At 48.4% G+C, this 57,671-nt stretch carries 48 protein-coding genes (1 of these 48 running past the window's edge); 42 read left to right on the top strand and 6 right to left on the bottom strand.

The window, feature by feature from the left end:
* The 4 genes from CFI03_RS25735 to CFI03_RS25720 all read left to right on the top strand — a co-directional run.
* A protein-coding gene (locus tag CFI03_RS25735; RefSeq protein WP_248760805.1) for a sensor histidine kinase crosses the window boundary here: on the top strand, window positions 1-1,758 show its 3' portion. It extends 93 nt beyond the left edge of the window; only the last 1,758 of its 1,851 coding nucleotides appear in the window; its start codon lies beyond the left edge, outside the window; its stop codon occupies window positions 1,756-1,758.
* Window positions 1,751-3,385: a response regulator transcription factor gene (locus tag CFI03_RS25730; RefSeq protein ID WP_248760758.1), complete on the top strand. Its 1,635-nt coding sequence runs from the start codon at window positions 1,751-1,753 to the stop codon at window positions 3,383-3,385. Before CFI03_RS25735 ends, CFI03_RS25730 begins: the two co-directional genes overlap by 8 nt.
* Window positions 3,386-3,559: 174 nt before the next feature.
* A complete protein-coding gene (locus CFI03_RS25725; RefSeq protein ID WP_248760756.1) occupies window positions 3,560-4,876 on the top strand; it encodes an ABC transporter substrate-binding protein in 1,317 nt (438 codons plus the stop codon).
* A gap of 407 nt (window positions 4,877-5,283) precedes the next feature.
* On the top strand, window positions 5,284-7,401 hold the full coding sequence (locus CFI03_RS25720; RefSeq protein WP_248760754.1) for a glycoside hydrolase family 36 protein: 2,118 nt from the start codon (window positions 5,284-5,286) through the stop codon (window positions 7,399-7,401).
* Window positions 7,402-8,320: 919 nt separating this feature from the next.
* On the opposite strand, the gene CFI03_RS25715 is transcribed toward CFI03_RS25720, so the two are convergent.
* Both CFI03_RS25715 and ytxJ read right to left on the bottom strand, forming a co-directional pair.
* On the bottom strand, window positions 8,321-9,004 hold the full coding sequence (locus CFI03_RS25715; protein WP_248760752.1) for an endonuclease domain-containing protein: 684 nt from the start codon (window positions 9,002-9,004) through the stop codon (window positions 8,321-8,323).
* Window positions 9,005-9,991: 987 nt separating this feature from the next.
* On the bottom strand, window positions 9,992-10,333 hold the full coding sequence (gene ytxJ / locus CFI03_RS25710; protein WP_248760750.1) for a bacillithiol system redox-active protein YtxJ: 342 nt from the start codon (window positions 10,331-10,333) through the stop codon (window positions 9,992-9,994).
* Window positions 10,334-10,522: 189 nt separating this feature from the next.
* Between ytxJ and CFI03_RS25705 the strand changes: the two genes are divergently transcribed.
* The 23 genes from CFI03_RS25705 to CFI03_RS25595 all read left to right on the top strand — a co-directional run bounded on the left by CFI03_RS25705 (window position 10,523) and on the right by CFI03_RS25595 (window position 35,782).
* Complete coding sequence (locus tag CFI03_RS25705; RefSeq protein ID WP_248760743.1) at window positions 10,523-11,629, top strand: ABC transporter ATP-binding protein; 1,107 nt, start codon at window positions 10,523-10,525, stop codon at window positions 11,627-11,629.
* Window positions 11,619-12,443 (top strand): ABC transporter permease, encoded by an 825-nt coding sequence (locus CFI03_RS25700; RefSeq protein WP_248760741.1) that lies wholly within the window; start codon window positions 11,619-11,621, stop codon window positions 12,441-12,443. Before CFI03_RS25705 ends, CFI03_RS25700 begins: the two co-directional genes overlap by 11 nt.
* A complete protein-coding gene (locus CFI03_RS25695; protein ID WP_248760738.1) occupies window positions 12,421-13,224 on the top strand; it encodes an ABC transporter permease in 804 nt (267 codons plus the stop codon). Before CFI03_RS25700 ends, CFI03_RS25695 begins: the two co-directional genes overlap by 23 nt.
* Complete coding sequence (locus CFI03_RS25690; protein ID WP_248760737.1) at window positions 13,221-14,291, top strand: ABC transporter substrate-binding protein; 1,071 nt, start codon at window positions 13,221-13,223, stop codon at window positions 14,289-14,291. The genes CFI03_RS25695 and CFI03_RS25690 overlap by 4 nt, the downstream gene beginning before the upstream one ends.
* A gap of 524 nt (window positions 14,292-14,815) precedes the next feature.
* Window positions 14,816-16,951, top strand: coding sequence for an S-layer homology domain-containing protein (locus CFI03_RS25685; protein WP_248760736.1), 2,136 nt, complete (start codon window positions 14,816-14,818; stop codon window positions 16,949-16,951).
* A gap of 165 nt (window positions 16,952-17,116) precedes the next feature.
* The gene (locus CFI03_RS25680; protein ID WP_248760728.1) at window positions 17,117-17,881 is read left to right on the top strand and encodes a YveK family protein; all 765 of its coding nucleotides are present in this window, start codon (window positions 17,117-17,119) and stop codon (window positions 17,879-17,881) included.
* Window positions 17,862-18,554, top strand: a complete 693-nt coding sequence (locus tag CFI03_RS25675; protein WP_248760727.1) for a CpsD/CapB family tyrosine-protein kinase — start codon at window positions 17,862-17,864, stop codon at window positions 18,552-18,554. The genes CFI03_RS25680 and CFI03_RS25675 overlap by 20 nt, the downstream gene beginning before the upstream one ends.
* A 285-nt stretch (window positions 18,555-18,839) precedes the next feature.
* Complete coding sequence (galU, locus tag CFI03_RS25670) at window positions 18,840-19,727, top strand: UTP--glucose-1-phosphate uridylyltransferase GalU (RefSeq protein WP_248760725.1); 888 nt, start codon at window positions 18,840-18,842, stop codon at window positions 19,725-19,727.
* Window positions 19,728-19,745: 18 nt separating this feature from the next.
* Entirely contained in the window at window positions 19,746-20,447 is a 702-nt protein-coding gene (locus CFI03_RS25665; RefSeq protein WP_283094697.1) for a sugar transferase, read from the top strand.
* A gap of 19 nt (window positions 20,448-20,466) precedes the next feature.
* Window positions 20,467-21,405 carry a GDP-L-fucose synthase gene (gene fcl, locus CFI03_RS25660; protein WP_127498107.1) on the top strand — a complete coding sequence of 313 codons (939 nt, stop codon included), beginning with the start codon at window positions 20,467-20,469 and terminating at the stop codon, window positions 21,403-21,405.
* 33 nt (window positions 21,406-21,438) lie between these two features.
* On the top strand, window positions 21,439-22,416 hold the full coding sequence (gene gmd / locus CFI03_RS25655) for a GDP-mannose 4,6-dehydratase (protein ID WP_248760723.1): 978 nt from the start codon (window positions 21,439-21,441) through the stop codon (window positions 22,414-22,416).
* Window positions 22,417-22,433: 17 nt separating this feature from the next.
* The gene (locus CFI03_RS25650) at window positions 22,434-23,459 is read left to right on the top strand and encodes a glycosyltransferase family 4 protein (protein WP_248760721.1); all 1,026 of its coding nucleotides are present in this window, start codon (window positions 22,434-22,436) and stop codon (window positions 23,457-23,459) included.
* A 26-nt stretch (window positions 23,460-23,485) separates the two neighbouring features.
* A complete protein-coding gene (locus tag CFI03_RS25645; protein ID WP_248760719.1) occupies window positions 23,486-24,958 on the top strand; it encodes a lipopolysaccharide biosynthesis protein in 1,473 nt (490 codons plus the stop codon).
* A 19-nt stretch (window positions 24,959-24,977) separates the two neighbouring features.
* Entirely contained in the window at window positions 24,978-26,201 is a 1,224-nt protein-coding gene (locus CFI03_RS25640; RefSeq protein ID WP_248760717.1) for an O-antigen ligase family protein, read from the top strand.
* Window positions 26,202-26,212: 11 nt separating this feature from the next.
* The gene (locus CFI03_RS25635) at window positions 26,213-27,358 is read left to right on the top strand and encodes a glycosyltransferase family 4 protein (RefSeq protein ID WP_248760715.1); all 1,146 of its coding nucleotides are present in this window, start codon (window positions 26,213-26,215) and stop codon (window positions 27,356-27,358) included.
* A complete protein-coding gene (locus CFI03_RS25630; RefSeq protein WP_248760712.1) occupies window positions 27,355-27,903 on the top strand; it encodes a serine O-acetyltransferase in 549 nt (182 codons plus the stop codon). Before CFI03_RS25635 ends, CFI03_RS25630 begins: the two co-directional genes overlap by 4 nt.
* A 23-nt stretch (window positions 27,904-27,926) precedes the next feature.
* Window positions 27,927-29,138, top strand: coding sequence for a glycosyltransferase family 4 protein (locus CFI03_RS25625; RefSeq protein WP_248760710.1), 1,212 nt, complete (start codon window positions 27,927-27,929; stop codon window positions 29,136-29,138).
* The gene (locus CFI03_RS25620) at window positions 29,122-29,928 is read left to right on the top strand and encodes a WecB/TagA/CpsF family glycosyltransferase (protein ID WP_248760704.1); all 807 of its coding nucleotides are present in this window, start codon (window positions 29,122-29,124) and stop codon (window positions 29,926-29,928) included. The genes CFI03_RS25625 and CFI03_RS25620 overlap by 17 nt, the downstream gene beginning before the upstream one ends.
* A gap of 12 nt (window positions 29,929-29,940) precedes the next feature.
* Entirely contained in the window at window positions 29,941-31,317 is a 1,377-nt protein-coding gene (locus CFI03_RS25615) for a sugar phosphate nucleotidyltransferase (protein ID WP_248760700.1), read from the top strand.
* Window positions 31,317-32,411 carry a glycosyltransferase gene (locus CFI03_RS25610; RefSeq protein WP_248760699.1) on the top strand — a complete coding sequence of 365 codons (1,095 nt, stop codon included), beginning with the start codon at window positions 31,317-31,319 and terminating at the stop codon, window positions 32,409-32,411. The genes CFI03_RS25615 and CFI03_RS25610 overlap by 1 nt, the downstream gene beginning before the upstream one ends.
* Before the next feature lie 2 nt (window positions 32,412-32,413).
* Entirely contained in the window at window positions 32,414-33,751 is a 1,338-nt protein-coding gene (locus tag CFI03_RS25605; RefSeq protein WP_248760698.1) for a UDP-glucose dehydrogenase family protein, read from the top strand.
* Between the two features lie 28 nt (window positions 33,752-33,779).
* Window positions 33,780-34,820, top strand: coding sequence for a hypothetical protein (locus CFI03_RS25600; RefSeq protein ID WP_248760697.1), 1,041 nt, complete (start codon window positions 33,780-33,782; stop codon window positions 34,818-34,820).
* 20 nt (window positions 34,821-34,840) lie between these two features.
* Window positions 34,841-35,782 carry a stalk domain-containing protein gene (locus tag CFI03_RS25595; RefSeq protein ID WP_248760696.1) on the top strand — a complete coding sequence of 314 codons (942 nt, stop codon included), beginning with the start codon at window positions 34,841-34,843 and terminating at the stop codon, window positions 35,780-35,782.
* A 95-nt stretch (window positions 35,783-35,877) separates the two neighbouring features.
* On the opposite strand, the gene CFI03_RS31185 is transcribed toward CFI03_RS25595, so the two are convergent.
* Window positions 35,878-36,009, bottom strand: a complete 132-nt coding sequence (locus CFI03_RS31185) for a hypothetical protein (protein ID WP_268960397.1) — start codon at window positions 36,007-36,009, stop codon at window positions 35,878-35,880.
* Between the two features lie 303 nt (window positions 36,010-36,312).
* Between CFI03_RS31185 and CFI03_RS25590 the strand changes: the two genes are divergently transcribed.
* Complete coding sequence (locus tag CFI03_RS25590) at window positions 36,313-36,852, top strand: VanZ family protein (RefSeq protein WP_127498078.1); 540 nt, start codon at window positions 36,313-36,315, stop codon at window positions 36,850-36,852.
* Between the two features lie 110 nt (window positions 36,853-36,962).
* Window positions 36,963-38,408 (top strand): nicotinate phosphoribosyltransferase, encoded by a 1,446-nt coding sequence (locus tag CFI03_RS25585; RefSeq protein ID WP_349292498.1) that lies wholly within the window; start codon window positions 36,963-36,965, stop codon window positions 38,406-38,408.
* A 48-nt stretch (window positions 38,409-38,456) separates the two neighbouring features.
* On the opposite strand, the gene CFI03_RS25580 is transcribed toward CFI03_RS25585, so the two are convergent.
* Entirely contained in the window at window positions 38,457-39,338 is an 882-nt protein-coding gene (locus CFI03_RS25580) for an AraC family transcriptional regulator (RefSeq protein WP_127498074.1), read from the bottom strand.
* 183 nt (window positions 39,339-39,521) lie between these two features.
* Between CFI03_RS25580 and CFI03_RS25575 the strand changes: the two genes are divergently transcribed.
* The 10 genes from CFI03_RS25575 to CFI03_RS25530 all read left to right on the top strand — a co-directional run bounded on the left by CFI03_RS25575 (window position 39,522) and on the right by CFI03_RS25530 (window position 50,458).
* A complete protein-coding gene (locus CFI03_RS25575; protein WP_248760695.1) occupies window positions 39,522-40,916 on the top strand; it encodes an MATE family efflux transporter in 1,395 nt (464 codons plus the stop codon).
* A 28-nt stretch (window positions 40,917-40,944) separates the two neighbouring features.
* Entirely contained in the window at window positions 40,945-41,433 is a 489-nt protein-coding gene (gene infC / locus CFI03_RS25570) for a translation initiation factor IF-3 (protein WP_248760694.1), read from the top strand.
* A gap of 160 nt (window positions 41,434-41,593) precedes the next feature.
* Window positions 41,594-43,312, top strand: a complete 1,719-nt coding sequence (locus CFI03_RS25565; protein ID WP_248760693.1) for an ABC transporter ATP-binding protein — start codon at window positions 41,594-41,596, stop codon at window positions 43,310-43,312.
* Window positions 43,313-43,491: 179 nt separating this feature from the next.
* On the top strand, window positions 43,492-44,385 hold the full coding sequence (locus tag CFI03_RS25560) for a decaprenyl-phosphate phosphoribosyltransferase (RefSeq protein ID WP_248760793.1): 894 nt from the start codon (window positions 43,492-43,494) through the stop codon (window positions 44,383-44,385).
* Between the two features lie 12 nt (window positions 44,386-44,397).
* On the top strand, window positions 44,398-44,739 hold the full coding sequence (locus tag CFI03_RS25555; RefSeq protein ID WP_165930789.1) for an EamA family transporter: 342 nt from the start codon (window positions 44,398-44,400) through the stop codon (window positions 44,737-44,739).
* A 15-nt stretch (window positions 44,740-44,754) separates the two neighbouring features.
* Entirely contained in the window at window positions 44,755-45,171 is a 417-nt protein-coding gene (locus tag CFI03_RS25550; RefSeq protein WP_248760791.1) for a divergent PAP2 family protein, read from the top strand.
* A gap of 69 nt (window positions 45,172-45,240) precedes the next feature.
* Window positions 45,241-46,887 (top strand): hypothetical protein, encoded by a 1,647-nt coding sequence (locus tag CFI03_RS25545; protein ID WP_248760692.1) that lies wholly within the window; start codon window positions 45,241-45,243, stop codon window positions 46,885-46,887.
* Window positions 46,888-46,918: 31 nt separating this feature from the next.
* Window positions 46,919-48,550, top strand: a complete 1,632-nt coding sequence (locus CFI03_RS25540; RefSeq protein WP_248760691.1) for a hypothetical protein — start codon at window positions 46,919-46,921, stop codon at window positions 48,548-48,550.
* A gap of 226 nt (window positions 48,551-48,776) precedes the next feature.
* A complete protein-coding gene (locus CFI03_RS25535) occupies window positions 48,777-49,247 on the top strand; it encodes a cupin domain-containing protein (RefSeq protein WP_248760690.1) in 471 nt (156 codons plus the stop codon).
* On the top strand, window positions 49,247-50,458 hold the full coding sequence (locus tag CFI03_RS25530) for an MFS transporter (protein WP_248760689.1): 1,212 nt from the start codon (window positions 49,247-49,249) through the stop codon (window positions 50,456-50,458). Before CFI03_RS25535 ends, CFI03_RS25530 begins: the two co-directional genes overlap by 1 nt.
* A gap of 1,413 nt (window positions 50,459-51,871) precedes the next feature.
* Here CFI03_RS25530 and CFI03_RS25525 read toward each other — a convergent pair.
* The gene (locus CFI03_RS25525) at window positions 51,872-53,683 is read right to left on the bottom strand and encodes a 5'-nucleotidase C-terminal domain-containing protein (protein ID WP_248760688.1); all 1,812 of its coding nucleotides are present in this window, start codon (window positions 53,681-53,683) and stop codon (window positions 51,872-51,874) included.
* The gene (locus CFI03_RS25520) at window positions 53,667-53,837 is read right to left on the bottom strand and encodes a hypothetical protein (RefSeq protein ID WP_248760687.1); all 171 of its coding nucleotides are present in this window, start codon (window positions 53,835-53,837) and stop codon (window positions 53,667-53,669) included. The genes CFI03_RS25525 and CFI03_RS25520 overlap by 17 nt, the downstream gene beginning before the upstream one ends.
* A 186-nt stretch (window positions 53,838-54,023) precedes the next feature.
* On the opposite strand from CFI03_RS25520, the gene CFI03_RS25515 reads away from it, so the two are divergent.
* From CFI03_RS25515 to CFI03_RS25505, 3 genes are all read left to right on the top strand, one after another.
* Window positions 54,024-54,974 (top strand): sugar-binding transcriptional regulator, encoded by a 951-nt coding sequence (locus tag CFI03_RS25515; protein WP_127498054.1) that lies wholly within the window; start codon window positions 54,024-54,026, stop codon window positions 54,972-54,974.
* A gap of 28 nt (window positions 54,975-55,002) precedes the next feature.
* Window positions 55,003-55,692: a deoxyribose-phosphate aldolase gene (gene deoC, locus CFI03_RS25510; protein WP_248760686.1), complete on the top strand. Its 690-nt coding sequence runs from the start codon at window positions 55,003-55,005 to the stop codon at window positions 55,690-55,692.
* A 204-nt stretch (window positions 55,693-55,896) separates the two neighbouring features.
* A complete protein-coding gene (locus CFI03_RS25505) occupies window positions 55,897-57,297 on the top strand; it encodes a SulP family inorganic anion transporter (protein WP_248760685.1) in 1,401 nt (466 codons plus the stop codon).
* The last annotated feature ends 374 nt before the right edge of the window (window positions 57,298-57,671 follow it).

Below are 57,671 nucleotides of genomic sequence, written 5' to 3'. Positions count from 1 at the left end.
ACGATCATTATTCTGGTTGTAGGGTCTCTGACCTTTATCTCGTACAAGATGCTGCAGCGGGAGGCGTTAAATAACAGCATCGCCAGCACGTCGAACAATTTGCTTCTCGTCAACAAGAATCTGGAGGATTATCTCGCGGGGATGGAGCAGCTGTCGCTGCCGCAAATTAACTATGACGAGCTGGCTTTTGCCATCACGCATGCAGCCTCGGACTATGCATCGAAAATGTACGTGGAGGATTACCTCCGCAATATGTATTTCTCCCGCAGCAATGAGGATCTCGAAGCGATCTATTTGTATTTCGTCCGAAGCGGCACGTACTACACGATTGCCAAGGAAAACTTCGATATCAAGATCCGGTCGGGCCAAGCGGACAGCATTCCGACGATGTCCTGGTACAAGCAGGCGATGGACAGCGGGACGAATCAGGCGTATCAATCCTTCCTTCTGTCGAATGAAGAACGGGGCTACGATATGGACCCGAGCCGCAGCTTTATGGCGTATCACCGGGTGCTCCGCTCAATCTCGACCCGGGCGCCGCAGGCGGTGGTGTCCTTCTATTACAACAGAAGCACGATCAACAAAATCATGAGGGACATTCCCGAGGAAAAAGGCCAGCATCTGCTCTTCCTAAGCCCGGACAATGTGCCGTTCTCGCTGGATAACCGAACGTTCTACCAATCGATGGAGGGCAGCGGCCTGATGAAGCAGATGATGACGGACGGAACGGGAGCCAACGGACTTACCTGGAAGTCGCCGGAGAATGACAAATACCTGGTGGTTTATAACGTAGGGGCGCAGGAAGGCTGGAAATTAGTGAAGCCGATACCGTATACGGAGCTTTATGCGGCCGCGAAAACAACCCGTAACTTGAACTTTATGATCGGTCTCTTGTTCCTGCTGCTCGCGGTTGTGCTCATCACCTATTTCTCCAATGCGGTCACCAAGCCGCTTAAGCTGCTGTCGCAGCAGATGAAGCGCTTTAGTACCGGGGATTTCGAGGCTTCTACCGAGGTGGTCGGCCGGGATGAGCTGGCGTATTTGTCCCGTCAATTCAACCAGATGGTCAGCCAGACGAATGAGCTCATTAACGAGCGTTACAAGATGAAGCTGGTGGAGAAGAATGCGATCTTGAAGGCGCTTGAAGCGGAAATTAATCCGCATTTCCTCTATAACGCGCTGCAGGCGATATCAACCAAGGCTCTGAAGGCGGAACGCTTCGATATCGCGGATATGGTGGATGCGTTGGCGCTTACGCTCAGGTATTGCATCAGCGGCAAGGATATCGTCCGCGCGAGCGAAGAGCTGCTGCATATCGAACGGTACATGTCGCTGCAAAAGGCGCGGTTCGGGGGCAGGCTGCAGCTGGTTATCGACTGGGATCCGGAGCTGAAGGAGCTGGAGCTTCCGAAGCTGTCGCTTCAAACCTTGGTGGAAAATGCGATCAAGCACGGTGTCGAGATGGTCTCCAGCCCCGTCACCATTCGGGTTAACGCAAGGGCGGCTGGCGGACATGCCTTTATTATCGTAAGCGACAACGGACCGGGCTTTGCCCCGGGCAGACTGAAAGAGGTGCTTCAATCCTTCGAGGGTGATTGGAATGAACGGGCGGAAGAAGAGAGAAGCGTAGGACTGGTTAACCTGAATACGCGGCTTAAGCTGCTGTACGGAATAAGCTCGCAATTAGTCATCCGGACGAGTCCGTCCGGCACGGAGATGGAAATGCTAATACCGCGGGGAGGCGGGCAATATGTATAAAGTTCTTATTATTGATGACGAAGAACCGCTTCGCGAGGCCATTCGGATTCTGGGCGATTGGAAAGGGCTTGGCGTAGACGAGGTGCTGGAGGCCACGGACGGCAAGATGGGCCTTGAGATGATCGCGAATCATTCGATCGACCTCGTGATGGTGGATATGAAGATGCCGGGCATGAGCGGAGCGGAGCTGCTGCAGGTGCTGGAGCAGGACTACCCGGATCTACCGACTATCGTCATAAGCGGCTATAACGATTTTGAATATACCCGGCAAGCCATTCGCTCCAAGGTCGTCGATTATCTGCTTAAGCCGATTAACCGGCTGGACCTGAATGCCGCGCTGCGCAAGGCGGTTGATCTGCTGGAAGCGCGCCGCGTACGGGAGAGCGAATTCATTAACCGCAATATTACCCTCAATATGTCCCTGCCCAAGCTGAAGGAAAAAATGTATCTGTCCATTATCGACCGCAGCTTCCGCAGCCAGACGAACGAGGCTTTTCTTCCGCTGATCGGAGCGGATGATCCGGACAACCGGTTTGCCGTCGTTGTGCTCAGAATGCTGAACATGGAGAAGGTACGCAAAGCCCGGTTCCATTCGGACGTGGACCTGCTTCATTTTGCCGTGGGGAATATGCTGAACGAGATTGCGGGAGAGTACTTCCAGGCGTTCAGCTTCGCCAGTCCCAAGATGGACCGCGAGCTTATCGTTATTTTGACGATGAAGGATGCTTATCAGGAGGATATCGCGTACCGGTCGCTGCACCAAATGAACAAAGCGCTGGCGGCGCTTCAGGATCTGCTTGGCATCGTGGCTGTGGCCGGGATCGGCACGCCCTGCGAAAGCATTATGGAGATTGCCTCTTCTTACGAGACGGCCAAAGCCGCGATCAACGGGATTGATCTGCTCAAGCTGAAGGGTTATTTTGTCGCCAATACCGTAATTAAGTCCGTTAATGAAAGTTATCCTGTAACGGGGAGAATTCAAATGTTCCGTGCGGCGCTGGAGTCCGGCAACACGGCTGGCGCGAAGTCGATTCTGTCGGAGGAGCTTCGGAAATGGGGCAGCGCAGATTTGTTCACGATTGGAGAAGCGGACCAGTCGTTGGCTAGGTTTATTATTCTCATGAACGATATGTCGCTGGAGCTAGGCGTTCCAAGAGACAAGCTGCCTTTAATGGAGGAGCATCCTGTTCGCTTCATGGGCCTGTCCGACGACTTTGCGAGCTATGAGCAGTTCAGCAAGCTGCTGGAGGATTCGCTTCACTTCTATCTGGAGCAGCTGCGCATGACGTTGTCCGCGAATCGTCCTTTCGAGATTGGAGATATTAAAGCCTACATCGACAACCGGTATTATGAGGACATTAAAATATCGATGTTCGCCGATAAATATTTTCTGAGCAGGGAATACATCATGAAGCTGTTCAAGCAGCAGTTCGGATGCGGGATCCATGAGTACGTGCAGCGTATTCGAATGGACAAGGCGAAGGAGCTCCTTGACGATCCAAGCCTGAAGATTCAGGATATTTCCGAGATGCTCGGCTACAAGGACAAGAACTATTTCAGCAAAGCATTCCGGAATTATTTCTCCATTTCACCGACGGAGTATCGAACCGCTGGCAAGGAGGGATAAAAAGTGAACAAGGGCAACACTCCGCTTTTTTACCCTTAACTAGTCACTTATGTGCATTTTTATCCCGATCCGTATTCATTATGATAAACGTGTGCATAAGGTCAGCGATAGAGCAGCCCGCCATCAGGACGGGAAGTCAGAATGCTGGCAACTATGAGAAATGGGGGCGTTACAATGTTCAAAAGAATAGCTTCGGTGTCGCTCAGCCTTGCGCTGGTCGGCGGCATGCTTGCTGCTTGCGGCGGCAACAATGGTGGCAACGACACAGCTAATAACGGTGGTGCGGCGGGTAATGGCGCGGCTTCCGACAAACCGGTAACGATTAATATGTTCACGGCTTCTCCGGAGTACACGGATGCGTTCAACGCGTACATCGCCGAGTACAAAAAAGTGAAACCAAACGTAACGATCAACCTTGAAATCATGCAAGCCGATTACAATACAGTTTTGAAATCCAAAATCGCTTCGGGCAGCACGCCTGACGTATTCCAGACGACTGCCGGCGGCGACATCGATACATTCGCGGAATACAGCGCGGATCTGACTAACGAGCCTCTTGCGGCCGCGATGACGGACGGCGTTAAAGCGAACATGACTTCTTCGGACGGCAAAGTATTGGGTCTGCCGGTTAAAGGCAATCTGATGACGCTGATCTACAACAAGAAGCTTCTCTCGGATGCAGGCATTGCCGAGCCTCCTAAAACGATCGCGGAGCTGAACGACGATATCGCGAAGCTTGAAGCGAAGAAAATCACGCCATTCGCCAACGCTTACAAAGAGTGGTGGGTATGGAAGCACATCTTCCAACACTATGTAAACGCAGCTGCTGAAGATGCGGGTATCGCACCAAAAGAACTGGTACAACAATTCATCGACGGTAAAACAACGTTTAACGATCATCCGGTTCTGAAGGACAACTTCTTCAACTTCATCGACCTGACGGTTAAGCATGGCACGGACAAGCCGCTTGAGCGCGACAGCAACGCGGAAGTAAGCGACTTTGCGCAAGGCAAAGCAGCGTTCATGACGGGCAAAGGCGCATGGGATGAAGAAGCGATCAAGAAAATCAGCCCGGACATTCAAATCGGCATCGCTGGCTACCCTGTAAGCGACAAGCCTGAACAAGCGCAAATCGTAACAGGCGCGGACCAAGCGCTTCGCATCAACAAGGATTCCAAAGTAGCCCGTGAAGCGATCGACTTCTTCAACTGGCTGTACACTTCGGATTACGGCAAACAATGGTTCTCCAATGTAGCGAAGGTCATTCCGCCAATCAAGGACGCTCCGCTTCCTGACCTGGATATGCCTAAGCAAATGGAAGAGATCCTGAAAACGCAAAAATCCGGCGACCTGTCGGTTAACTACTCGCTCGATACGTTCCATCAGAAATTCGGCGAAATCATGCAGGCTTACATCGGCGGCAGCAAGAAGAAAGATCAAGCCATCAACGAAATCCAGACTGCATGGCAGCAATTCGGGTCGGCCGAATAAGCTACTTTAACGAGGGGCTGTCCCAGAAGCCAATGGCTGATGGGACAGCCTTTTTTATTCGGTTAGGATGGCATGCGCCACCTGCGGGGCTAACGGGCTGATGATAGCTTGCGATGCCAATTGGGGCATGCTGCCACCTACGTGGCTAGCGGGTTGAAGTGGCGTGTGATGCCCATTGGGGCAAGCCCCACTCTGGGAAGTAACGAAACGAGGTAACGTTATTTGGGCATTTTGAGCGGCTTTGTGAGTTTAACGAAACGAGGTAGCGTTATTTGGCCTATTTTTGCTGATTGAGCATGGTTTGAAGGTGAATAGCGTGTCTGAGTTTCGTTAGATTTGAAAAAGCTGCGAACTTAGCGGAATAAGAATATGAGGTTTCGTTAGAAACGGAAAGGCGGGAATAGGAGATGGAGAAATTGGCTACGGCGACGGGGATAACAAAGATCGAAGAGAACGGCCTGCATTTGGTGTATGAGGTACGGGAGAATGGCGATGTGCTGCTGCTTCACTTCGGCGCGCAACCATGGGTGGAAGAGTCGGTTGCGGCTAAGCAAAAAGACGGCTTCCGCCTGATGGAGCTCCAATTAACCGGCGAGGACCGGGCGGAATATCATGGCCGTACGCACCGGGCTTCGCAGCCGGGGCTGCGGATGGTGTTTGACGGATTGACCGATAGCCGGAATGAGTTCGGACGGAAGCTGGTGCTGGGGCTCAAGGATCCGGTTACGGGCGTTTCCGCTCTGTGGAACGTTCAGTTCTATGACGGCGTAGCCGTTGCGCGCTGCTGGACGGAGCTGGTGAACGAAGGCGGGGAGGAGGTTGGCGTCGAGTACGTATCCTCCTTCGCGCTGACCGGATTTGATAAAGACGGCGAAGGCGACCGCGATGACAAGGTAACATTAACCCTTGCGCATAACGCATGGCAAAGCGAGCTGCAATGGCGGACGTATACGCTGCCGGAGCTGGGCATGTCTCATCTGATCGACCGCGGCTCGAAGCGTCTGGCGTTCAGCAACACAGGCTCTTGGTCGGCGGCCGAGCTTATTCCGATGGCGATTATGTCGAACACGGCTTCGGGTGAAAGCCTGTTCTGGCAGATCGAGCATAACGGCTCTTGGCATTGGGAGCTGACCGACCAGGTGGACCGTCTGACGCTGCTGATCAGCGGACCAACCGAGCATGACAATCATTGGTGGCTGAAGCTGGCTCCGGGCGAGACATTCGTATCGGTGCCGGTTGCGATTGGCGCGGTAGAGGGCGGAGTCGAGGAAGCGGCTGAGCAACTGACCGTGTACCGCCGCCGGATTCGCCGCGAGAATGACGATAACAAGCTGCTTCGCGTTATCTTTAATGATTACATGAACTGCCTGTGGGGTTCGCCGACGACCGCAAAGCTGCTTCCGCTAATTGATGCGGCTGCCGATGTAGGCTGCGAATACTTCTGTATAGATGCGGGCTGGTACGCGCCGGGCGAATGGTGGGATGGCGTAGGCCAGTGGCTGCCGTCGGAAGAACGCTTCCCGGAAGGCATCAAATACGTGCTCGATTATATCCGCGGCAAAGGGATGATTCCTGGCCTGTGGCTTGAGCTTGAGGTTATGGGCATCAACTCGCCGAAGCTGGCGGATACCGATGACAGCTGGTTCTTCATGCGTCACGGGAAGCGGGTGAAGGATCGCAGCCGTTACCAGCTGGATTACCGCAATCCGGCTGTTATCGCCCATGCGGATGAGGTTATCCGCCGCTTGGTCGAGGACTATGGCGTAGGCTACATCAAGATGGATTACAACATCAACGCGGGTGTAGGTACGGAGACGGACGCGGATAGCGTTGGAGATGGTCTGCTCCAGCATAACCGTGCTTACCTGGCATGGCTGGACGGCGTGTTTGCTCGTTATCCGGAGCTTGTGATCGAGAACTGCTCCAGCGGCGGCATGCGGATGGACTATTCGATGCTGAGCCGTTACAGCATTCAATCGACCAGCGACCAGGAAGATTACGTCAAATACGCGTCGATCGCGGCGGGTGCGCCTGCCGTGCTTACACCGGAGCAGGCGGCCGTCTGGTCGTATCCGCTTCGCGAAGGCGACGACGAGGAAGTTATTTTTAACATGGTGAACGCGCTGCTGCTCCGCGTTCACCAATCCGGCCACTTGGCCGAGCTGAGCCCGCGCCGCCGCGAGTTAGTGAAGGAAGCGCTGGATTATTACAAAACCATCCGCGGCGACATCCGCGAGGCACTGCCGGTATGGCCGCTTGGCCTGCCGGCGCATGGCGACGACTGGCTGTCGCTTGGCTTGCGCCGCGGCGACAAGCTTTACCTCGCCGTATGGCGCATCGGCGGCGCGGCAAGCGAGCTTGCTCTGCCGCTGCCGGAGCTCGGCGGCAAGCCGCTTGCCGCGCGCTGCGCGTACCCGGCAGCCGCAGGCAACACCGGCTGCAGCTGGGACGCCGCTGCAGGCGAGCTGCGCGTGACGCTGCCAAGCCCGCGCACCGCGCGCTTGTTCGAGCTGACGCTGGGCTAAGCCCCGGCCAGCTTGCTTTAAAGATTAGGCCACGGGCTATTCCCGTGGCCTTTTGCTCGTTTAGTAGCTAGTTAGTTAAGTGCCGCTGTGAGCCTACGTTGTACGAAATGCACCAGATTAGTGCGTATCCACCATGTAGCTAGTCAGTTGAAGTAACGCTAATCTCCATAAGTAGCACGCTGTGTGCCATAGTAGTGCGTGTCCACCAAGCAGCTAATTAGTTGAAGTGCCGCCGTGCGCCTAGGTAACTTGTTGTGCACTATAGTAGTGCGTGCCCACCAAGTAACTAGTTAGTTTAAGTACCGCCGCCATCCACCTACGTTGCACGAAATGCATTATAAAGGCGCATATCGGTCCAGTAACCCGAAATATCCTGCACGAAATGCAGGATATCGGAGAAAATCAGCCTCAATATGCACAAATCGGGGCTATATCCTGCATTCTATGCAGGATAACTTGTCCAGCTGGCCCTAGATGGGCCAATATGCTGCATTTCGTGCAGCATATCCTAATAGCCCAGCTATTGGGGAAGGGGAGAGATTGAAGTATTGCAATCCGCATACGCTGCAAGTTGTGCAACAAATTGTTGCGTATGTGCCCAGTAACTATTTAGTTGAGTACCACCGCCGCCCACCTACGATGCACGAAATACAATATAATGGTGCAACGCAGCCTAGTAACCTGAATTATCCTGCACGAAATGCAGGATATCTCACGAAATCAGCCCTGAAAAGCACAAATCGAGGGCTATATCCTGCATTCTGTGCAGGATAACTCGCCTAACCCGCCCAAGATGGGTCAATATGCTGCATTTCATGCAGCATATTCTAATTAGTCCAGTTATTGTACCGCCATTCGCCTACGTTTACACGTTGTGCACCATTTGGTTAGTCTTCTACCAAGCTAGTTAGCTGTGCGGTTACAGATGCTCAATAGCACGGTCGTTCAGCTCATAATATCGAATCTGGACGCCACGCTCAATGGGCTTTAGCATTCCTTTTGCAGCTAGCGACTGCAGTCTTTTGCGCGCGGTGCGGAAGCTGATTCGGAAATAATCGGATAAATTCTTGGGACCGACACGTCCTCCCGTGTGAAAAGCTAGCCGAAGAATGTCTCTCTCAAAAGATGGGATGAATAGGCTCCCGGCGTTATGCCGGCCTCGAATCATATGCGTACCGAGAACATGCTTTAGCAGCATGATGCAAATCTCCGGACGGTTCTGGACATCGTCGAAGGAGAAGTGAATCATCTTCCACCCCATCCCTGTGAGGAATGTATCTCGATTTAAGGAATAACTGAATTTCTCACGGTCCATATCTTTCACATGGCTTTGGAAGCCGTCGCACTCAATAGCAAACATGCCTTGTGGGGGTAAATAAGCGAAGTCTATGAATTGCGATTTACGATTCCAATCATAAACCTCATATTCGGGATGCAAATGCTCGAAGCTGCCGAATAGCGGCCACCACACGTTCTGCAGGAACAGCTTCTCGGCGAAGTTATGCCCTCTGGAGAGCCTCCCCTTACGCTCTCCCGTTCTTCCTTCCATATGAGTCTCAATAAACCGCCGATGTGCCTCCTCATAGTCATCGTTAAACGTCATAGTACCAACCAACCCCCCTAAAAATAAAAAAGAACGTCCCAATGCTGCCAATAATGGCTTGGGACGTTCTTCGTCTGAGGTTTAGTGTAGCATACCTTTTTTGGTAAAAACAGTATTATCCTATGCTTTCAGGATATACTGCCCGAAATGCAGCATATAGACCCATTTATGGCATGTTGGGCAACTTATCCTGCACAAAATGCAGCATATAGCCTCAATTTGCACTTTCCGGGGCTGTATTTCTCCAATATCCTGCATTCCATGCAGGATATTCTGAGTTACTGGGCTGCATAGCACCCTTATGATGTATTTCGTGCAACATAAGCGGAAGGAGGCCGTACTCCATTAACTAGTTACTTGGAGCATACCCGCCATATACTGCACATCGTGCAACGTAGGCGGATGGTGGCGGTGGCACTAAAAACTTAACTAGCTACTTGGAGACGGCCGCATGATGGCACATTGTGCAACGCATACGGATGATGGAGGTACTCACTTTCCTCTAATGGCTGGCATCGTAGGATATACTGCCCGAAATGCAGCATACAGGCCCATATCGGGCACAGTGGGCGAGTTATCCTGCACAAAATGCAGCATATAGCCCGAATTTCCACTTTTCGTGGCCATTTTCATTCAACATCCTGCATTCTATGCAGGATATACCGGGTTACTGGGCTGCAATGCGCCTTTATGCTGCATTTCGTGCAACGTAAGCGGAAGGGGGCCGCACTCCACAAACTAGTTACTGGGCGCATCCCGCCTATTGCACATCGTGCAACGCGGCGGAAACTGGGCTGTATAGCAGCGAATCGTCACCGAACACCGAGCACCGGGCCCAAAGTGCCGCGATGACACTGCGCGTTTGGGGGCGTGAAAGCGGGTATTGACTAGAAGCAGGCAATTATAGTCAACCTAATAAAAAACAGCAGTGCGACTCCCCTCAAAGAGAGGAATCAACACTGCTGCAGCCTAACACTTACAACGATCTTAGTCCAATACCGCTGCAATATGCTCTTTAGTCACGGACCAGTGGGACGCGGACCATACTTTCGCTTTTTTCTCGAGGAAGATGATTTGCGGCGATTCGTGCTTCACCGATGTGTCTTCCGCGATTTGGAGCGATACAGGGCGGGACTCGATCACTTTAACAAGTACATAATCAGCATCTTCGCGCGGGTTGCCGTTCAAATATTCATTGAACTCGCGGTACGCATTCGCGCTTACCGGGCAAGTTGTGCTGTGTTTGAAAATAACGGTTGGACGGTCGCTCGAAGCCTCGAACGTCTCGTTCCAGCCTTCCATAGAATCAATCTCACGGTACTGTGCCATTGGATTATACACTCCTTTTTATTGTAAATAGGTTTTTGATAGATACTTATTTCTGTATTATACCCCCGGATAAGCAAAAAGTCATGCGCGTACACGCAACCATCATGTATAATCAAATGCTGAAAGCAATCGTTAGGAACCTAAACCATTAACTATGTTTACCTCCGGGTATGAAGGAGTGCAGCCATCATGTCGGATCAAACGATCATCCGATTCGAGCAAGTGACGAAGCAATACGACGATCAGACGACCGTCTTAAGCGAAGTCAGCTTCGAGATTGAAAGAGGCAAGTTCTATACGCTGCTTGGCCCGTCGGGCTGCGGCAAAACAACGATCCTTCGGCTGATCGCCGGGTTCATCGAACCGTCCAAGGGTCAGATTTATTTCAACGGCAAGGTTATTAACCGGATCCCGCCGAACGAGCGCCAAGTGAACACCGTATTCCAGGACTACGCGCTGTTCCCTCATCTTAATGTGTTCGAAAATGTCGCCTTTGGCCTTCGCATCAAGAAGCTGAAGAACGCGGCAATCACGGCCAAGGTAAAAGAAGCGCTCCGCTTCGTCAACCTGGAAGGCTACGAGACGCGCAATATCAGCGAAATGTCCGGCGGTCAGCGTCAACGCGTCGCGATTGCCCGCGCGATCGTGAACGAGCCGGAGGTTATCCTGCTGGACGAGCCTCTCTCCGCGCTGGACCTGAAGCTCCGCACCGAGATGCAATATGAGCTTCGCGAGCTGCAGCGCCGTCTGGGCATTACGTTTATTTTCGTTACGCATGATCAGGAAGAAGCGCTTGCGATGTCCGACGAGATTTTTGTCCTGAACCAGGGCAAAATCGAGCAATCCGGCACGCCGAACGATATTTACGATGAGCCGATTAACCGGTTCGTGGCCGATTTTATCGGAGAATCCAATATTGTGGCCGGCCGCATGAAGCAGGACTTCGAAGTCGAGTTCGCGGGCCGTACGTTTGAATGCGTCGACCAAGGTCTGAATCCGAACGAGCCGGTGGAGATCGTCATCCGTCCGGAGGACCTCGAAATTACGACAACCGAGCAAGGCAAGCTGCAGGTGCGCGTCGATTCCCAGCTGTTCCGCGGCGTTCACTACGAGATCTCCTGCTACGATGAAGCGGGCAACGAATGGCTTGTCCACTCTACGAAAAAAGCAGCCGTAGGCGAGCAAATCGGCCTCTACTTTGATCCGGAAGCAATTCACGTTATGCGCTTCGGCGAGACGGAGGAAGAATTCGATAAGCGTCTGGACGCGTACAGCGAGGGTCACGATGAGAACTAATACGCGTAATTTCTATCTCATTCCGTATCTCCTGTGGATCGCGTTATTCGTTATTACGCCAATCGTGCTGGTCGTCTACTATTCCTTCTTCGACGTAGAGGGGAACTTCACGTTCGGCAATTACGAGAAGTTTTTCACGCCGGTCTATATGAAGATGACGCTCAGCTCGTTCTGGTACGCTTTTCTGATCACCGCGTTCTCGCTCTTGGTTGCCTATCCGGCTGCTTACTTGCTGACGCGAACCAAGCATAAGCAGCTATGGCTGCTGCTCATCATCTTGCCAAGCTGGATTAACCTGCTGCTCAAGGCTTATGCTTTCCTTGGCCTCTTCGGCACATACGGCGCGGTTAACGGCATGCTCAAATTTATTGGCATCGGTACGCAGCAAATCCTGTTCACCGACTTCAGCTTTATCTTTGTCTCGGTCTATATTTTTATCCCGTTTATGATCCTGCCGATCTTCAATTCGCTGGAGGAGATGAATCCTTCGCTGGTGTTCGCGGCACGGGATCTTGGGGCATCGCCTTGGACGGCGTTCCGCCGGGTAATCTTCCCGCTGACGCTAAATGGCGTGAAGTCCGGCTGCCAGGCGGTCTTTATCCCCGCGCTGTCGCTCTTTATGATTACGCGGCTTATTGCGGGCAACCGGGTAATTACGCTCGGTACGGCGATTGAGCAGCATTTTCTCGTCACCCAGGACTGGGGTATGGGCGCTACGATCGCGGTGTTCCTCATTATCGCGATGGCGATTATTATGCTGTTAACGGGCAGCAGAAAGAGAGGGCTGCAGAATGAAAACCGCAAAGCTGTCTAATGCGTATCTGATCGCCGTATTTATCATCCTGTACGCGCCGATCTTCTATCTGATCTTCTATTCGTTCAACAGCGGCGGAGCGATGCGCAACTTCGAAGGCTTTACGCTAGAGTGGTACCAGGAAGTCTTCGCGGATACGCGGCTGCTCATTATCGTACTGAACACGTTTGTGATCGCGCTGCTGTCGTCGGCCATCTCGGTTATTTTCGGCATTGCGGGCGCGCTTGCCATTCACTATGTAAGAAGACGCCAGCCGAAGAACGCGCTGCTGTCGCTCAACAACGTGCTGATCGTCAGCCCGGATGTCATCATCGGTGCTTCGTTCTTAATCATGTTTACCATTATCGGTATTAAGCTTGGCTTCGTGTCCGTTCTGCTGTCGCATATCGCCTTCAGCGTGCCGATCGTCGTTATTATGATCCTGCCGAGGCTGCAGGAAATGAGCTCCACGCTGATTGACGCGGCCCGCGACCTTGGGGCAAGCAGCTGGCATGTGCTGACGCGCGTTATTATTCCGTTTATCAAGCCGGGCATCTTTGCCGGATTTTTTATGGCGTTAACGTACTCGCTGGACGACTTCGCGGTGACCTTCTTCGTGACGGGCAACGGTTTCTCCACCTTGTCGGTTGAGATCTACTCGCGGGCCCGCCAAGGGATTGCGCTATCCATCAATGCGTTGTCCACTCTGATCTTCCTGTTCACCATTCTGCTGGTTATCGGCTACTACTTCATCAATCAGCGGAATAGCCGGACTTCGGCGCGATCGGAGGGACGGGGATGAGATCTTTAGTTCAGACGTTTATCGCCGTGCTGGTCGTTTCCTTAGGGCTGATGTACCTGACCTCCTACCTCAATTCGAGCGCGGGCTACACGGGCAAGGATACGCTGACGATCTACAACTGGGGCGATTACATCGATCCGGAGCTGCTGGATGAATTCCAGAAGGAGACGGGCATCAAGGTCATTTACCAGACGTTTGATTCGAACGAAGCGATGATGACCAAGATCGAGCAGGGAGGCACGACCTTCGACGTCAGTATCCCTTCGGAATATGCGATTGACAAGATGAAGGAGGAAAATCTTCTCATCCCGCTCGACAAGAGCAAGCTGCCGAATCTGAAATACATCGATCCCAGCTTCCTTAACCTTAGCTTTGATCCGGATAACAAGTACTCGATTCCTTACTTCTGGGGAACGGTTGGGATTGTCTATAATCCCGATCTGACCGACCTCAAGTTCCATAGCTGGAATGACCTCTGGGATCCAAGCCTGAAAAACCAGATCCTGCTGCTCGACGGTGCTCGCGAGGTTATCGGGATGGGGCTGAACAGCCTTCATTACTCGCTGAACGATACGAATGAAGAGCATCTGCAGGCGGCGAAGGCGAAGCTTGGCACGCTTACTCCGAACGTGAAGGCGATTGTGGGCGACGAGATCAAGCTGCTGCTTGCGAACGAAGAGGCGGCGGTGGGCCTTGTATGGTCCGGCGACGCGTCGGAGATCATGAGCGAGAACGAGAAGCTCGACTACGTCGTGCCGGAGGAAGGCTCGAACCTGTGGTTCGATAACATGGTCATTCCGAAGACGGCGAAGAACATCGAAGGCGCGCACAAGTTCATCAACTTCATGCTGGATCCGGAGCATGCGGCGCAGAATGCCGAGTATGTCGGTTACTCTACGCCTAACGCCAAGGCGCTTGAATATTTGCCGGAGGAAATTTCGGGCGACAAGCGCTTCTACCCAGGCAAAGAGCTGACGGAAAAGCTTGAAGTCTATAAGAATCTCGGCAAAAAAATGCTCGTGCACTATAACGAATTATTTCTAGAATTTAAGATGCATCGAAAGTAAAGTTTTACATTTATTGTCATAACCGTGTTATCGGCCGACGAGAGTCTCTTATTTGTGACAGAATAGGACTTCTGCCGGCAGATGGCACGGTTTTTATTTTGTCGAACGGGAGAAGGAAATTTAATTTCCAGCATTAAATATCGACTGAAAACGCTACCATATTGGGAAAAAATCCCGTAAAACTAGGTCGATCCGATCATTTTTTGTCGAAAACTAGGAAATATTGCGAAAGTGCTGATTCCCAAGTTCTATTCTGCTATAATGGGCATCAAGTATTTTCCTAGGTACATTTTAACAATAGGCAACAGATAGGCACAGATTTCCCAAGGATCCCTATGGCGGAATGGACCATTACTGGAATCCAATTAACAGAAATGGATAACGAATTGGCAATCAACTAGAGGGCTTGGCGCTCGCGCTAGTCGCTTTGTCACGTTATTAGTGTCTATAAATACCAACATTTGGTATAGGTAGTAACGAGTTACAAACTGTCACACTACTAAACTACGAGGTGAATGTAAGAAATGACGATCAAAAAGAAGATTATCGTATCCACAATCGCAGCAAGCATGGCGGCAACCGCATTCGCGGGAATTCCGCTCAGCAGCAAGGGATTGGCAGAAAAGCTGGGGTTTAATAATACGGCTTACGCGGCAGCATCGTCCTCCACGGATCAGCTTATTGCTGAAGCGAACAAATGGCACGCGGCTTTAGGCGTTAACGGTCTGGCAACATTGAAGACTCTGCGTGATGTTATTAAAGGCTTGTCTGCAGATGAAGTGAAGGCAATTATCGCACCGATTACAACTGAAATTAATAAAAAATACGTTTTGTCCCCTGATGAGAAGGCTGCTGTAGAAGCTTTGTATATTAACTTGCTTGGCTTCACTTATACTGCTGACTATTCCTATTTCGATGGCATTCAGGATTCGGCTGGATTCCAAGTTCTGCGTACACTTGCTGATGAAGCTGATGTAACCGGTCTGACTTTCGAAGATCTGGCTGCTTACGTGCTGAAAGTGAAAACAAATCTATTTGCCAGCCTTGATGCGATGCCGGTATCTGAGGTTCAAGGACTTGCTAATAACCCGCTGGCTGTTGTAACGCTTGTGAAGAGTGCGATTCAAGCCGTGCCTGACACGAATGATACAGCAAGCAAAATCAAGGCAGTATTCAATTATTACGGCGTCGATCAGACGGTATTGACGGAAGCTGCCGGAAACCTGGTTGTTAAGGTAGCTATCGTAAATGCTAACGCAATTCCTAATGCTATTAATGCAGTTATGAATGCGTATCTGAGCACTCGTAACACTGGCGGCAACACTGGTGGCGGCATTATTGGCGGCGGCGAAGAGACAGGCACGGCTACAATTCCACCAGAAGTTGCGGAATTCTTTGGCAAACTTAAGGATAAACTTGCGAATGCAACGGACGCTGAGAAAGCGGCAATCCTTGCAGAAGCGGTTCAACAAGCAACTGCGCTCGTAACGAAGCTGTCGACATTTGATCTGTCCAGCGACGTGAAAGTATCGAACGGTCAAGCTTCCGTGCAAGTAAGCAGCTCGTCCGTATTGTCCGCTATCGCGGGTATCGGCGAGATCCTGAAGAACGTGAAAGCACTGGCTCCAGGCGTTACGGTTCCGGCACCTGTACTGAACCTTAACCTGGGCAATGTTGCGCAAGACAACGTGAAGATTGGCCTCGACAATGCGGTTATCCAAGAAGCAATCAAAGCAGGTCTTGGCGGCATCAACCTGACGGTTAACGGCCTTAGCGCAGTTCTTCCGGTTGGCGGACAGTTCAACGGTGCAATTGACTTTAACATTAACAAATCGAAAGCCGATTCCTCGACAACGGGCGAACTGAAAGCAGCTTCCGATGTATACAGCTTTGGTCTGACGATTGGCGGCCAATCGGTTACTTCGTTCGCGCAGTCAGTTACGGTTGCTATTCCGCTTGGTAACGTGGATGGCGTGGACAAAGAGCTTCTGTCCCTCGCGAAGATTGTTGACGGCAAGCTTGTGTTCCAAGGCGGTACGGTTCAAGGCAACCTGATTGTTGAGCATCGCGACACGTTCTCCCAATATGTTGTTGTTGAGAACAAAGTAAGCTTCACAGACATCGCGTCCGTTCAATCGTGGGCTGGCCGTGCGATTGAAGTAATCGCGGCGAAAGGCGCAATCGAAGGCAAAAAAGCCGGCGTATTTGCTCCAAAAGATAACGTAACTCGCGCAGAGTTCGCGAAAATGCTGACTCGTGCTCTTGATATTGATAACAGCTCTGCAAAAGAAGATTTTGCGGACGTGAAGGATACGGACTGGTCCGCACCTTACATCGGTGCAGCGGCTAAGCTTGGCATTATTCAAGGCCGTTCGGCTACGAAGTTCGACCCTAACGCGCAAATCACTCGCGCAGAGATGGCAACGATGATTGCTCGCGCACTGAAAGTAACGAAAGGTGCTCAAGACGTAACTGACGTGACTGCAGCACTGGCAGGCTTCAAGGATGCTAGCTCGATCAGCGCTTCCCTGAAAGCTGGCGTAGCGTTCGCTTCCAAGAATGGCATCGTAATTGGCAACAATGGCAAGTTCTCGCCGAATGCATCGGCTACACGCGCTGAAGCAGCGGTTATGATCTACCGCGCAGTGAACTTCAAGTAATTAATAGGACTAAAGACCTTCCTCTCAGATGCAGCAGTTGGGAGGAAGGTATTTTTTCGCTAAATAATAGAAAAAGTTGGTTTCTTTACAAAATTTGTCTACAAAGATTAGGACTAACGTATTACAATCATCATAGGCAACTAGGCAATCAGGAGGAGGCTAATAGTGTCTGAGGAACTAGATTTAAGGGAGTACTTCCTTATCGTAAGGAAGAGGTTGTTGCTTATCGTTATTTTTGTGCTGGTATGTACCGTTGCAGCTGGTGCGTACACCAAGATGTTCAAGGATCCCATTTATGAGGCATCAACCAAGATCGTAGTGAACCGTACGAATGAATCGCTAGCTGTTGGTGCACTGGACATTAACGCGATTAACTCCAACATCAAGATGATCGAAACCTATAAAGAAGTCATTAAGACGCCAGCTATTCTTGGGAAGGTCGCTGAGAAGTATCCGCAGCTGGGCTTATCCGCGAAGGAACTGGCCAAGAAGATCAAGGTCAGCTCTGTAAATGACACTCAGGTTATGACACTGGCCGTACAGGACGTCTCCTATCGCCAGGCCGCTGAGATCGTTAATGCTATCTCAATTGTTTTTCAACAGGAAATACCTAATATCTTTCAGGTTCAGAACGTATCGATCTTGAACGAAGCGCTGCTGGATGACCAGCCAGCACCGGTATCGCCCAATGTCACGCTGAATATTATCATCGCATTTGTTGTGTCCCTTATGATTGCGGTTGGTATTGCTTTCCTGCTCGAATATATGGATGACACCATTAAGACGGAGGCGGATGTCGAGCGTTACCTGGGTCAGCCGACTCTGGCCATGGTTGCAAGGGTTGAAGCAAGCGAATTCCAGACGGGATCTTCGCGGGCAGAGAACAGACAGAAGGCAGGAGGGCTGGAGAATGTCACCATCGGAGAATAAACGCCGCCTGATTAGCGTCGCCAATCCGCGTTCGCCTGTATCGGAGACATACCGTACGCTTCGGACGAATATCGAATTCGCTGCCATCGACTCTGCTATTCAGGTCATTATGGTATCCTCCGCAGGACCGGGTGAAGGCAAGTCAACCACCATTGCCAATCTGGCCGTAACGTTCAGCCAATCCGACCGCAAGGTTGTTCTGATTGATGCCGATATGCGTAAGCCAACCGCTCATAAGACGTTCCAGATCTCGAACCGGTTCGGCTTATCGTCCGTCATCTCGCAACAAAGTACCCTGCAAGAGGTTATTCAAACGACGGATGTTCCGAATCTGGACGTGATTACAGCTGGACCGATTCCTCCGAATCCGGCAGAGATGCTGGCATCGAAGCGGATGACGGCCCTGCTGGATGAGCTTCGCACGATGTACGATATCGTCCTGGTGGATACACCGCCGCTGCTCGCTGTAACGGATGCGCAGATTGTCGCTACGAAGAGCGACGGGGTTGTTCTTGTTGTCGATCAGGGCCGGGTGAAGCGCCAGTTCGCTCAGAAGGCGATTCAGAATCTGCAGAACGTGAATGCCCGCATTCTTGGCGTTGTGCTGAATAACGTGAAGCGCCGGTCGAATGAAGAGGCTTACTACTATTATTATAGTGCTGACGTGAAGTAGGGAGAGCGGCTACAACAACCGCTCAAGGTTAAGTCTGCTGCACCTTTATCACTGCAGGCACTCGGTCACGCTGTGGGTTTGGTAGCTAACCTTAGGCATTATTGCCAATGGTGTGATGTGAGGAGGGGTTAAATGCCCCTATTTTCCAATAACTAAATGTTCGAGCTATGTTTTTCTGCCGAAGGAAGACATAGCTCGTATATTTATACCCACCTTTTATCCAATATCCACCACATACATAGACAAAATAGAGAGAGAAAAGAAAGAAAAGAGAGGGAACAAAACATGACGAAAGTGAAAAAGGCCATTATCCCGGCCGCTGGCCTTGGAACCCGGTTCCTGCCGGCGACCAAAGCCATGCCGAAGGAAATGCTCCCGATTGTAGACAAGCCCACGATTCAATATATCGTGGAAGAAGCTGTTGCTTCGGGAATCGAGGACATTATTATTGTGACCGGCAAGGGCAAGCGTGCGATTGAGGATCACTTCGACAGCGCGTTTGAGCTTGAGCACAATCTGATGGAGAAGGGCAAGCTTACGCTGCTGGATGAAGTACAGAAATCTTCAAGAGTAGATATCCACTATATCCGCCAGAAAGAGGCGAAGGGCCTTGGGCATGCCGTATGGTGTGCGCGCAATTTTATCGGAGATGAACCGTTTGCCGTTCTTCTTGGAGATGACATTGTTGATTCCGAGATTCCATGTACGAGACAACTGATGGAACAGTTCGAACAGACGGGCCGGTCGGTTATTGGCGTGAAGCCGGTTCCCATGAATGAGACTGAACGTTATGGCATTGTGGAATACAGCGAGAAGAACGGGCTGTTAAGCTTGGTAGATCGTTTTATCGAAAAGCCGGCACCGGGAACAACGGAATCGAATCTTGCGATTATGGGCCGTTATGTACTTACTCCGGATATTTTCAAGTTCCTGTCCAAGCAAGAGAAGGGTGCCGGCGGCGAGATTCAATTGACGGACGCCATCCAGAAGCTCAATGAGTCACAAGGCGTTTACGCCTATGAGTTCGAAGGCAGACGCTTCGATGTAGGCGAGAAGTTAGGTTTTATTACGACAACGTTAGACTACGCTTTACGGAATGAATCGCTTAAGGGACCGCTGCTGGAAGCTATGAAAGAAATTATAGAGCGGGAGCTTATCCATAAATCCAAGTAAACGGGGGGAGACAACAACATGGCGTTATCGCCTCTTCGGAAAGAATCCGAGATGACCATAGACAGCCATTTATCCATTGCTCAACGTGTTCAAGCCAAGACAAGAAGTACGAAACGCACTTATCTGATGATTAAGCGCATGATGGATCTGGTTGGCGCGGCATGCGGGATCCTGTTTTTATCTCCGTTGCTGCTAATAATTACCCTGCTGATTAAGCTGGAGAATCCGAAAGCACCGGTCTTTTTCTATCAGACACGGGTAGGCATTAATGAAAAGAAATTTCGAATGTACAAATTCCGGTCCATGGTCCCGAATGCAGAGGACTTATTGAAGGACCTCTTACATAAGAATGAGATAGAAGGTGCCATGTTCAAGATGAAACATGACCCGAGGATTACAACTGTTGGAAGATTTATCCGCAGGACCAGTATTGACGAGCTTCCTCAATTGTGGAATGTCGTTCGCGGCGATATGTCGCTTGTTGGCCCGCGTCCTCCTCTTCCAAGAGAGGTTACCGAATACAGCAGCTATGATAAACTCCGCCTTCGCGTGAAGCCAGGCTGTACCGGACTGTGGCAGGTAAGCGGCCGGAATGAACTGAGCTTCAAGGAAATGGTGGAGCTGGATCTTGAGTATATAGAGAAACGAAATGTGTTATTTGATCTGCAGATTATCGCGAAGACAGCCAAAGCGATGGTTGGATCGGATGACGCATACTAGGAGAAGGAGTGGATAGAGAGTGGAACTCAATTCGAAAATTTTTGTAGCAGGACACAGAGGACTGGTGGGCTCGGCTATTCTAAGAGCTCTTGAAGAGAAGGGTTATACCAATCTGGTCTATCGCACCCGTGCTGAACTCGATCTGCTCGACAGAGATCGGGTTCTCTCTTTCTTCGAGGAGGAAGGTATTGATTATGTATTCCTGGCAGCAGCCAAGGTTGGCGGCATAGTCGCTAACAATGAGTATCCGGCAGATTTCATCCGCGACAATATTATGATTCAGACGAATGTGATCGATGCCGCATACCGCAACCAGGTGAAGAAGCTGCTATTCCTGGGCTCAACTTGCATCTATCCGAAGTTCGCGCCTCAGCCGATGAAGGAAGAATACCTGCTGACAGGCGTACTTGAACCTACCAATGAGCCTTACGCCATCGCGAAGATCGCTGGCATTACAATGTGCCAATCCTACAACCGTCAATACGGAACGAAATACATCTCGGTTATGCCAACCAATATGTACGGACCTAACGATAACTTTGATCTTAAGACCTCGCATGTGCTTCCTGCGCTTATTCGCAAATTCCATGAAGCGAAGGTGAATCAATCTCCAGAGGTTGAAGTATGGGGAACGGGAACGCCTCGCAGAGAATTCCTCCACTCCGATGATCTGGCCGATGCTTGTCTCTTCTTGATGAATACCTACGAAGAGAACGAGATCGTGAATATCGGCGTTGGTGAAGATATCAGCATTAAGGAGCTCGCTTATTTGATAAAAGACGTAGTGGGCTACGAGGGCGAAGTTGTATTTAATACCTCGGCTCCGGACGGTACGCCACGTAAGCTTGTAGACGTCACGAAGATTAACGGACTCGGCTGGAAAGCAACGATTCCTCTGGAAGAGGGAATTAGAGCCGTTTACGAAACCTTTCAGAATGAATATCTGGTACGGCAATAAGATTACAAAGAGAGATTAGAGGGAGTGGAAACGATGGCAAAGCGCGCATTAATTACAGGTGTAACAGGACAAGACGGTTCCTATTTGGCAGAGTTCTTATTGGAGAAAGGTTACGAGGTGTTTGGTCTTAGAAGAAGAACGAGTACCCCTAACTATGAAAATGTGGAACACATTAAGAATAAAATTAATTGGGTATCTGGTGATCTAACAGATATGGCATCCCTAATTGAAGCTGTTCAGTTATCCAATCCCGACGAGGTTTATAACTTAGCAGCACAGTCTTTTGTTGCTGCTTCGTGGCCGCAACCACTTGCCACTGGTCAAATGACGGCACTAGCTGTTACTAATATGTTGGAAGCTGTAAGGTTAATTAAACCAGAGGCACGTTTTTATCAGGCATCAAGCAGTGAGATGTTTGGAAAAGTTATTGAAACTCCACAAAAAGAGACGACCCCGTTCTATCCACGTAGTCCATATGGAGTAGCTAAAGTATATGGTCACTTTATTACAGTAAATTATAGAGAAAGCTTTGGTATGTTTGCCTGCTCGGGAATTCTTTTTAATCATGAGTCTCCGCGCCGAGGTTTGGAGTTTGTGACGCGTAAAGTAACAGATGCTGTTGCGCGTATTAAGCTAGGTCTGCAGTCAGAGCTACGTATGGGAAATCTTGATGCTCTTAGAGACTGGGGATTTGCAGGGGACTATGTAAAAGCAATGTGGCTTATGCTCCAACAAGATGAAGCAGATGATTATGTCATCTCAACTGGCGAGACACATTCAGTGGAAGAATTATTGGAAGTAGCATTCTCATATGTAGGATTAAAATGGAAGGACTATGTCGTAATTGATCCAGAATTTGTTCGTCCTGCTGAAGTAGATCTTCTTCTTGGTGATTGCTCCAAGGCTAAAGAAAAACTGGGGTGGAATCAAGAGGTTGGTTTTATTGAGTTAGTACAGATGATGGTAGATGCGGATTTGAAAAAAATGAAAAATATAGAGGTAAATATATAATATAAGAGGATTAAAATATGAGTATAAGAGTATTTATGATGCCTAAATATAACTCGGGAAATAAGTATAATGAATTGTTATCAACTTCAATCGAGGAGCAGGGCTATAGAGTTATTTCGTTTTCAAAAAGGAATGTTCTCAATACTCATAAGGGAGATATCCTTCACATTCATTGGCCGAGTCACTATTATCAGGGCAGGAACTTATTACGTACATTATTAAAAACATCTCTTTTTCTCCTACTACTAATGTTCTTAAGAATGAAAAAAGTAAGGATTGTATGGACGGTACATAACATCTGGCCACATTCTTCAGGAATGACAAAATACGATAAATACATTAGAAAGATTATTTGTAGATTATGTAACAGATTAATTGTAATGGGAGAATCGTTGGTTCAAGAAGTGAGTAGCACATTTAATATAAAAAACAGCAAGATTGACGTCGTTCACCACGGCCACTATCAAAATGTATATACCCCCACTGGAAATAATATTAGAAAAAAATATAATATACCTGATGATCATATAGTATATGGATTTGTAGGGCAAATTTCGCCTTATAAGGGTATAGATGATTTGTTAGCAGCATTTAAAGCCTTAAATCATGCTAATTCACATCTAATAATTGCCGGAGGGGTATCAAAGGATTTTGATATGAACCTACTCAATGGTATAGAAAGCTCTAATATACATTTAAACTTAAACTTTTTGGAGGATAATGAATTAGCTGATTATGTCTCAGCTTTTAATGCTGTGGTATTACCATACAAATTAATAACTACTTCGGGTACTGCAATATTAGCTCTTTCATTGTATAAACCGGTTATTGCTCCCAAAATAGGTATACTTAAGGAGTATCTTCCCGATAACTGTTCAATTTTATATGATCCCCTAGTAAAGGGTTCTTTAAAAAGAGCCATGGAAGATATAAGAAGTTTTAACCATGAAAAATTCTACTCCTCAGCAAATAAACAGATTGGACAGCTGAATTGGAGTGATATGGCAAAACTTACAATTGACACTTATAAAAAGTGTATCTAACTTGGGGGGATAAAGGGGATAAAAATATGTCATTTTATCGAAGTTCAATGTGGTCAATAATTCAAATGGTTGCAACTCAGGTAGTGGCACTGCTTACTAATATTATTCTCGCACGAATATTGACCCCAGAGATCTTTGGCTTACTTGGAATGGCAACTCTGTTTACGGGGATAATTTTAGTAATTCAAGAGGTAGGAGTCGGTGCATACTTAATATACAAACAAGATACAGAGAAAACATTTGTAAGCACAGTTTTTAAGGTAAATATAATTTTATCATTCCTTTTAGCAGGGATACTATTTTCTGTATCCGCACCGATATCTGATTTTTACAATAGTTCTGAAGTTGAACAGATTATTAAGTATATATCATTAGGAGTTGTTTTGGGCTCATTTGGAATTACTACTAGATCAGTTTTTCAAAAAGAAATGAAATTCAAAAGGATTATGGTTATTGATATAATATCTGAATTGTTATCAAGTGTTATTGCTGTTTTATTGGCAGTTTTAGGATATTCAATACTATCGATCACTACAAAATTATTATTTAGACCTGCAATTCAATCTATTGGTTTCTTGCTCCAATCTAATGTACTTGAATTAGTAAATCAAAGATTTAGAGTAAACATGGTAAGAGAAATGATCTCATATAGTAGTAAGGTGTTAGGGAGTCAATTGCTCATTTATATTAGTAGTGTTGCTGATTATTTAGTAATTGGGAAGACAATGGGAAGTAAAGAACTTGGCTACTACACTATGGCATTTAACTGGAGTTTTATGGCCAGGAGCCTAATATCAAATGCAATTGGGAAAGTAGTGTTTTCAGATTTCTCAAGGCTTCAAAATAATAAAGAAAAATTAACAAAAAGATATGTAGGAGTTTTAGAATTACTAGCATTCATTTTATTTCCTATTTGTGTTGGTTTCTTTTGTATATCATCAGATTTCATTAAACTACTGTATGGAGATAAATGGATTGAGTCTGTTTCATTATTACAGATACTAATGTTCGCAGGCTTAATTTCGGGTTTAGGAACAACTACAAACGCCTTGTTTAGAAGTGTTGGGAGACCTGATATTGAACTCAAACTTTTCTCCTATGCCTTTATTTTTATTTTTGTATTAATGTACACTGGATCGTACTTTGGACTGAAAGGTGTTTGTTATGCTGTTATTATAGAAAATTCTATAATATTTTTTATTCGCTCTTATTTTGTTATGAAGATATTAGGCATGAATATGAAATCATATTTTAAATGTTTTATTTCAAGTGGAATAAGTTCTCTTGGAATGTGTATTGTATACTATTTGATTAAAATATTGACTATTCAGGTAACGATAGTTCAACCAATTTCACTTATTATTGACTTATTTGTGCTGGTAATGAGTTATGTATTAATATCCTTAAAGATAAATAGAAAATTTACACTTGGATTATTATATAAAATTAAAGCTGTACTTCTACCTGTTGTTAACAAAAGGAAGGTTACTACTAACTAAATAAAATGCTGAGGTGTTTATGATAAAAGATACTAGCACCGTAATTCATGGCAATCAGTACGCTTTGTTAAGGGGGAGGGCTAAAGTTTCACTAACTTTTTCGGTAATTACAATCCTTCTATTAAGCTCTAGTCTTTTGGATTTGCCGAGAAATATTTATATTTCGGGAATGACTTTATCTTCATTATTGTCAGCATTAAGTGTAGGTATCATGTGGATCTCATTAACAATTAACCCGAGGTTTCCTAAATCAACAAAAGTTGTTATCGGTCTACTTATTCTACTCTCTTGGGGATTACTATCTTTTTTATGGAATCATCCACAAAAACAAGGTATACAAAATATTAGTGTATTGTTTGTATTTGTAGGATTAATTTTAATATCAGCTAGGGAGAGCAGTAATAATGTAATTACCGCTAAAAAAATTAATACAATATTTATTTGGTGTTCTATATTTGCAATGCTTATTTATGTTTCGCTTACATTGTTGCTGGGACAGGACAGCAGAAATATAATGTTTCCGAGAGCATTTTCAATTTTTGCATTGTTAATTATTTCTGTAGCCCTTGCGGATTATCGCTATAGCCAAAACAAAAAAATGCTCTTTTTTTCAATTATTGCATTGATAATAATATGTTTTACTTTATCTAGAACAGCTATGGTCATTGGATTCATATTATTCCCCCTTTCTCAAATTAAACTAAATACAAAAGGAATAACTCGATTCATAACATTAACTGTTGCTGCCTTAGGCGTTATTTATGTAATCATCAATAGGGTTGGTGTAATTAGGGAACGATTTTTTTCAGGTGATATGTCAATGTCAATTGGTGGTATATCGATAAATGCAATGGGAAGAACAGAACTCTGGGATTTCACATTAAATTCATTTTATAAAAATCCGATATTTGGATCAGGAGTTGGTTCAATACAAGTAGAATTAGGAAGTTATTTTTACTCAATAGATCAACCTCATAATGACTATTTGCGAGTACTTCATGATTATGGAATAGTAGGATTTGCTTTTTTTGTACTAGGATTTTTATGTATTAGTATTAGCTCAATAAAAAAGTGGGCACGGAGTGATAAAAATAATTCAATAGATGCTAAATATCATTTAGCGTGTGTATTGTCCATGATATCCATATTAACGCTTATGATGACTGATAACCCGATTGTTTACATGTTTGTAATGATCCCGTTTGGTATTCTTATCGGACTATCAATAGGCAAAAAAGTTTAGGTGGTGGCATTTTGAAAGTATTAGATATTACCTTGTTTTATCCTCCGCAAGCTGGTGGGGCAGTAACAACTACTATGGAATTTATTAAAGCTCTTGTAGCTTTAGGGCATGAAGTACATGTTCTTGCTCCTGCGGAAGGAGAGAATATAGATAGTTTAAAACTTAAAAAAATTAATTATAAAAAGCCATTAGATCATACAGTACATCGTGTTAAATTACCTAGAAAGTATAAAAAGTGGACGGTTAGTTTCGTTTACTTTTTTTATGCCTATAAGTATTTAAAGAAAACAAAATTTGATGCCATTTTAGCTCATTTTCATTTCAATACTAGTATAGGATGGACTGCCTTCCTACTTTCAAAATTATTTAAATGTAAGCTTTATGTAAGAATTCATGATTTATATGAACCAATTACTTGGAAGCAGAAATTGTTTTATTCAGTAAACAGAATACCATTAAAGTATTCAACAAAAATACTAACTATAAATCAAGTTTCAAAAGATTTCTTGATTGCTAAAAATTATGCACCTATTACTTCTATTGAGGTTATCCCTAATGGGGTAAGTGGGATTGAATATAATAAAGATATTATGAAATCAAAAAATAAAGTATGTTTTCTCGGAACAATAAGTGCAAATAGAGGATTTAATTTATTAATTCCTGTAGTAAAGGAAATTAAAAAAAAGTTAGACAATATTGAGGTGCATTTAATAGGTGAAGGACCTGGAATTGAAGCAATAAAAGAGATTATTCAAAAAGACATAGAGTTGAATGGAAATATATTTATATATGGAGCATTGGAAAGAGAACATGCACTAAATATTGTAGCTGAAATGGATGTTTGTCTAGGCCTACTTGGTCGAGATAACAGTAACGAGTACCAACTCTTAATTAAATTAATAGAATCTATACACTTAGGAATACCTTGGGTAAGTGTAAGTACAAAAGGGGTAAATGAATTTCATGGGCAGACTGATTCTGGTTTAATTGTACCTGAAAAAGTTGAACATATTGCTGATGCAATAGTTAAACTATTAAATGATGAGCAGTTATATCAAAATAAAGTGGAGAATGGAATTAGAAATAGAAATCAATTTAACTGGAATGAGATTTCCTTAAAGCTTGATGCTTTATTACAAAATGGGGGAATCTCATGAAACAGATTACATTTTTAAGATCATTTAATATGGATTTAAATAGATATGTAGAGCAAATGAACATTAAGGGGAAATATTCAATTTATAAAGTGCTTATTTTTTCAATTCTAGGAATTGGACCCATACAGTCAGTAATGTTTTATAGAATTGCAAGCTGGTTTGCTTTGAAAAAAGTCCCGTTTGTTCATTATATTTTTGTTAAGTTAAATATGATTTTGCATGGTGCGGAGATCTCCGCTTACGCTAGTATCGGTCCAGGACTTTTTATTGCCCATCCTCAAGGAATCGTTATTGGAAGAAATGCAGTAGTGGGGAATAATTTAATGATATTTCAAAATGTAACAATTGGTGCTAAAAACCCGTTTGATGGATTGGAATTAATGCCGTCATTAGGTGATAATGTAACACTTTATGCAGGGTGTAAGGTATTAGGACCAATCGTTGTTGGAAGTAATTCTAAAATTGGAGCAAATGTTGTGCTAGGGAAAGATTTATCTGAAAATAGCGTAGTTGTAATTGATAGTTCTGTATATAAAACAATTTAACTAAAGAGAAAGGGGGAGTTAGGATGGAAAAGGTGCTATTTGTACATAATCACTATCAGTTGAGCGGTGGAGAAGATACAGTAGTATCCCAAGAACTAAACTTACTTAATTCGAATGGAATACATTCGGAGGTTTATTCAGTTAGCAATGATATGATTAATGATAAAAATTTATTACAAAAAGCAATGCTAGCGATAAACACAACTTGGTCTAAAGCAGAATATGTAGCTTTAAAAAGAAAGTTAATTAGTATGAAACCTGATGTGGTACATGTACATAACTTTTTTCCACTGATATCGCCCTCTGTGTATTACGCATGTAACAATTTGAAAATACCTGTTGTCCAGACGTTACATAATTATAGAATAATTTGCCCATCAGGTATGTTTTTAAGAGAGGGAAAGGTATGTGAAAAGTGCTTAAAGGGTTCTTTAATTAACTCGGTACTTAATGGTTGCTATAGGGACTCAATTTTTCAAACGATTCCAGTGGCAGCTATGATTAAAGTTAATAGAATGTTAGGCACATGGGCTAAAAAAGTTGATAAATTTATTTCACTAACTGATTTTGCGCGAAATAAGTTTATAGAAGCGGGCATTCCTGAAGACCTTATTGTTACGAAACCTAACTTTATTACATCAATGAGGGATACTCAAGAAAGGGAAATAAATACTACTAAGTATTTACTATTTGTAGGTAGAGTTTCTTTAGAGAAAGGTGTTGAAACGCTCCTTGAGGCTTGGTCAGGGATGGTGGAAAAAAGTAACTATAAACTCTGTATAATAGGTGACGGTCCAGAAAAGGAACGTTTAGAACAATTATATTCCACTGATAACAGTGTTGTATTCTTAGGGAAACAGGAAAAAGAATCAGTGTTAGAATATATGCAAAATTCTATGTATTTAATAGTGCCTTCGTTATGGTATGAAGGGTTCCCAATGACTATTATTGAATCATACTCAATGGGGACACCTGTATTGGCAAGTAGAATCGGTTCACTACAGGAAGTAGTTGTTTCTGGGGAAACAGGTCTACATTTTAATCCTGGTGATATTGAAGATATGCGGACTGTATTGTTAATGGCGATTAATTACAGGGATCATGAATATGAGAAGTTGAGAGAAAAGGTTTCTCTTATATATCAAAAGAACTATACAGCTGAAGTTAATTTGAAATTTATAACGGAAATCTATAATAATGTAATTGAGGGGAAAAGGAATGAATACCTTACCTAGGTATAGTGCGGGGATGATTGTTAATACCAGGATAACAGCGCTTTCGTTCGATGAGTCTATTAAGGAAATCGATAACTGGATTAATAATAAAGAGAATCATTATGTATGTATTTGTAATACTCATTCCATAGTGACTGCCAGTAATGATTTGAACTTTGCAAGGGTATTGGATGAAGCATCTATGTGTACTCCGGATGGAATGCCCTTAGTATGGGCATTAAAAATGCTTGGATTTAGGGAACAGGATAGAGTTGATGGTCCCAACTTAATGCTTAAGTTATGCGAAATTGCCCCTAAAAAGAATTATAAGATATATCTTTATGGAGGCACAGATCAAACCCTTGAGCAATTAAATAAGGTGCTAACGAAAAAGAACTCCGGTATCAGCATTGTTGGTAAATACTCTCCACCGTTTCGTAAGTTGTCACCCGATGAGAATCTTCAGGTAATTAATCAAATTAATCACGCCGACGCAGATTTAATATTTGTAAGCCTAGGATGCCCGAAGCAGGAAATATGGATGAATGAAAATCGAGCTAAAATAAATGGCGTGATGATTGGTGTCGGAGCTGCATTTGACTTCATAGTTGGAAATATTAAAAGACCCCCTCTATTTTTTCAAAAATTGGGCTTGGAATGGGCCTTTCGATTAGTAAAGGAGCCTAAACGACTGTGGAAGAGATATGCTTATAACAACCCTCTGTATGTATATCGTTTTCTTAAAACATTTAAGGTTAATAAAAAAAATGTACTAATAATACCTAAGGGTGCAGTTGAACGAGAATATTAAAGGAGGTATTAAATGAAACTTGTACTTCTATCTGGTGGTTCTGGCAAGCGTCTCTGGCCATTGTCTAACGATGCCCGGTCCAAGCAGTTCCTGAAGGTTCTCGAGAACAAAGAGTTCGAATTAGTATCCATGGTACAACGTGTATGGAGCCAAATTAGCGATAGCGGATTAGCTGATTCCAGCTACATCGCTACAGGCCAAGCTCAGATCGAGATGATGCATAATCAGATCGGACCGTCAGTACCACTTATTATTGAGCCTGAACGTAGAGATACATTCCCGGCCATTGCATTAACGGCCTCATATTTATATTCTGTCGCCAATGTTGATTTGGACGAAGTTATAGCAATTTTACCAGTGGACCCTTATGTTGAGGGCCACTTTTTTTATGCCGTAAAACAGTTAGAGGATACCATTAAACAGACTCAGGCTGATTTAGCCCTAATCGGAGTGAAGCCTACATACCCATCGGCCAAATACGGCTATATCATTCCTGAACGTGAACAAGGGGCTTCTGATGGTGTTCTAAAAGTAAGTCACTTCCAGGAAAAGCCTACTGAAGAGGCAGCTGTTGGCTTAATTGAACAGAATGCTCTGTGGAACTGTGGCGTGTTCTCCTTTAAGCTCGGTTACCTCATAAACATCCTTAAGGAAAAGGGCCATTCAATTCAATATGAGCAGCTTGTTGAGCAGTATCATGAAATGCCTAAGATCAGCTTTGATTATGAAGTTGTTGAGAAGACCAAGAACATTGTTGTAGTACCTTATGATGGTTACTGGAAGGATCTTGGTACGTGGAATACATTAACGGAAGAAATGGGACAGAGCCAGATTGGCAGAGGAACGATCAGTGAGGACTGTGTAAATACTCATCTGGTTAATGAACTTGAAATTCCGGTTACTGTACTTGGATTATCCAATGTTGTGGTAGCTGCTAGTCCGGATGGTATCCTTGTGACGGATAAGAGTGCAAGTCCCCGGATTAAAGACTTTATTAATTATGATCAAGGCCCTATGTTCGAGGAGAGGGAATGGGGTTGGGTCAGAATACTGGACGATGAGCGTTACGAGGATGGTCGTACCGTAATAACGAAGCGTGTGGCCGTCAAAGCGGGTAGGAATTTTAGTTATCTCATGCACTTAAACCGCGAAGAAGTATGGACGGTTGTAAAAGGTGAAGGGGAGTTCGTACAGAACGGCGTGCCGATGAAAGTGAAAGCCGGTAATGTCCTGCATATTCCAATGAAGACTTTGCATAGTCTTAAGGCAATTACCGATATGGAGATGATAGTTGTCCATAGCGGATATTCGGATGAAGATAAGGTGATGGAGCTGTATTCTACCTGGTCAGAGATGTCCGAACACTGCCTTAATATTTCAATGAGATAATGAACACGAAAACGATCGCTTATTACGTTTCCGATTATGGTTATGGCCACGCTACAAGAAGTATTGCTGTCATTCGTGCTTTGCTTCAAGTTACAGAGCAGCCGTATAGACTTGTCCTATGTTCTTCGGACAAAGTATTAGCCTTTATGCAGGCTTCACTTTCCGACTATCAAGGGATCATTCAGTATCGCAGATGCACCTCGGACGTGGGTTATGTTCTTCAGCCAGATAGCATTGAACCTGACACAGTGGCCTTTGCAGCAAAGTATCACGAATATATGGAGAGCTTGCCTCATGAGGCGGCAAGGGAGGCAGATTTTCTTCGAACGGCTGGGGTCAATCTTGTGATTTCTGATATTTCTCCTATTGCCTTTGCAGCTGCGAGACAGGCTGATATACCCTCGTTAGGAATATCTAACTTTACTTGGTATACGGCCTATTTGGAAATGATCGATCATTCTGCTCTCCAACCATTATTTGATGTCTATGCTGCAATGGATTATTTTGTTCGTTTGGAGGGTGCTTTTGAACCGGATTGGGGGAAACAAGGAACTTTTCAAGCGGATTTCTTCAGCAGGGAAGTGGATCAGCAGGAAGTAAGCCGTATTTTACAGACCATTAATCCTGGCAGGCTGAAGAGAGTCGTCTATTTCGGTATTGGAATGAGTATAAATGTACAAGAATTGGCCGGATTGAAGCTATGGGACGATGATGCTTGCCTCTTTATTGTGTCAAGCAACATGAAGGTGGAGCATAAGAATATTGTAGCTATTCCGACTTCCTATACGGAGTCGCAGAATTACGTTGCAGCATCGGATCTTGTTATTAGTAAGCCGGGATGGAGTACGGTTGGAGAAGCGGTTGCGCTTCGAAAGCCATTACTCCTGCTTCATCGAAGCAAGATGAAAGAAGATAAGAATACAATTCTGGCTCTTCAAGACCGTCACCCCTATCGAATGATAGAGTGGGGGCAATTAATGGAAGACAACATGCATGACTTTATAGATAGAGAGCATTTCTTTGAAGATACTCGGCAACGTAATGGAGCAGTTCATATTGCTGAATATCTCAAACAAATTGTAGGGAGTGAGTGAGGATGAAGCTGGCGGTAATTGGTACCGGATATGTTGGCTTAGTCTCCGGGGTGTGTTTCTCTGAACTGGGCAATGAAGTTATTTGCGTAGACAATGCCACATCAAAGATTGAGTTATTGAATAATGGTGAGGTTCCTATTCATGAGCCTGGTCTTAAGGAACTGATCGCAAGCAATACGGAAGCGGGGCGATTGTCCTTTACAACGGATCTGGCTGCTGCCGTGAATGCTTCAGAGATCATTATTATTGCTGTTGGTACCCCGTCCTTGCCAGATGGAAAGGCCAACTTGGCCTATATTGAGCAAGCGGCGGCGGAAATAGGCCGTGCCATTAATGGTTACAAAGTTGTCGTAGTGAAAAGTACGGTACCGGTAGGAACGAATGAGAAGGTTGCAGCTATCATTCGAAATTATGCGACGGAATCCTTTGACTTTGCTTCTGTTCCTGAATTCCTGCGAGAAGGAACAGCTGTTAAAGACACGTTGAATCCGGATCGAATTATTATCGGGACGGAAAGTGAGCGCGCAGCAGAGATGCTTATTGCTTTGCATCGTCCATTGACGGATCAAATTACCATCACCGATGTGCGCAGCTCGGAGATGATTAAGTATGCCTCGAATGCCTTCCTGGCTACTAAGATTTCCTTCATTAATGAGATCGCCAATATCTGTGAGAAGGTAGGGGCGGATGTGGAGGAGGTAGCGAAGGGAATGGGGATGGATCGGCGTATTGGTTCTTCTTTCCTGAAGGCGGGTATCGGGTACGGCGGATCTTGCTTCCCGAAGGATACGCAAGCTCTCATTCAGATCGCGGGACAGATGGATTATGATTTCAAGCTGTTGAAATCCGTAGTTGAAGTGAACCGGGATCAACGCTTTAATGTTATTCGGAAGCTTGATGAACTGCTGGGAGATGTTACGGGAAGAACGATTGGGATCTGGGGATTGGCTTTCAAACCGGAAACGGATGATGTTCGTGACGCTCCAGCCTTTGAGATTATGGAGACCTTATTGGAGCGGGGAGCTTTGGTTAAAGCCTATGATCCTATTGCTTCGAGCAACTTCGAAAAGGCCTTTGACCGTTCTGAGGTGGAATACTGTACTTCTGCCCAAGAGGCTGCTGAAGGTGCGGATGCTCTGTGTATTCTAACGGAGTGGAAAGAGTTTGTTGATATCCCATTGTCGGATATTCAAAAATGGCTAAAAACGCCGAACCTCATTGACGGCCGGAATATTTATCGGGAAGAAGATTTGGAGGCGACTCCTTTTGCCTATTACTCCATAGGAAGACCTAAGATGAATAATGGAGTGAAGGAGACCAATCCTATTCTTTCTTTCTAGATTATTATTAATGTAGATAGGAGACATCATGGAAACACCACGTAAGCAAAAAACAAAAAAGAAGCTAAAACCTTGGATGAAGTGGGTAATCGGTACCGCTTCATTTTTTGTTGTTGTCGGATTGATCTTTATAGGAGTCACTTATTATTACATCAAATCCATCGATATTAAGGATATAGCAGCCCGCCATAGCAGTGATCAAGTAGCTAATGCCGGTGAACAGCAGACTGAGCCGAAAAAGTTGCCAGCTATTATCGAGAAACCAGTTGAAAAAGCTAGTCAGCTAATTGGCGGGGACAAGATTGATAGTGCAGATGCTCTTGATGTAGCTGCTATTCTAATGAACTCAGGTCTGAGTCTCAAGCAGATCTCTTACCTTCAGGGGAATGCGACTTATGACTTGTCGGATGAAGAGAAGACGAAAATTCGTGAGATATTATTATCTAAGCTCTCAGACGAAGAAATAAAACTTCTAAAAAATATTACGATTAAGTATGGTATTACACTTAATATTCTTAACCCGGATTATCCAATTGAGTGGGTAGGGGAAAAAGATCCGGAAAAAGTTAAGGAAATTAATGAAGCCTGGAAAAAAATGAATCAACAATCTAATGGTTCATTCAAACCTAACGATACCGGAACCAAAACAACCGATAAGCCTGCCGAAACCAGCAAGCCAACAGAAGAACCGGAAAAAACACCAGCACCAGAGCTTACTACTGATCTGAAGCAGGTCAAACAATCCATTGATTCCAAGACGGAGTCGCAATTAGCTTCACTATCCGGAACCTGTAAGGCCAAAAGTAATGCGATTCTGCAACAAATCGTAGGTAGTGCAGACGGAGTTACGGTTGAGGATCTTCAAAATAAATATCTAGGTAAAGTCATGGAGGCCGAGGGCTCTTGTGATGCGCAGTTCCAGGGCATCGTGAGTCAAGCGGCCTCTAGTTATGCTGACGTAGGAATTGATAGCCGTGCAATGCCGGATTGGAATGCGAAGTATGAAGCAAGCAAGCAAAGTGTACGAGCATCCGCGATTAGCGCTATTGCCAAAGCTATTAAATCATAATAAACAAGAGGAGAATCCAAATGATGAAAAGTTTACGTCATTACACACTCATGCTGTTAATTGTTGCTCTATGTACCGTTCTGCCGCTGACAGCCGGTGCTGCCTCCAGTTCGGTTACGATTAAGACGCAGGCCGTTAACCTGAAGTTCGATGGACAGTCGCTTGCTTTGCCGGACGGACAATATGCCTTCATTTATCAGGACCGTACTTATATTCCGGTTCGCTTCATCTCTTACGCGCTGCAGAAGTCGGTGAAGTGGGATCAAAAGACTTCTAAAGTTACCGTATCCGAACCAACTGCTGCAGAGAAGGAAGCTCTTGCGAAGCTGCTTGCTGGCGCAGCTGCTGGCGGTGCACAGCCTGCTGCTGGTAAAAGCATTACGATTAAGCCGGTTCAAGCTACTCTTGTATTCGATGGACAGACAAAAGCTCTTCCTACAGGTCAGTCGCTTTATTCGATTAACAACAGCATCTATGTTCCGCTTCGCTTCATGTCCGAAGCTGTGGGAACTGATATTAAGTGGGATCAGAAGACCAACAGCATTACAGGCGAATCCGCGGCATACAAAGCTGCGCAAGCTGGCGGAAATACGGGTGGCGGTACAACAAGTGGAGGTACAACTGGTGGTACGGACCCTTCTGGTGAAACGAAGCCAAGCTATGAGTCGATTACAAGCAGTGCTGAAGCCAAGCTTGCTTCCCTTAAAACAAGCTGCGAAAGCACCTTGGGTGGCTTGTACTTCCAATACTTAGCGGCCACGGATGACACAACCAAAGCTACTCTGAAGTCCCAAGGGCAACAAGCCATTTCCAAGTGTCAATCTGATTTCGAGAAAATTATCGCTGATACGACAGATGCGCTGACGAAGAATGGCTATAGCACAGATGTTATTGCGAGCTATAGAACGGAATTTGATGGTTATATGAAGCAAATTAACGATCTTGCTGCATCCTTGAAATAAAACCAAACTCCCCCGACGGCTCGGCCGTCGGGGGAGTTTTCTTATGTTTATATGATTCTATGTATGGCAATATCATTTAATGAGATAAAGATAGATTATCTGAACAGCCGAGAGCGTTTGTTGTTTCGGTATTTGTACCAGTAGTCGCCGTTCTCGTCTTTAAATACTCGTATGCCTACCACCTTGAAGGGTGTCCAAATCTCGGAGAACATCAAATAGCCAGCCATTCTCTAACCTCCTAAAATGAATGATCACACAAATGGCCGTTTTCAAGGACATTCGTGATGGTTCATGCTTCGTAAGCATGGCCCTAATAAAAAACTAACAAGTTTCATATATTTGTATAATACCAAAGAATGGATGTTAAAAACAAGAGTTTATAGGACTTTTTACTCAAATTTACATTACCTTAGTCTTGTTTTTCGTAGGATGAGAGGTAGATTTCCATTTCCTTCATGAATCTGATACAATAACTGACCAGAGATAGATAAAGGGTGGAACGGATTGTGTCGAAGGAGTGTTGAAGAAAAATGTTAAAAAAGGATAGAAAAAATTCTATAATATGGTTTTTTGTCGTATTTTGTTGGATATTTTTCATTTTTACATTATCGTCTGAATCGTATAACCAGCAGTCCATCAAGCCGACGTTGAATAAATGGGTAACCAAGGAAGAACTGGCTCAGAAGCTTCCGGATACCTCCATTACGTATCATGGCAGCACGGTTGTGGCCAAAAAAGATCCGTACGGCTTCGTGGAGTTTTTCTTTCGCAAAGGGGCGCACTTGTTCATGTACGCCGTGTTATGCGTATCGCTGTACATGTTCATCCGCAATCTGATGGCACGCAGGCAGATGGTGCTGCCGGTTATAATGGCGCTGATCCTGACGGGCGGGATAGCGGCGCTTGATGAGACGAATCAGCTGAGCAAGGTCGGACGCACGGGGAATCCGACGGATGTGATTGTGGATTTGACGGGCGGCTGCATTGGCCTGATCATCTGTATTTCAATTAATTATTGGTTTGAACGAAGACGCCGGAGGCAGGAATACCGGTTCGTCCGGAAGTTCTAGAGCAGGCAGCAATAGCGGCAGCCTTTCGCTGATGTGGCGGAAGGCTGTTGTTTTTGCTTATTATGGATATGCTGTGAGTAAGAACAACTAGAGAGGTGTGTCGAGGAGTAGTGGACGGTGCTAATAACTTAACGCTTCATACGGATAAATATCAGATTAATATGATGTACGCCCATTGGATAAACGGCACGGACGGGGAAGGCGCCGTATTCGAGGCTTTCTTCCGCAAGCTGCCGTTCGGCAACGGTTATGCGGTATTCGCTGGCCTCGAGAGAATCGTGGAATTCATCCGGCATCTGAAGTTTGGGGAAGAGGAGCTCGCTTACCTGGCGAAGCAGGAGGAGAATTATGATCCGGGCTTCCTGGAGGTGCTCCGGCAGTTCCGCTTCAAGGGAACGGTGCATGCGGTGGAAGAAGGCTCGCTAGTGTTCCCCAATGAACCGATCGTACGGGTAGAAGGCACGATCTTCGAGACGCAGCTGGTAGAGACGGCGCTGCTGAACTTCATGAACTACCAGACGCTGATCGCGACGAAAGCTTCGCGGATCAAGCAGGTCGCATCGGGAGATATTCTGCTGGAGTTCGGGACGCGCCGGGCGCAGGAGGCGGATGCGGCGGTATGGGGAGCGCGCGCGGCTTATATTGCCGGCTTCCATGCTACCTCTAATATGCATGCCGGCATGATGTTCGGCATCCCGACTAAGGGAACGCATGCTCACTCCTGGGTGCAGGGGCATGAATCCGAGGAGGAAGCTTTCTTGGCCTATGCCAAGGCTTTGCCGGACGGCGTTACGCTGCTCGTGGATACGTACGACACGCTGAGAAGCGGAGTACCCAATGCGATTAAGACAGCCCGCTATCTGGAGAGCATCGGCAAGCGGCTTGGCGGTATCCGGCTCGATAGCGGCGACTTGGCTTATCTGTCCAAGGAAGCGCGGAAGATGCTGGATGCCGCAGGGCTGCAGGATGCGAAGATCGTAGCCTCGAACGACCTCGATGAGACGCTGATCTTCAACCTGAAGGCGCAAGGCGCCAGGATTGATACATGGGGCGTTGGCACGCAGCTCATTACGGCAGCCGATCAGCCGTCGCTTGGCGGCGTGTACAAGCTGACCGCCCGCAAGTGCGACGGACAATACATACCGGTCATCAAGATTTCGGGCAATCCCGAGAAGGTTTCCGCCCCGGGCAAGAAGGACGTGTACCGGATCATGAACAGGTCCACGGGACTTGCCGAAGCGGATTATATGACGTTACATGAAGAGACGGATATTCTGAACGGCGAGCGGATCAAGCTGTTTGATCCGGTTCATCCGTATATTCAGCGCTATATTAGCGACTATGAAGCGGTACCTCTGCTGAAGCCGATCGTGGTGGATGGGGAGATCGTATACAAGCTTCCGCCTCTGGAGGAGATCCGCAGCTACCACGAGCATCAGCTCAGCATCTTCCGGCCGGAGATTCTCCGCAAGCTGAACCCGGATCTGTATCCGGTTCATCTAAGCGAGCAGGCTTGGCAGCTGAAGACGGATCTGATCAAGGCGCATCAGCAGTAGCGGCCGGGTTTCCGACCGCCGCGACTGTTGATGCAGCAGCCATGCGCTTCAGCCATGCGAGAAGCGCTGGCGATATTTTCGCGGCGATATGCCCTCGTACTTGGCGAAGCAAGAGGTGAAGTAGGCGGCGGAGTTGAAGCCGACCTCTTCGGCCACCCTTGCGATCGTATAGTTCGTCTGCAGCAGCAGCAACTTCGACTGCTGAATGCGGAAGCGCAGCAGGAAGTCGAACGGCGAGCAGCCGAATTCTTTTTGCATGCATCTGGCGATATAGACGGGGTGGAAGTTGATGCTCTCGCCAAGCTGCTGCGCCTTAATATCCTCGCGGTAATGCTTCCTTAAATACGAAGCGGCGAGCTCCGCGCATTGCGACGTTGGCGTTGTGCCTTGCGTCTCGATGGAGGCGGACAGCTGCTCGAAAATTTCCTGGAACAGCACCTGCTGCTTCCAGCTGACGCTGCCCAGATGGTTGCCGTGGCCGAGCTCCATCAGCTGCTGGATCTGCTCGACGATCTTGGCGGGCTGAAGCAGCCTGGTGTATTGCGGCACCTGCTTGATGAAGGTTTGCGTAGTGAAAATTTGGGGATTTAAGCCATGCGGCTCCCTGCCTTGAATAATCCGCGGTGCATATTCCTCCGAAGCCGCCCACCGTCCCGTTGTCTGGAAGTGAAGCCAGTAATAGGCGGAGGGCTCTTCGCATGCTTTTGTCGCGTAATGATGATTGTCCGGCCCCAGGATTAAAGCCTCCCCAGCTCGTACCTCAAACGTGGAATCGCCCTCCCCCATAAAGAGACAGCCCTCCGTAACGACAAGCAAATCGAATACGCCAATCCGGTATCTGCTGGGATGCTTGAACCCGGCGGAGCTCTTCGTATAGCCCGATGCAATGTAGTGCGGAAGCGGCGGAACGGTAAAATGAAACAGGGTCATAGCGGCACCTTTTTATACCCCTTACGGAGGTTTGAATTTTGAAAGTTTCGGTTGTAAAACTGATACATTATCCGAAGTATAGCATCTATAATATGAAATTGCATGACTAATATAGTGGCGTATTGGAGTTGCCGTTTACTTAAACATCGGCTGCAGCATGTGTACGCTCGGGAGGATTATAAAATGCAAAAGCGTGAACATCACAAGTTTTCGCTATGGATGCTTGCATGGCCGATATTTATTGAGTTATTCTTGCAATTTCTGTTAGGGGCAGCCGATACGCTGCAGGTGAGCAAGATTTCGGATAATGCGGTTGCCGTCGTCGGCTTCTCGACGCAGCTGTTCAGCGCCTTGATGACGCTGTTCATGACGGTTGCGAGCGGGGCGGGTATTCTGATCGCGCAGCGGATTGGGATGAGGAAGAACGAAGATGCCCGGACGATTGCGATTATGGCTGTTAAAGTCAGCGCGATTATAGGGCTTGGAATCAGCGTGCTTCTGTATTTGTTCCCGGGGCCGATCGCTTCCGCGCTTCATCTGCCGGATGAATTATTGCCGCTTGCGAAAACGTATATTTCGATTGTAGGCGGCGGGATGGTGCTTGTGGCCATTATGGCTGCGCTGAGCAATGCGATCCGTAATACGGGCAATACGAAAGGCCCGATGTATACGGCCATTGGCATGAATATCGTGCATGTCGGGATGAACTACGCTTTTATTTTCGGTAAATTCGGATTTCCGCAGTGGGGACTCAAGGGGGTTGCGATCTCGACGGACATCAGCCGCCTGCTTGCGGTTATTGTGCTCCTGATCATGTTCCTTGGCGCGTTCGAACGCCAGATTTCGCTTCGCGACTTCAAGCTGTTCGACAGCAAGCTGTTCAAGGAAATTCTGAAGATTGGCTGGCCGCTTGGCATTAACATGTCCTGCTGGGTCTTCTCCCAGCTTCTTATCTATACGTATATCGCGCAGCTTGGATCGGTGGAGCTGTCGGCGCGTACGTATATGAATACATTGGAGTCGTTCTGCTTCATGCTTGGTTATTCGCTTGCGCTTGCGCTTCAGATTCAGATCGCGCATCTGTTCGGGGCCGGGAAGGTGCAGGAGGCTTACAAGAACTCTTACCGCGCGCTTTGGATCGGGCTTGCGATCGTAACGGTGAACGCGCTGGTGCTTTATTTGATCGGCGGTACGATTCTCAAGATCTTCACGAACGATCCGGAGATTATCGCGATGGGCGTTTCCCTGCTGGGGATGAACCTGCTGCTGCAGCCGGGCAAAATGCTCAACATGGGCATCGGCAACGCGCTGAACGCGGTTGGCGATACCCGTTACGTGATGTGGACCTCGATTACTTCGATGACCTTGATCGCGACTATCCTTTCTTATATATTTGGGATAACGCTGGGATGGGGACTTGTGGGTATCTATGCGTGCATGATTATGGACGAATACATCCGCGGCATATGGGTGCTTAGACGGTGGAGACAGAAGAAGTTCATGACGACGGGCCAGGAGAAGCCGGCAGCCGTCTCGCATAACGGAGCGGGAGGCTCGGGCGCAACGTTGGAGGCCTAACAGACAGTAGACGGGGGTTATACGATTTATGTTAATTATGAATGAGAAAATAAAAGCAGCCGAGGTACGCCTCACCGGTCTCGACGGTGAATCGCTTGGCATCGTGTCGCGCGATGAAGCGCTTCAGATGGCGAAGCAGCTGAAGGTCGATCTCGTCTGCGAATCGCTGATGAGCAGTCCGCCTCCATGCAAGCTGATCGTGCGCGGCGGCGCCAAGCAGCAGGCGAGCCAGCAGAAGCGTGCGGAGAAGATGAAGGATCAGCCCGCGAAGGTGAAGGAGCTTCGGCTTAGCGTGGATATCGAGCAGCATGATTACGACACGAAGCTGCGTCAGGCGGTGAAAATGCTGGAATCCGGCAACGCGGTTCAGCTGGTCATCCGCATTCAAGGCAAAGAGGGAGCTAGAGCGAAGGAGCTTCTGGAGCAGCTGCTAGCTGATCTGAAGCCGTATGGAACGAAGCAGTCCGGCATTCAACTGAGCGGCAAGCAAGCGGCGGTTCAAGTGAACCCGAATTAATTGACAGTCATGCCCATCCCATATATGATAATGATTATCAACTGGTGAAAAAAGGCTGCTTCGTCAATAGGAGGAGCAGCCTATGTTTTCGCGGTGAAATATAAGTCTGATAGATGAATAATCTTGCTAGCTTATATTTTTTCGAAAAAAGGAGATCCAGATGCTTAAGAAGTTTTTTGCTTATTACAGGCCTTATCGTAAGTTGTTCCTGCTCGACTTCTGCTGTGCGGTCGTTCTGGCTGTTCTGGAACTATGCTTCCCGCTGGCGGTCAGCCATGTCATTGATACGCTTCTTCCGGAAGGGAATCTGAAGTTAATTATCGGCGCCTGCGCGATTCTGCTCGCCGTCTATGTGCTGAATACATTCCTGTCCTTTGTCGTGACGTATTGGGGACATATGCTGGGCATCAATATCGAGACGGATATGCGCAAGAGGCTGTTCGATCATGTGCAGAAGCTTAGCTTCCGTTTCTTCGATAATACGAAGACCGGCCATCTGATCTCGCGTATGACGAACGATCTGTTCGAGATCGGCGAAGTGGCGCATCATGGTCCGGAGGATATGTTTATTGCGGTTATGACTCTGATTGGCGCGTTCGGCATTATGGCGTACATTAACCTGCCGCTGACGATCATGACGTTTATCGTCGTGCCGATTATTCTGGTGCTTGTTCTGTACTTCAATGGTAAGATGACGAAGGCTTCCCACCGTCTCTTCGGGGATATGGCCAACTTTAACGCCCGCGTCGAGGATACCGTTGGCGGTATCCGCGTCGTGCAGGCTTTCTCGAACGAGAAGCATGAGAGCAAGCTGTTCGCAGGCAACAACAGCCGGTTCCGTCAAGCGAAGCTGATCTCTTACAAAATCATCGGTCTCAACTCGTCGATCACCTATTTCCTGATGAGACTGGTTACGCTGTTTGTATTGCTTGCCGGTACTTGGTTCGTTATCAACGACAATCTGCATTACGGGGAATTCGTTGCGTTTGTCTTGATGACGAATATTTTCTTCAAGCCGATCGAGAAGATTAATGCCGTTATCGAAAGCTATCCGCGCGGGATCGCGGGCTTCCGCCGTTACGTGGAGCTGCTCGAGACCGAGCCGGATGTAGCTGACGCTCCAAATGCGAAGGCGGTTGACCGTCTGCATGGGGATATCGAATACCGGAACGTGACGTTTGGTTACGAAGGCGAAGCGAAGGTGCTGAAGGATATCAGCCTGTCGATCCGCGCGGGCGAGACCATCGCGTTCGTTGGTCCGTCCGGTGCGGGCAAAACCACGCTCTGCAGTCTGCTGCCGCGCTTCTATGAAGTAGATGGAGGCAGCATCTCGGTGGATGGTCACGACATTCGCGATCTGAAGCTGGAATCGCTTCGCAAGCAGATTGGCATCGTGCAGCAGGATGTGTTCCTGTTCGCCGGTACGATTCGCGACAACATCTCGTACGGCAAGCTTGGCGCATCCGACGCGGATATTATGGAAGCGGCGCGCCGCGCGAGATTGCAAGAGTTTGTCCTGTCTCAGCCTGACGGACTCGATACGGTTGTCGGGGAGCGGGGCGTGAAGCTGTCCGGCGGCCAGAAGCAGCGGATGGCGATTGCCCGCATGTTCCTGAAGAACCCGCCGATCCTGATCCTGGACGAAGCGACTTCGGCGCTTGATACCGAGACCGAACAGGCGATCCAGCAGTCGCTGGCCGAGCTGTCCGAAGGCCGGACAACGCTGGTCATTGCGCATCGTCTGGCGACGATCAAGAACGCGGACCGCATCGTGGTGGTGACCGAGAACGGCATCACCGAGGAAGGCCGTCACGAGGAGCTTGTGGCAACGGGAGGCATTTACAGCCGCTTGCATCAGGCGCAATTTGGAGCATTATAGGGGTACGAATAGGGCTTGCCAACGCGGCAGGCCCCTTTTTACGAAAATTTTGCTCCATTCTGTAACTTTTTTTCGCAAAAATGCTACATTTAATGGCATTAATAATGTTACGATAGCCCCAAGTTAATCTCTTAGAGAGATCGTTGGAGGAGGTAGAGGACTTGGAACCGGAAATTCAAATGGGCAAAAGCCTGGCCCAGACCCATCCAGGCGTCCCCATATCATTAATTAAGCTTCTTAGGCCCAAACAATGGACGAAGAATGCGCTGGTATTCGCGGCTCCCGTATTCTCGCTGAGCTTATTGCACTGGTCGTTGTTTTGGCAGGCTATCATCGGATTTTTCCTATTCTGCTTCGTATCCGGGTGCGTGTATATCCTTAACGACTTCTTCGACAGGGAAGCCGACCGCAACCATCCGGAGAAGAGGTATAGACCTATCGCTTCGGGCGCGGTTAACCCTTATGTCGCTTTGGTATTCGGCTTCCTGCTCCTCACGACCTCACTTACAACGGCCTTTATCTTCAACCCTCTCTTCAGCGGACTGCTTCTTGTGTACTTCCTCATGAATGTCGCTTACTCCATGAGACTTAAGCATGTTGTAATTATGGATGTGATGATCATCGCCTTCGGTTTCGTGCTTCGCGCGATCGGCGGCGGATTAATGATTGATGTTCCCCTTACGCCTTGGTTCCTCGTCTGCACGATGCTCTTATCCCTGTTCCTTGCGATCAGCAAGCGGAGGCATGAAATCTTCCTTCTTCAGAACGAGAAGGAGGGGCACCGGAAGGTGCTCGAGAAGTATTCCATTCAGCTGCTCGACCAGATGAGCAACATCGTTACGACCGCTACGATTATGGCTTATTCGCTGTTCACCTTCACCTCCGGCCGGACGGTTCAACTGATGTGGACGATTCCGTTCGTTATCTACGGGGTATTCCGTTACCTGTATCTGGTCCATATGGAAGGGAAGGGCGGCAAGCCGGATAAGGTGCTGCTCGAGGATAAGCCTATTCTGGTTACGGTTGTGCTCTACGGTATTTCGGTAATCTTGATTCTACTCTTCCTGGAATAAGTGGTGATACTCATGTGGAATATGATATGGATTCTGGTGTCCGTTATTATGGGCGCGGCGGGGCAGGTGCTGCTGAAGTTCGGAGCGATGCATCCGAACGAGTCGATGTCCGGGCCGCTGCGCATGCTCAATTTCTATAATGCCGGCGGCATCTTCCTGTACGGGGCGAGCGCGCTGATCTGGATGTTCGTGCTGCGCAAGGTGGATCTCAGCTACGCGTATCCGTTTGTCAGCCTGGCTTATATTATCGTGCTGGTGGCTTCTTATTATTTCTTCGGCGAATCCATCAATACGTACAAAATCGCGGGGCTTGTCCTCATCGTGGGCGGTATTGCCTTCATATCTAGAGCATAGCGGGGAGTGGTTGTTCTGCCTTATTTTCTGGCACCTCTCATCGGGTGGTTCGTATCCGGAGTCTTGAAATTCGCAATCAATTACATTCGATTCGGCAAGGAAGCGAAGCAGCGCGTCGGCAACGGCGGATTCCCAAGCACGCATACGACGGTGGTGACGACGCCGTCCATGCTGATCGGCTTGTCGGAGGGCTTCAACAGCCCGATGTTCGCTCTTGCCTCCGCCGTTACGTTTATCGTCATTATCGATGCTACAGGGCTCCGGAGGGCGGTCGGGCGCCATGCGGTAGCCATCAACCTGATGACATCGGATTCTTCGGCTGTCCAGCCTACAAAATTACGGGAGAGCATGGGACATACGCGGCTCGAGATCGTCGGGGGTCTCTTGCTGGGCATTCTGCTCGGTTATCTTCTATACGGAATCGCGGGTTAACGCATGGCTTATCCGCATTCGGTCGCAGATCATGTTGATGTCTCCAAGGTTAGGAGTGCTAGCTTACATATGACTACGGTAACTGCCAGGGCGCATCTGATGAAAGGAGCCTTTATCCTATCCGGAACGGCGATGACGGGGCTTGTCTCTTTAAAAGGCACGGCTTTCCATGTCGCAATCGGCGTTGTGTGCTCCTTTCTTATTTTGTGCTGGGCAGCCTATAAGTCCGGGTATCTCGACAAGGTGATCCCGGCCATTCGGAAGAAGGACAGCCTTCTGCCTCTTCTCTTTGCTGCCGCGATCGACGTCAGCATGATTGACTATTTCTACAAGCAGAGAACGCTGAAGAACGTGAGGGAAATGCTCCGGGATACGGGCTATATGCCGTACGGCGACGAGATTGCCGCGGCGATCTCGATTATCGTGGGAATCGCGGCTTTCTATTTCCTGTTCTTATGCGTCTATCTGCTGTGGCCTAAGCTGGCCGCGGTGGCTCTGGAGTTCGCAAGAAATTTGACCAAGCTGGAGAAAAGGTACCTGATCTTCTCCACGGCCTTGCTTGCCGTTGTCGTGATTATCGCGTTTAACGTGAGCAGCGTGTTCTACGAGACCCGTGATCAGAGCGGGGAGATTGTCCGATTCGACGTCGTGTACACGACCGATACGGCGGATCTGGTGGACAGCAACGTGTACCTGAACATCAGCTCCGTGCAAAACGATCTCAAGCAGCCGCTGTTCGGCCTGTTCGCTTTGCCATTCGCGATTGTTGGCATGGTCGCCTCGAAGCTGCTCTTCTTCGTTCCGTACAGCTATCCGATTATGATGCAGATCATTCAGGTATTCCTGCTGCAGATGGCGATGGTTCTGATCAGCCGGATGCTGAAGCTGAGGTCCATCGATCAGTTGATTCTCCTGTTGTTCCTGAATGCGTCTTATCCGGTATTGATGTTCTCTCTGAATATGGAGCAGTATATCTTCTCGCTATTCTGGCTAATTCTCTTCCTCTATTCCTGCCAGTTCGGCTGGGGGCCGAAGGTGTATTATTTCATCGGTGCGGCGGGCTCGCTTCTGACAAGCGCGGTATTGTTCCCGTTGTTGTCGAGGTCGAAGGAGCTAAAGGGAATTGTGAAGGATGCGGGCAAGGTGGCGCTGCAGGCGCTTGTGATCCTGATCCTGTTCGGACGATTGCCCTTGTTGCTTGAGGTCGTCTCGTCGTTCAAGGAGAACATGGAGTTTACGGGGGCAGCCATCAGTTCCGGGGACAAATGGCTGCAGTATGTGAATTTTGTTGCCTCCTGCTTCGTGAAGCCCGGCGCCGGCGTTGACCGGTCAACCTTCGAGCATGTATCTTATCAGCTTCATGCGGTTCATTCGTTGAATATTCTCGGCTTGGTACTGATGATTCTGGCCGTAGCCGGCTTCCTGCTGCATTACAAGCACCGTTTTATGAAAATTTGCGTCCTATGGGTGAGCTTCTCCTTCCTTATGCTGTGCGTGGTGGGCTGGGGAACGGCTGAGAACGGACTTATTCTGTACAGCTTGTACTTCTCATGGGCTTTCATGGCTCTGCTCTACATGCTGATCGATAAGCTATTGGCACGGAACCACTGGGTGAAATATTCCGTTCATGCCCTGCTGCTTATCGTCATGATCGGGCTGAATGCCCAAGGCCTGTACGATCTGATTCGGTTTGGAGCGGAGTATTATCCGGTATAAGAGTTGAGTTGCCATATTAGGAGGAGTCAAGATGCCAGTCAGAAGTTCGGTTCTTCGTCTGCTGTTTATTGCTTCGGGAGTCTGCATGACGGCCCTGCTTACGTTGAGGGGAACGGCCGTGAATGTGCTTATCGGCCTGTTATGCTCGCTCTTGTTATTGTATTGGTTAACGTATAAGCGCCGGGTCGTGGAAAAGGTAACCCGGGAGCTGAGTGCCGGACGGATTTTCTTCGCCGCCTTGTTTACGCTTATCGGCGTGTATTACCTGACGCAATACTCGTACATCAAGTACAGCATGCTCTCCGGCGAGATCCTTGATCGTATCGGCGTCGACATAGGCGGTCACAACGATAAGGTGATCTCTATTGCTTTGGGGGTCTGCTCGCTAACTGCCGTGTTCCTGGTGCTTTGCTGGTTCCTGCCGAAGTTCTATGCAACGGCGAAGGAACTGATCGGGGGCTTGGACCGGCTGGAGAGGCGGTATTGGATTATCGCAAGCGTCGTTATGGCGGCTGCCATCCTGATTATCTATAACCTGACGAACGTGTTTTACGGAGCGCATGACGCGGCAGGCAAGATCATCCCGTACGACGTCGTGTATACGGCGGACTCGATCGATCAGGTGGAGAGCAATGCATTCCTGAATATCGGCACGTACGAGAATGATATCCGTCAGCCGTTGTTTGGCCTGTATGCCGCTCCGTTCGCTCTGATTGCGATGATCCTGTCGAAGGTGCTCTTTTTTATCCCGAACAGCTATCCGATTATGATGCAGATCATCCATGTGATTGTGATGCAGTTCGCCATGATTCTGCTTGCGAGAATGATGAAGCTGCAGTCGATGGACAAAGTCTTCTTCCTGTTGTTCCTGTCCTTCTCCTATCCGTTCCTGTTATTTATGTTTAATATCGAGCAGTACATATTCGCGGTATTCTGGCTGATTCTATTCATCTACTCGTATCTGTTCCAGTGGGGGAGGAGGGATTTCTTCTTCATTGGCGCGGTAGGTTCCCTTGTGACGACGGGCATCCTGTTCCCGCTCTTGTCGCAGGCGAGGAAGCTTAAGGAATGGATCAAGGATATGGCGGTGAACGCCTTCAAGTTCCTCGCTGCGGCTACGCTCTTCGGACAGCTTCCGGTTATTCTCGAGACCCATACGGAGTACAAGGGACTGATGGCTTTCTCCGGTGCGGAAGTGACGACGCTCGACAAATGGTATCAGTACGTTAACTTCTTCGCCTCCTGCTTCGTATGGCCAAGCGCCGGCGAAGACCGGACAACCTACGAGCATGCCTCCTATCAGCTTAGAATTGTAGATTCGCTTAATATGGTTGGCCTAATCATTCTGGTGCTGGCTGTCATCGGCTTCCTGCTTCACTACAAAGACCGGTTTGCGCAGATCTGCATGTTCTGGCTCGCCTTCTCCTTCGTGATTCTGTTCGCCGTAGGCTGGGGGACCAAGGAGAACGGACTGATTCTGTATTCCTTCTATTATTCATGGGCGCTCTTCGCGCTGATCTTTAAGCTGGCGAATCGTCTGCTTGCCCGGGTAGAGCCGCTGAAGTTCGGCGTGTATGGGCTGCTGCTAGGCGTGATGGCGGTCATTAATATCATCGGTATCTATGATTTGATTGATTTCGGTATTCGAAACTATCCGGCTTGACGGATGGTGAAGGACAGAGAGTCTGCCCTCGCAGCAGCTGGAACGGTTCACCGTTCTTTCTGCCTTCTGCCGCAGGGGCAGACTTCTTTTGTTGCCGGATGTGGTGCGGTTGGGAGAAAGAGGCCTTGCATCCACAAGTCGCGCATTGACGATCGGGGCATTGCATAGTACATTGGACTGAACCTAACAAAAAGATAGTGCGAGAGATAGAGAGGAGAGGGCATTTTTGTCGGCAACTACTGTAAAAGAAATATCCCCGCTGGTAGCGGCGCTTGAACTGAAGCCTCATGTGGAGGGCGGCTGGTACAAGGAGATTTGGAAGGCGAATTTTGAAATTCCGCAGGCGGTATTGGGCGAGCCGTATTCCGGACCGCGCTTTGCGGCATCTTCGATTTATTTCCTGCTTCATCCGGAGGAGTTCTCGGATTGGCATACGGTCCATTCGGATGAGCTGTGGCTGTGGCATTCCGGCAGTCCGCTTATGCTGACGCTGGGCGGCACGGGCGAGAACCCCGAGGTGCGCAAAGAGATTATCGTTGGAGGCGACGTTGCGAATGGCCAGCATCCGCAGGCGCTTGTTCCCGCAACCGAATGGCAGATGGCGCGTCCGCTTGGCGATGAGCCGGTTCTGGTGTCTTGCATCGTAGCACCGGGTTTCCATTACGATGACTTCAAGCTGATCGAACGTAAATTTTAATGAAACCGGCGGAAAAGCTCTGGACGAAAAATTTCATTCTGCTGGCGTTGTCTAACTTATTCTTATTCTTCGGTCTTGAAATGCTGCTTCCGACCCTTCCGCTCTTCGCGGATGAGAAGGGGGGCAGCGGCTCGCAGATCGGCATGATGCTGGGTATCTTCACATTCTCGGCCGTTGTGTCGCGTCTGCTCATTGGCATCGGGCTGAAGCGTTTCGGCAAGCGCAAATTGCTCCTGATCGGCGTAACGATCTGCCTTATCGGAATGGCGTGTTATTATGCGGCCAACTCGATTTCGGCGTTGCTTGCGCTTCGCGTCGTTCATGGCTTTGGCTTCGGTATTGCTACGGCCCTGTACGGCACGCTAGTATCCGATGCGATTCCAGCCGAGCGGCGGGGAGAGGGGATGGGCTATTTTGCAATGGGCAATGCCGTCTCCTTCTCGATCGGACCCATGCTTGGCTTATGGCTTCTCGATCAATACGATTATGCTGGCTTGTTCGGAGCCGGAGTGGTCTTCCTCGCGATAACGTTGGTGCTGACCTTGCTGGTTCGGCAAAAAGGCGCCCAATCCGTCGAGATTGCCGCGGCTGAAGCGGCTGCTGCAGCGGAGCTTCATGCGGCAGGGGCGAAGCCTTCTCCATGGGCTGAGATTATCGAGCCGAAGGTGCTTGTGCCTTCGATGCTTGGCTCGCTGGTTGGCTTTGCTTTCGGTGGCATGCTCAGCTTCGTAACGCTGTTCACCAAGGACATCGGCATAACGCAGACCGGCTACTTCTTCCTGGTGGTGGCGATCAGCGAGGTGCTGATCCGGTTCATCAGCGGTCCGTTGTTCGACCGGAAAGGGCCGTTCTGGGTATTGTTCCCCACGGCGATCCTTTGTATGATTGGCTGCGTCCTGCTCTATTACACCGATTCGATGGCGATGCTGCTGCTCGCCGGCGTATTCTACGGCGCGGGCTTTGGCGCGATGTTCCCGGCCTTGCAGGCCTGGGTCATCAACCTGGTGCAGCCGGAGCGCCGCGGCGTCGCAACCGCGACATATTACAACTTCTTCGATATCGGGATCGGGCTAGGCTCGATTCTGCTCGGCGTAGTCGTAACCGCGACAAGCTACACGACGATGTTCCTGCTGTCGGGTATCCTGTACGTTATTTATCTAGCTGTATACTTCATTTACCTGAGCCGCCAGCGCGCGCGGGCTCAAGGGTAACTTGGATTTGGAAAGAGCGGTGCCTAGGGCACCGCTCTTTTTGTTAGAAGCCCCTGTGGGCTGACGTTGCACGAAGTGCAACGTATAGGTGGGAATAAGGGCTGTTCGGGAGATATGCTGCAAGGAATGCAGGATATTTCGCGAAAATCAGCTAGTATCGGCTGCTTTCGGACGAATATGCTGCAATTCGTGCAACGTAGGTTGACGGTGGTACTTAAAGCTAGCTAGTTTAGGGATTTATGTTGCACGAAGTGCAGCATAATGGGCGGGAATAGGGGCTGCTCAAGCGATACGCTGCACGGAATGCAGTATATTTCGCGAAATCAGCCAGTATCGGCTGCTTTTGGGCGAATATGCTGCATGCCGTGCAGGATAAGTCGAGTTACTTCGCTCAAATGCTCCAATATGCTGTAATTCGTGCAACGTAGGCGGACGGTGGTACTTAAAGCTAGCTAGTATAGGGATTTATGTTGCACGAAGTGCATCATAATGGCGAGAACAGGGGCTGCTCGAGCGATACGTTGCACGGAATGCAGTATATTTCGCGAAAATCAGCTAGTATCAAGCTGCTTTCGGCCGAATATGCTGCATTCCGTGCAGGAGAAGACGAGTTACTTGGCCCAAATGTTCCAATATGCTGCATTTCGTGCAACATAGACGGATGGTGGTACTTAAAGCTAGCTAGTATAGGGATTTATGTTGCACGAATTGCAGCGTACTGGGCGAGAACAGGGGCTGCTCGAGCGATACGTTGCACGGAATGCAGTATATTTCGCGAAAATCAGCTAGTATCAAGCTGCTTTCGGCCGAATATGCTGCATTCCGTGCAGGATAAGACGAGTTACTTGGCCCAAATGCTCCAATATGCTGCATTTCGTGCAACATAGACGGACGGTGGTACTTAAAGCTAGCTAGTATAGGGATTTATGTTGCACAAAGTGCAGCATACCGGGCGGGAATAGGGGCTGCTCGAGCGATACACTGAACGGAATGCAGTATATTTCACGAAATCAGCCAGTATCGGCTGCTTTTGAGCGAATATGCTGCTTTCCGTGCAGGATAAGACGAGTTACTTGGCTCAAATGCTCCATTATGCTGCAATTCGTGCAACGTAGGCGGACGGTGGTACTTAAAGCTAGCTAGTTTAGGGATTTGTGTTGCACGAAGTGCAGCATACCGGGCGAGAATGGGGGCTACTCGAGCGATACACTGCACGGAATGCAGTATATTGTGCGAAATCAGCCTTTAACGGCTGCTTTTGGACGAATATGCTGCAATTCGTGCAGGATAAGACGAGTTACTTGGCTCAAATGCTCCATTATGCTGCATTTCGTGCAGCGTAGGCGGAGCGTTTATCATTCAGGTGCAAGACAAGGGCTGTTCCCAGAGGAACAGCCCTTGTTGCTCTGCTGCTTATGCAGCAGGCAGCTTGATTTTTTGCCCCGGGTAGATAAGGTTCGGGTTCTTGATATGGTTCAGGTCGCGAAGCTTCTGCCAGGTGGTGTTATTCTTCTTGGCGATAGCCCAGAGCGTATCGCCTTGCTTCACTACATAGACGGCTGGCTTTGCCGGCTCCGGTTTAGGTTCCGGTTTCGGCTCTGGCTTCGGCACTGGCTTAGGTTCCGGCTTCGGATCTGGTTTCGGCTCCGGTTTTGGCTGTGCAACAACAGGAGTTGCTGCCGCCGTAATGCGGCCTTCCACCTTCGGATTCGCGGTGCCCAGCTTGGCGATGTAAGCGATCAGCGCTTCATCCAGCGAACCGTACATGCCGGCTTGCGGATACGGGCTGAACATCGTGTATTCATCGCCGCCGGCAGCCATGAAGTCGTTTGTTGCCAGCAGGTAATCGGCTTTCTCGTTTAAGGGCTTGCCCTTAACGGTCACGGAGTGGACGCGTTGGCCTTTTGGCTTGGCTACGTCAATCTTGAAGGTAATGCCCGATACTTGAGGGAAGCCGCCTTTCGAATTCGGGTAGTCGGATACGCCGGTCTCGAGAGCCGCTTTGATATCGGCGCCTTTGACCTTCAGCGATACGATCTGATTGCCGAACGGAAGGACGGTAATGATCTCGCCTTTTGTAATGGTGCCTTCGTCGATAGAGGCGCGGATGCCGCCGCCGTTGGTGATGGCAACATCGGCTCCGGCCGCATCGCGAATCGCGTCGGCGACCAGGTTGCCGAGGTTCGTCTCGCTGGTTCGGACCTGCTCGCGTTCGCCGTCCAGCTTTACGCTCGCCGTGCCCACTTCTTCAGCGAGAATGGTCTCTTGGCTCTTCTGGATAGAGGCGACCATATCCGAAATCTCGGCGTTAGGCGTGATGCTCGCCGCGGTATCTTTGTTCTCGAGCTTCGCTTCCTTCTTCACGACTTTGCCGCCGTCTACCCACAGATCCACAACGCCCAAGTACTTCGTATATTCGCCGGCGCTTGCGATCAGCGTGTCATGGCCGGCCGTAAGGCCATGCTCCAGCACGGTGTGGCTATGCCCGTCGATAAAAACGTCGATGCCGTCTACGGCTTTGACGATCTTCAGGCTTGTATCAACGCTGGAGGCATCCTGGCCGATGTGTCCCACTGCAACGATGACATCGGTCTTGTCTTTGAGCTCGTCCACAATAGCTTGAGCTTCTTTGGTTGGATCGGAGAAGGTTAAGCCTTCTACGTTTTTGGGATGCGTCTTATAAGCGGTCTCCGGCGTTGTCAGGCCAAAGATCCCCACCTTCACGCCATCCACTTCCTTAATAATATAAGGCTTGAATAAGGACGTATTGTCTTTAGCAACCTTAACGTTTGCGCTGAGAACCGGGAACTTCATCATCTGTTCAAGCTCAAGCAGCCGCTTGTAGCCATAGTTGAAGTCATGGTTGCCCGGAACAAAGGCGTCATACCCCATCTTGTTCATCACCTGTACGACACTCTCGCCGTTCACCAGCGTGGCGAAGGTAGTCCCGTGCGTAGCATCGCCCGCATCAAGCAGCAGGCTGTCCGGATTAGCCTTGCGGTAGCTGTCGATAATGCCGGCAAGCTTGGCATAGCCCATTTCTCCCGAGGTTCCTTCCACGGCGCGCGCGTGCATGTCATTCGTGTGCAGAAGAGTGATGTGCTTGGCGGAAGCGGGTACTGCCGTTTCGTCTGCTGCTGCCACAACGCCGACAGACGCAGCAAAAAGCGATGCGGTAAGCAGCGTCCCCGCTGCCCACTTCATTTTTCTAAGCTTGATAAGCATCGTATCCCTCCACTGTATATTTTTCTTTTATCGACAGTACGTATTCGGTATTTGGAAGGGATCTCCTTTCAAATTCTTGTAAATTATCTGAAAATTTAGCAAATTGAGTCGTAAGTCCTTTTTCTATTCGTCCATCTTTCCTAGCTTTCGACATCGTTATTTCATCCCCCTGTGCACAATAGTTACACTAGTTCCTTGAACAAATGTCAAAACTTGGCGTTAAATATAGCCGGCTGTTGCTCTGGCTGGTAGGTGCACGTATAATAGTCCTGAAATATTGTCATATTAATTCGATCATATTCTCATAACTTAAAGGCAACTCTGCGAGAGGGGAAGACGGATGGAGGAGCTAAGTGATAAACGGGTGAAAATGCTTGAAGCGGCCCGTATGTATTACGAGCTTGACTACAATCAACAGGAGATAGCGAAAAAGCTGGGCGTATCGCGCCCGACGGTTTCGCGTTTTCTGCAGCAGGCGAAGGAAGACGGCATCGTGCAGATTCGCATTATGGACCCGGCCTCCGATAACCGGGAACGCGCCCGCATGCTCAAGGAACGCTTTGGCCTGAAGGAAGCGATTGTAGCTTCCGTACCGAAATACGAGGACGCCATGGTCAAGAAGGTCATTGGCGAGGCTGCGGCTAATTTTCTGAACGATACGGTACAAGATGGCGATACGATCGCCGTCACTTGGGGAACAACATTATATGAAGTGGCTACCCGTCTGCCGAACAAGCATACGAAGAAGGTAAAGGTTGTGCAGTTGAACGGCGGCGTAAGCCATTCCGAGACGAATACGTATGCGTATGAGATTGCGCAGCTGTTCGCGAAGGCGTATCAGACATCGCCATACTTGATTCCGCTGCCGGCGATTGTGGATCATGCGGTCGTGAAGCACGCGATTGAAGCGGACAGGCATATTCGCAAAATCCTCGATATGGGCAAGCAGGCCAATATCGCGGTTGTCACGGTAGGGGCGCCGACGGAAGATTCGGTCCTGATCCGCGCGAATTATTTTTCCGACGAGGATCTGGGCATTATTTTATCGCGCGGCGTTGGCGATATTTGCTCCCGGATTATCGATATTAACGGGCAGCTATGCAGCGAGGAGCTGGATCACCGCACAATCGGCATAGACTTAAACGAGCTGAAGAAGAAGGAATGGTCCGTTCTTGTTGCCGGAGGACCAAGCAAAGTGGAAGCGATATACGGCGCATTAAACGGCCAGTATACAAATACGCTAATAACCGACCAGGTTACGGCGCAGCACTTGCTGGAGTTCAAAGGATAATAGAGTAGATAAATATTGGAGGATGGGTATGAGTAATCAAAAAAATCTGTCGGCGGGGGAAGTAGCTGCTTACATTGATCATACTGCACTGAAAGCGGAAACGACGAAACAAGAGATTATCAAGCTTTGCGAAGAAGCGAAGCAGTATCATTTTGCAACGGTTTGCGTGAATCCGGGTTATGTCGCGCTTGCGGCGCAGGAGCTAGCGGGCTCCGGCGTTGGCATCACTACGGTTGTAGGCTTCCCGCTTGGAGCGACTACGACCTTTGCGAAGGCTGAGGAAGCGAAGGACGCGATTGCGAATGGCGCGACGGAAGTCGATATGGTAATCAACGTTGGCCTGATCAAGTCCGGCGACTTCGAAGGCGTGAAGCATGATGTGGAAGGCGTAGTGCTGGCGTGCAAAGGGAAAGCCGTTCTGAAGGTAATTCTGGAGACTGGCCTGCTTACCGACGAAGAGAAGGTACGTGCCTGCGAGATCTGCAAGGAAGCGGGAGCGGACTTCGTGAAGACGTCGACGGGCTTTGGCAAAGGCGGAGCTACGGCGGAAGATATCGCGCTGATGCGTCGTACGGTTGGTCCGGATCTGGGCGTAAAAGCTTCCGGCGGCGTTCGCGATCTGGAGACTGCGCTCAAGATGATTGAGGCAGGCGCAAGCCGGATCGGTGCAAGCTCGAGCGTAGCGATTGTGACTGGCGGACAAGGCGAAGGATACTAAAAAGCTTTATGTTGGGAAGGGGCGGCCGCTTATGGTCGTCCCTTCATTTGGGATTGACCCTTTGCGGAAGAGCAGGGTATCATGAAGATAGTCGAATGACCGGCTCGTTGAGCTGGTCTTTTTGTTTGTCGTTTCGTTTCGAGGATGAGGTGCCGGACCGGGGTGGCCTGGTCGGACGTTATCATAGATTAGTTGAGGTGAACCATGAGTTTGAAGACTTCATGGCGGGAGCAGTGGACGAGTAACGCGAGAATGAACATACTGGCCGGCATTACGGCAACGCTGGCGCTTGTGCCGGATTCTCTTGCTTTCTCGTTTATGGCTGGAGTCCCGCCAGTCGTGGGCATTTATGCTTCGATTTGTATACTTCTTGTTATTACGTGTCTGGGCGGCAGACCGGGCATGATCTCGGCTGCGGCCGGCTCGATGGCCGTTCTTATGCTGACGCTGGTGAAAGAGCATGGCATCGAGTATTTGTTTGCGGCAACCGTGCTGACGGGCGTCATTCAGTTCCTGATGGGCGTGTTTAAGCTTGGTAAGCTGATGCGGTTTGTCCCTTCGGGCGTGCTGACGGGGTTCATTAACGCGCTGGCGATTATGATTTTCATGTCGCAGCTGCGGTATTTCAAAGGCGAGTCCTGGGCCATGTACGCGCTTGTTGCCGTAACTCTTGGCATTATCTATCTTGTTCCTCGTTTCTTTAAGGCGATTCCATCGCCTCTGATTGCGGTTGTGGTGCTGACGCTGGCCGTATGGGCGCTTGGCATGGGGGATGTTACGCGGATCGGCGATATCGCCGCGATTGACGCTTCGCTGCCGTCGTTTTTGCTGCCGGATATATCGTTCAGCCTGGATACGCTTTGGATTATTCTCCCGTACTCCTTGTCGCTTGCGGTAGTTGGTTATACGGAGACGATGCTCACGCATAACCTGCTGGACGAGATGACCGGGGAGAAGACGGATAAGAACCGGGAGATGAAGGGGCAGGGCATTGCCAATATCGTTGCCGGATTTTTCGGCGGGATGGCGGGCTGCGCATTGGTCGCGGAATCGGTGCTTAACGTGAAAATGGGCGGTAAAAACCGCTTGTCGACTCTCGTCGCGGCGTTGTTCCTCCTGCTGCTCGTCGTGCTGCTTGGCGATCTGCTGGCGCTTGTGCCGATGGCTGCGCTGGTGGGCATTATGCTGATGGTATGCATCGCAATCTTCGACTGGAGCTCCGTGTTCCGCATGAACCGTCTGCCGCTTGGCGAGACTGTCGTTATGCTGGTGACGGTTGGCGCCGTGCTGCTCACGCATGATCTGGCGATCGGCGTAGTTGCCGGCGTGTTCGTAAGCTTTATCGGATTCGCGGTAAAAGCTTCCAAGGTGCATATTCAAGACGAATGGAATGGATCAACGCGGACGTACCGCGTGCACGGCCAGCTGTTCTTCGCCTCCGCCTCCGAGCTGGAGGAGCGGATCGAGCATGACTGCGAAGCGGAGGAGGTCCGCATCGACCTCTCCGGCACGAAGGTATGGGATCATACGGCGAACCTCGCCGTCCGCAAGACGGTCGACCGCTTGCAGAAGAATGGCAAGCAAGTGACGGTTGTTGGCGTGTAAAATGGTTTGGAGGGCCGCCCTTAGGGGCGGCTTTTTATTGTGTTCGTTGTGGCCTGGTTGTGGCCTCACTCGGCGTGCCTTCCGCGTTGTGCCTTGCTCAAACGTTCATCGTATCTTCGTTGTGCTCGTTGCGTTCTCGTTATACCCTCGTTGTACCTTCTGCGTTGTGCCTTGCTTGAGCGTTCATCCTATCTTTGTTGTGTCGTTATTGTTCGTTCGGTGCACCTTCGTCACACCTTCGTCATGCGTTCCTTACTCGCACGTTGGATTTATCCAGTAAAAACAGACCCAAAGTGTGGTTCCCGGCAGCTACGTTGGATTCTATCCACTAGAAGAGCTAGGAATGGTCTTAAACTAAAAAGTAGACACTTCGT

This window comes from Paenibacillus sp. ATY16 (assembly GCF_003399985.2).
Taxonomy (GTDB): domain Bacteria; phylum Bacillota; class Bacilli; order Paenibacillales; family Paenibacillaceae; genus Pristimantibacillus; species Pristimantibacillus glycanilyticus.
The sequence above is the reverse complement of the archived record's forward strand: the minus strand, read 5'-3'. Positions and strand labels throughout refer to the sequence as shown.

Coding starts and splice junctions, on each gene's coding strand:
- CFI03_RS25730 (WP_248760758.1), top strand. CDS start 1,751: ATGTATAAAGTTCTTATTATTGATGACGAAGAACCGCTTCGCGAGGCC.
- CFI03_RS25725 (WP_248760756.1), top strand. CDS start 3,560: ATGTTCAAAAGAATAGCTTCGGTGTCGCTCAGCCTTGCGCTGGTCGGC.
- CFI03_RS25720 (WP_248760754.1), top strand. CDS start 5,284: ATGGAGAAATTGGCTACGGCGACGGGGATAACAAAGATCGAAGAGAAC.
- CFI03_RS25715 (WP_248760752.1), bottom strand. CDS start 9,004: ATGACGTTTAACGATGACTATGAGGAGGCACATCGGCGGTTTATTGAG.
- ytxJ (WP_248760750.1), bottom strand. CDS start 10,333: ATGGCACAGTACCGTGAGATTGATTCTATGGAAGGCTGGAACGAGACG.
- CFI03_RS25705 (WP_248760743.1), top strand. CDS start 10,523: ATGTCGGATCAAACGATCATCCGATTCGAGCAAGTGACGAAGCAATAC.
- CFI03_RS25700 (WP_248760741.1), top strand. CDS start 11,619: ATGAGAACTAATACGCGTAATTTCTATCTCATTCCGTATCTCCTGTGG.
- CFI03_RS25695 (WP_248760738.1), top strand. CDS start 12,421: ATGAAAACCGCAAAGCTGTCTAATGCGTATCTGATCGCCGTATTTATC.
- CFI03_RS25690 (WP_248760737.1), top strand. CDS start 13,221: ATGAGATCTTTAGTTCAGACGTTTATCGCCGTGCTGGTCGTTTCCTTA.
- CFI03_RS25685 (WP_248760736.1), top strand. CDS start 14,816: ATGACGATCAAAAAGAAGATTATCGTATCCACAATCGCAGCAAGCATG.
- CFI03_RS25675 (WP_248760727.1), top strand. CDS start 17,862: ATGTCACCATCGGAGAATAAACGCCGCCTGATTAGCGTCGCCAATCCG.
- galU (WP_248760725.1), top strand. CDS start 18,840: ATGACGAAAGTGAAAAAGGCCATTATCCCGGCCGCTGGCCTTGGAACC.
- CFI03_RS25665 (WP_283094697.1), top strand. CDS start 19,746: ATGGCGTTATCGCCTCTTCGGAAAGAATCCGAGATGACCATAGACAGC.
- gmd (WP_248760723.1), top strand. CDS start 21,439: ATGGCAAAGCGCGCATTAATTACAGGTGTAACAGGACAAGACGGTTCC.
- CFI03_RS25650 (WP_248760721.1), top strand. CDS start 22,434: ATGAGTATAAGAGTATTTATGATGCCTAAATATAACTCGGGAAATAAG.
- CFI03_RS25645 (WP_248760719.1), top strand. CDS start 23,486: ATGTCATTTTATCGAAGTTCAATGTGGTCAATAATTCAAATGGTTGCA.
- CFI03_RS25640 (WP_248760717.1), top strand. CDS start 24,978: ATGATAAAAGATACTAGCACCGTAATTCATGGCAATCAGTACGCTTTG.
- CFI03_RS25630 (WP_248760712.1), top strand. CDS start 27,355: ATGAAACAGATTACATTTTTAAGATCATTTAATATGGATTTAAATAGA.
- CFI03_RS25625 (WP_248760710.1), top strand. CDS start 27,927: ATGGAAAAGGTGCTATTTGTACATAATCACTATCAGTTGAGCGGTGGA.
- CFI03_RS25620 (WP_248760704.1), top strand. CDS start 29,122: ATGAATACCTTACCTAGGTATAGTGCGGGGATGATTGTTAATACCAGG.
- CFI03_RS25615 (WP_248760700.1), top strand. CDS start 29,941: ATGAAACTTGTACTTCTATCTGGTGGTTCTGGCAAGCGTCTCTGGCCA.
- CFI03_RS25610 (WP_248760699.1), top strand. CDS start 31,317: ATGAACACGAAAACGATCGCTTATTACGTTTCCGATTATGGTTATGGC.
- CFI03_RS25605 (WP_248760698.1), top strand. CDS start 32,414: ATGAAGCTGGCGGTAATTGGTACCGGATATGTTGGCTTAGTCTCCGGG.
- CFI03_RS25600 (WP_248760697.1), top strand. CDS start 33,780: ATGGAAACACCACGTAAGCAAAAAACAAAAAAGAAGCTAAAACCTTGG.
- CFI03_RS25595 (WP_248760696.1), top strand. CDS start 34,841: ATGATGAAAAGTTTACGTCATTACACACTCATGCTGTTAATTGTTGCT.
- CFI03_RS31185 (WP_268960397.1), bottom strand. CDS start 36,009: ATGGCTGGCTATTTGATGTTCTCCGAGATTTGGACACCCTTCAAGGTG.
- CFI03_RS25590 (WP_127498078.1), top strand. CDS start 36,313: ATGTTAAAAAAGGATAGAAAAAATTCTATAATATGGTTTTTTGTCGTA.
- CFI03_RS25580 (WP_127498074.1), bottom strand. CDS start 39,338: ATGACCCTGTTTCATTTTACCGTTCCGCCGCTTCCGCACTACATTGCA.
- CFI03_RS25575 (WP_248760695.1), top strand. CDS start 39,522: ATGCAAAAGCGTGAACATCACAAGTTTTCGCTATGGATGCTTGCATGG.
- infC (WP_248760694.1), top strand. CDS start 40,945: ATGTTAATTATGAATGAGAAAATAAAAGCAGCCGAGGTACGCCTCACC.
- CFI03_RS25565 (WP_248760693.1), top strand. CDS start 41,594: ATGCTTAAGAAGTTTTTTGCTTATTACAGGCCTTATCGTAAGTTGTTC.
- CFI03_RS25560 (WP_248760793.1), top strand. CDS start 43,492: ATGGGCAAAAGCCTGGCCCAGACCCATCCAGGCGTCCCCATATCATTA.
- CFI03_RS25555 (WP_165930789.1), top strand. CDS start 44,398: ATGTGGAATATGATATGGATTCTGGTGTCCGTTATTATGGGCGCGGCG.
- CFI03_RS25545 (WP_248760692.1), top strand. CDS start 45,241: ATGACTACGGTAACTGCCAGGGCGCATCTGATGAAAGGAGCCTTTATC.
- CFI03_RS25540 (WP_248760691.1), top strand. CDS start 46,919: ATGCCAGTCAGAAGTTCGGTTCTTCGTCTGCTGTTTATTGCTTCGGGA.
- CFI03_RS25530 (WP_248760689.1), top strand. CDS start 49,247: ATGAAACCGGCGGAAAAGCTCTGGACGAAAAATTTCATTCTGCTGGCG.
- CFI03_RS25525 (WP_248760688.1), bottom strand. CDS start 53,683: ATGCTTATCAAGCTTAGAAAAATGAAGTGGGCAGCGGGGACGCTGCTT.
- CFI03_RS25520 (WP_248760687.1), bottom strand. CDS start 53,837: ATGTCGAAAGCTAGGAAAGATGGACGAATAGAAAAAGGACTTACGACT.
- CFI03_RS25515 (WP_127498054.1), top strand. CDS start 54,024: ATGGAGGAGCTAAGTGATAAACGGGTGAAAATGCTTGAAGCGGCCCGT.
- deoC (WP_248760686.1), top strand. CDS start 55,003: ATGAGTAATCAAAAAAATCTGTCGGCGGGGGAAGTAGCTGCTTACATT.
- CFI03_RS25505 (WP_248760685.1), top strand. CDS start 55,897: ATGAGTTTGAAGACTTCATGGCGGGAGCAGTGGACGAGTAACGCGAGA.